Below are 46,012 nucleotides of genomic sequence, written 5' to 3'. Positions count from 1 at the left end.
CCGACCTCGAGACCCTGACCCGCCAGACCCTGCCCGACCTGCACACCCAGACCGGATACGGGCCCGTCAGCCTCGCGCGCGCCATCTGCACCTACTCCACCCACGCCCGCATCCGCAACGCCGACGCGTTCGCCGCCCTGGCCGGCACCTGCCCCATCCCCGCCTCCTCCGGCAAACACCAACGCATGCGCCTCAACCGCGGCGGAGACCGCCGCCTGAACGCCGCGACCTACACCATCGCCCTGACCCGCATGCACCACGACGCGGCGACCCGCGACTACGTCACGCGCCGCCGCGCCGAAGGCAAGACCGACCGCGAGATCCGCCGCTGCCTGAAGAACTACATCGCCCGCAACCTCTACCGAGCCCTCAAACGAGCCGACCTCTCACAGACCCCTTGACAACCCATAGAAGCCTCTCGCGGTGGCCCTGCCTGCCTCGCACCTGAAAGGAGAGCCGTGAGCGAGCCCATCATCCGCTTCCGCGACGCGGTCAAGGAGTTCCCGGGCCGCGGGCGCGGGGGCCGACGCTCGGCGCCCGTCCGCGCGGTCGACGGCGTCACGCTCGACGTCGCCGCGGGCGAGATCTTCGGCGTCATCGGCTACTCCGGGGCCGGCAAGTCCACCCTGGTGCGGCTGGTCAACGCCCTGGAGGCGACGACGGCCGGTTCCGTGACCGTGGACGGCACGGACCTGACGGGGCTGAGCGAGTCCGCGCTGCGTCCGGTCCGGGCCGGGATCGGCATGATCTTCCAGCAGTTCAACCTGCTGTCCTCGCGGACGGTCGCCGGCAACGTCGCCTACCCGCTGGAGGTCGCCGGCTGGTCGCGCGCCGACCGGTACGCCCGGGTGCGCGCGCTGCTCGAGTTCGTGGGCATCGCCGACAAGGCCGACGTCTACCCGTCGAAGCTGTCCGGCGGGCAGAAGCAGCGCGTCGGCATCGCGCGGGCGCTCGCCACGAACCCGACAATCCTCCTCGCGGACGAGGCCACGTCGGCGCTCGACCCGGAGACCACCGCGGACGTGCTCGCGCTGCTGCAGCGGGTCAACCGCGAGCTCGGCATCACCGTCGTGGTCATCACCCACGAGATGGAGGTCGTCCGCTCGATCTGCCACCGCGTCGCCGTGATGGAGGCCGGCCGCGTCGTCGAGCTGGGCGACGCGTACCGGTTGTTCAGCGCGCCGCAGCACCCCGTGACGCGGCGCTTCGTGGCCTCCGCGCTGAGGGACGTGCCGACGACGGCGGTCCTGGAGCGGCTGCGGGAGCGGCACGCCGGGCGCATCGTCACCGTCCGCGTCGACGAGGTCGCCGGGTCGTCCGCGCAGGTCACCCGGGTCCTCGCCGAGCACGGGGTGGGCGGGACCATCGTCTACGGCGGCATCACCGAGGTCGCCGAACGCCCCTATGGCTCGCTGACGCTCGAGCTCACGGGCGACGACGCCGCGGTGCACGCGGCGCTGGACGGCCTGCGCGCCGTGACCGCCGTCGTCGACCACGGCACCGCGGCAGCACCCGCTCCCGGAGAGGACAACCGATGAGCCCCGACCTCGTGCCCGTGCTGTGGCAGGCGCTCGCCGAGACGGCCTTCATGGTGCTGATCACCCTGGCCGTCGGCGGAGCCTGCGGCCTGGCGATCGGTCTCGGGCTCTACCTCACCCGGCCCGGGAACCTGCTCGAGCACCGCGTCGTGTTCGCCGTGCTGAACGTGGCCGTGAACATCGTGCGGCCGATCCCGTTCCTCATCTTCCTCGTGGCGCTGGGCCCGGTGACCCGCGCCGCCGTCGGGACCACGATCGGGACCGGGGCGTTCACGTTCGCGATGTGCATCATGGCGTCGTTCGTGTTCGCGCGGCTGGTCGAGCAGAACCTGGTGTCCATCGACCCGGGTGTCGTCGAGGCGGCCCGTGCGATGGGTGCCTCACCCCTGCGGATCGTGCGCACCGTCGTCGTCCCCGAGGCCCTGTCGCCGCTGATCCTCGGCTACACCTTCCTCTTCGTCGGCGTGCTCGACATGTCGGCGATCGCCGGCTACATCGGCGGCGGAGGGCTGGGCGACTTCGCGATCGTGTACGGCTACCGGCAGTACGACTGGGCGCTGACGGCGTTCGTCGTCGTGATCATCATCGTCATCGTCCAGCTCGTCCAGTGGCTGGGGAACGCGTTGGCGCGGCGGGCGCTGCGGCGCTGAGGCTCGCGTGACCGGCGCGCGCTCTCAGGCGCTCCGGGCCGCGTCCCGCGCGGCGATCTCGAGGCCGACCGGTGTCTCGTCGTCGTGGCGCCCGTCGATCGAGACGAGGGCTTCGGCGACGTAGCGGGCGACGTGCCGTGCGCCGGCGGTGGTGTAGTGGGTGTTGTCCTGCCGCATCGCCTCGGGCACCTCGAGGCCGGCCGCGGCGGCCGCGCCGTGCGGGAACAGGGCTGTCGACGCCTCGGCGCCGAGCCAGGTGTACAGCCAGCGGGTGAACACGGTCAGCTCGATCAGGGGCACGTCGCGTGCGGCGGCCAGGGCGCGCACGGTGGCCGGGTAGGACCCGTGGGACCAGCGCAGCGACCCGTCGTCGTCGAACAGGCGCCGCTCGACGCTGGTGGCCAGCACCGGGCGTCCTCCGGCGTCGCGCACCTCGGTGACGAACTCGTCGAGGCGACGGCGGTAGCCGCCGTCGGCGGCGAGCTCGTCGGGCTCCTTCTGGTCGTTGTGGCCGAACTGGATGATCACGGTGTCCCCGGGACGCACGGCCTCGATCACGCGGGCCCAGTGGCCCTCGTCGCGGAACGACTTCGTCGTGGCGCCGCCGACGGCGAGGTTGCGCACCTCGTCGGTCACGAGCGCGGCCAGCTCGTCACCCCAGCCCAGCAGCGGGATCTCGGCGTGCCCCGAGGTGGCGCCGTGGTCGGTGGGGGCGACGGTCGAGTCGCCCGCGAGATGGATCGTCATCGGTCCTCCAGAGGTTGAATCGATTAAAAGGTAGCCGCGTCGGCCATCTCGGTCAACGCTTGCCGGACGGTGCGTCCCTGTCGGCCCCGCCGTCTACAGTTGCTGGGGTGACGACCGCTCTGTACCGCCGCTACCGGCCCGAGACCTTCGCCGAGGTGATCGGCCAGGACCACGTCACCGCACCGCTGCGGCAGGCGCTGCGCAGCGGCCGCGTCAACCACGCCTACCTGTTCTCCGGCCCGCGCGGCTGCGGCAAGACGACGTCGGCACGCATCCTGGCGCGCACCCTCAACTGCGCGCGCAACACGGACGAGAACCCCCTCGACACCCCCTGCGGCGAGTGCGCCTCCTGCGTCGAACTGGCCCGCGGCGGGCCCGGGTCGCTGGACGTCGTCGAGATCGACGCCGCCTCGCACAACGGTGTGGACGACGCGCGCGACCTGCGCGAGCGCGCCAGCTTCGCCCCGGCGCGGGACCGGTACAAGATCTTCGTCCTCGACGAGGCCCACATGGTCACGCCGCAGGGCTTCAACGCGCTGCTCAAGATCGTCGAGGAGCCGCCCCCGCACGTGAAGTTCGTCTTCGCGACCACCGAGCCGGACAAGGTCATCGGCACCATCCGCTCGCGCACGCACCACTACCCGTTCCGCCTGGTGCCGCCGGACGTCCTCGGCCCGTATCTGGAACAGCTCTGCGGTGCGGAGGGCGTCGCGCTCGGCGCGGGCGTCGTCCCGCTCGTGACGAGAGCGGGCGGCGGCTCCGTGCGGGACTCCCTGTCGGTGCTCGACCAGCTCATCGCCGGCGCGACCGGCGGCACCGTCGAGTACGACACGGCCGTCGGGCTGCTCGGCTTCACGCACGCCACCCTGCTCGACGACGTGGTCGACGCCCTGGCCGCCCGCGACGGCGGCTCGATCTTCCGCGTGGTCGACCAGATCATCGCCACCGGTCACGAACCGCGGCGCTTCGTCGAGGACGTCCTCGAGCGCCTCCGCGACCTCATCGTCATCGCCGTCTCCGGCGACTCCGCCGACGCCGTGCTGCGAGACCTGCCCGCCGACCAGCTCGACCGCATGCGTCACCAGGCCGCCAACCTCGGCGTCGCCGAGCTGTCGCGGGCGGCGGACCGCGTGAACTCCGCACTGACCGAGATGACCGGGGCCACCTCGCCGCGCCTGCACCTCGAGCTGCTGTGCGCGCGACTGCTCCTGCCCGGCGCCGACGACGGCACCGACGGACTGGCGGCGCGCATCGACCGGCTCGAGCGCGGCGCGGTCGCGGCCGGGTCCGCCGGGGGTGCACCCGGCGCCGTAGCGGCACCCGGCCCCGGGACGACGGCGGCCCCACCGGCGGCTGCAGCGGCTCCCGTGACGTCGGGCGCGGCGGGAGACGGCGCACCCGACGACGACGCCGGACTGTCCGGACTGGCCGCCGCACGGGCCGCGATGCAGGCCGCGCGCCGACCGGCGAGGCACGACGTCGGGACCGTGGCGGCCCCGCAGGCCACCGAGGCTGCTCCTGCTCCTGCTCCTGCTTCCGCCGAGCCCGCGAATGCTTCCGTCGAGCCCGCGCATGCTCCCGCCGAGCCGGAACCCACGCGGGCTGCCGCGCCCGCCGCGGCGTCCGAGCCCGACGCGGCGTCCGGGGCCGTGGCGACTGCGGCGAGCGACCCCGCGCCGCGCGAGCCCGAGCCGGCCGTCGACGAGGTCGAGCCGGAGCCCGCACCGGAGCCCCGTCCCGGGCCGGCCCCGGCACCGGAAACGGCACCCGAACCAGTAGCCGAACCGGCATCCGAGTCCGTGGCCGAGTCGGAGCCCGAGCCGGCGACGGCCCCGCCGTCGGAACCGGCGCCCGCCCCCGAACCCGCACCTCAGCCGGAGACGGCCGCCGCGACCGAGGCGGCTCCGGGTCTGACGGCCGAGGAGGTCCGCCGGCGCTGGGACGAGGTCGTCGCCAACGTGGCGAGCCCGGTGACCCGTGCGCTCGTCGGGCCCCACGCGCAGGTGGCCTCGCTCTCGGGTGACCTGCTGCGCCTCGGGTTCCAGGCCGAGGGCATGGCTCGCACCTTCTCGCAGCCGCGGCACGTCGACGGCGTCGCCGACGCCGTGTACCAGACCCTGGGTATCCAGGTCCGCGTCGAGGCGACCGTCGGAGCCCCGGGGCCCGAGGAGGCACCGCGTACGGTGGCTCCACCCGCGCCGGAGCCGGACGGCGCGCCGCAGCCCGCCCCCTCCGCGTCGACGGCACCGTCCGCGTCGACGCCACCGTCGGCACCGTCCGCTTCGCCGGTGCCGCGGTCCTCGACCGGATCGGCCGTGCCGGGCGATACGGCGCCGGGAGGTGCGGCACCGGGCGTCGGCGGCCACCCCTCGGGCGGCGAGCCCGGAGGGTGGCCCACCGTGGTGCCCCCCGGCGCGGCACCGTCGGGTCCGCAGGGCGGGCCCTCGGCCTCCGTCGGTGCGGACCGCCGGGCTCTCGCCAGCGCGTCGGCGTCCGGGCCGACCCCGTCGGGTCCTGGCGGCGGTGTGGCGGTCGCGGAACGCGTCAGCACCGTGACGGTGGCGGCGGAGTCGGCCACCGAGGCCGTCGAGTCGGCCACGGATGCCGCCGATGCCGCCGACGCCGCATGGCTGGCCGGGTCCTCCGCGTCAGCCGACGCGGCCCCGACGCCGTCGAGCGCCGCGACCGAGACCGCACCCGCTCCCGCAGCGGCCCCGGGGTCCGCCGGCACCCCGCCGCGACCGGATCCCGGCGCCGCCGTGCCGTCGTCGGACCGGGGAGCGGAGCGCGCGCCGGACCGCAGGCCTGACCGCACGCCGGGCGCCACGGCGTACGAGCGGTTCCAGCGCGAGCGTCCGGCCACTCCACCCGGCCCGGCCGAGGAGCCGCCGCCGATCGACCACTACGCCGACGCCTCGGACGACGACCCGGAGCTGGTGTCCTCCGGCCTGGTCGGGGTGCCGCTCGTCGTGAAGCTGCTGGACGGCAAGATCCTCGAGGAGGTCGCCGACCAGCCGTGACGAGTGAGACGACCCCCGCACCCACGACACCTCCGACGACGCTGCACATCGTGGCCGCCGTGATCGAGCGTGACGGCCGTCAGCTCCTCGTGCGCAAGCGTGGGACGACGGCGTTCATGCAGGTCGGCGGCAAGATCGAAGCCGGCGAGGACCCGCGGGACGCGCTCGTGCGCGAGTGCGCCGAGGAGATCGGGCTGACGATCCGGCCGCAGGAGCTGCGTGCCCTGGGACGCCGGCACGCCGTCGCCGCCAACGAACCCGACCACGTCGTCGACGCGCACGTGTTCGCGGTCGACATCCCCGACGGCTTCGAGCCCGAGCCGCGCGCCGAGCTCGCCGAGCTGGTGTGGGTCGATCCGGCCGCACCGGTGACGACGCACCCGGTCGCGGCGCTGTCGGTGGACCTGCTGGCGGCGGCGAGCAGTCCGGCGGGTCGGGCAGACTGACGTCGTGACGACGACGCACCTGCTGCCCCGCACCGACCCCGCCGCCCACGGCGTCGACCCTGCCGTGCTGGCACGGCTGGTCGGCCAGCTCGACCAGGTCCGGGACGTGCACAGCCTGATGGTGCTGCGCCACGGCGCCGTGGTCGCCGAGGCCTGGTGGGACCCGTTCCGCGCCGAGGAGCCGCACCGCATGTTCTCGGTGTCCAAGTCGGTCACGGCGACGGCCGTCGGGATCGCCGTCGCCGAGGGCCTGCTGACCACCGCGGACCGTGTGGTCGACCTGCTGCCGGACGACGCGCCGTCGGACCCCGGCGAGCACCTGGCCGCCATGACGGTGCGGGACCTGCTGACCATGACCAGCGGGCACGGCACGGACACGATGAACTTCACGCTGCGCAACCTGCGCAAGCCCGGCACCAGCTGGGCCCGGGACATCCTCGCCGCCCCCGTGCTGCACACGCCCGGCACCCGCTTCGTCTACAACACGGGCGCCACCTACCTGCTGTCCGCGATCCTGCACCGCCTGACGGGGGAGCGCCTGCTCGACTGGCTCACGCCGCGACTGCTCGCGCCGCTCGGCATCACCGGCGCCACGTGGGAGCAGTGCCCGCGCGGCATCGACGTCGGTGGGTACGGGCTGACCCTGACCACCGAACAGCTCGCGGTGCTCGGGCAGCTGTGGCTGCAGCGCGGGCGCTGGGGCTCCGAACAGCTGGTGCCGGGGGCCTGGGTGGACGAGATGACGGCCGCCCAGGTGCCGAACGGGCCCGACGAGAAGCCCGACTGGGAGCAGGGCTACGGCTACCAGTTCTGGCGGTGCCGTCACGACGCCTACCGGGCCGACGGCGCGTTCGGCCAGTTCTGCGTGGTGGCGCCCGCCCTGGACGCGGTGGTCGTGCTGACCAGCGGCACCACCGACACCGAGACCGAGCTCGTCGCGGTCCTCGACGCCCTGCAGCAGATGTCCGACGGCGGCACCCCGGCGGACGGCAGCAGCCCGGCGGGCACGTCGTCGGGCGCGCCGTGGACGCCGGACGACACCCTGGCCGTCGACCTGCCGCAGGGAGCGGCGTCCACCATGATGGCCGCCCTGGTCGAGGGCTCCACGTTCGTGCTGGCCGACCACGCCGTCGAGCCGCCGACCGGGCACGGGGACGAACCCGGCCCCGGCAGTCCCGACGACCACGGCCGCGAGCTGCTGCGCTGGCACGCGGTGGCGGTGCGGCACCACGGTGCACAGATCGCCCTCGCCTGGACCACCGACGAGGGCGAACCGTGGCACGAGGTCCGCTGCGGTGTCGGGCGCTGGACGACGAGCCAGGTGGAGCTGGCGGGTGAGGCGGTCGACGTCGCCGGGGCCGCCGCGTGGACCGACCACGACACCCTCGCCCTCCGGCTGCTGTGGCGCGGCACCCCGTTCGCGCTGGAGATCGAGCTCGTTTTCGGCGGGGACGGCGAGGGCCGCCACGTCGAGGTGGCGGTCGACCAGAACGTGTCGTTCGGACCCACCGCGCTGCTGCGCGCCACCGGGCTGGGCGTCTGAGGCGCCAGCCGTTCCCGACCATGACAGATGTCACCGGCGGGCCGTGCGGACCTCATGCCGGGCCGTGAGGGCCCGCACTACCCGCGCCGCCGTGGCCGCGACAGACTGCACAGGTGACCAGGACCGAGACGACCACGTGGCAGGGTGACGCCATGACCACCGGTCGACCTGCCCCGACGCTGGCCGGCGGGGTCCGCGGCGTCGAGCTGTACACGCGGATCACGCTCTACACGTTCGTCCCCCTCGAGGGCTTCTTCTACCTCTACGCGGTCGCGGCGCTGTCCCAGAACGGGACGCCACCGAGCGTCGGCGGTGCCGGGGCGCTGCTGGTGGCCGCCCTCGGGCACATGGCGCTGTGCTTCGCGACCGTGCACGTCGGTTTCTCCCAACCCTTGGTCCTCCGGGGCCGGTGGCGGCCCGTCGTCGTCGCGACCGTGGCGGCAGCCGTCGTCGTCACCGTGCTCGCTCTGCTCGTGCTGCCGCAGGCGTCCCCCGAGTGGATCGGCCTGGACCCCCGGTCCATCACGATCGCCGTCTGCGCGGCGGGCACGCTGGGCGCGCTGGCCACCGGGTTCGGCATCAAGCCGCTCACCGTGGCCGCCCTGGTGCCGGCGGCCATCACCGCGATCGTCCGGATCGTCGCCGGACTGAGCGTGTCGAGCAGCATCACCGTCGCGTTCGGCACCTTCCTCCTCGCGCTCTTCTGGGCCGGCACGGTCCGCCTGTCCATGTGGGTGCTCGAGGTGGTGCGCGAGCTCGAGGAGTCCCGCGCGGTGGCCGGACGGCTCGCCGTCGCCGAGGAACGCCTGCGCATCGCCCGCGACATGCACGACGTGGTCGGCCGCGCCCTGTCCGCCGTCGCCGTCAAGAGCGACCTGTCCGCCGCGCTGGCGCGACGCGGGGACACCCGTGCCGCCGACGAGATGGACCAGGTCCGCGTCCTCGCCCAGGAGTCCCTGCGGGAGGTGCGCGGCGTCGTCGCCGGCTACCGGGCGCCCGACCTGGCCACCGAGCTCGCCGGCGCCCGGTCGGTGCTGCGTGCCGCCGGGATCGCGGTGCGCGTCGTCGGGGACGTGCCCGCCCTCGTCCCGTCGCAGCAGGAGGCCTTCGCCTGGGTGGTGCGCGAGGGCGTCACCAACGTGGTGCGGCACTCGCGGGCCCGGGAGTGCGACATCCGCCTCGACGTGACCGACGGGGCGGCCCGGCTGCACCTCGTCAACGACGGCGTCGACGACCGCGACGGCGGCCGGTCCGACGACGGCACCCCCGGTCCGACCACCTCCGACGGCACCGGGATCGCCGGGCTGCGCGAACGGCTCGCCGCCGTCGGCGGCACCCTCGACACGACGCGTTCGGGTGACCGATTCACCCTCCTCGCCAGCGTCCCGACACCCGGAGGTCGTCCGTGATCCGCATCGTCCTGGCCGACGACGAGACCCTCATCCGCGATGCCGTCGCCCAGCTCCTCGACCTGGAGGACGACCTCGACGTCGTCGCCGTGGCCGGCAGCGGGACGGAGGCGCTCGCGGTGCTGCGCCGCGAGCAGCCTGACGTCGCCGTCCTGGACCTGCAGATGCCGGGAGCGGACGGCATCGAGGTGGCCGAGGCGCTGCGCCGCGAGGTGCCGGGCTGCGGGGTGGTGATCGTGACCGGCCACGGCCGGCCGGGCTACCTGAAGAAGGCTCTCGGGGTGGGCGTGCGCGGCTTCCTGCCCAAGACGGCGTCCGCCGCCGTGCTCGCCGCGGCGGTCCGGCAGGTCGCCGACGGCGGCCGGTACGTCGACCCCGAGCTGGCCGCCGACGCCATCGCGGCGGGGGAGTCGCCGCTGACCCCGCGGGAGGCCGACGTCCTCGAGCTGGCCGCCGACGGCGCCCGCGTCGAGGAGATCGCCCAGCGGGCGGCGCTCGCACCGGGCACGGTCCGCAACTACCTGTCCTCGGCGGTGGCGAAGCTCGGTGTGACGAACCGGCACGAGGCCGTGCGGCTGGCGCGCAGCAAGGGCTGGGTCTGACGGCGCCCGGCTGTCCCCGGCGGGCCGTAGGCTGAGCGGGTGTACGAAGGTGCGGTCCAGGACCTGATCGACGAGCTCGGCCGGTTGCCCGGCGTCGGGCCGAAGAGCGCGCAGCGCATCGCGTTCCACCTGCTCGCCGCGGACGCCGCGGACGTGCGGCGGCTCGCTGACGCGCTCACGGAGGTCAAGGCGCGTGTGCAGTTCTGCGAGACGTGCGGGAACGTCGCCGAGTCGGCCACCTGCCGCGTGTGCGCCGACCCGCGCCGCAGCGACGAGGTGATCTGCGTCGTCGAGGAACCGAAGGACGTCGTCGCCATCGAGCGCACCCGCGAGTTCCGCGGCAAGTACCACGTGCTCGGCGGGGCCATCAACCCGCTGGACAACGTCGGCCCCGACGACCTGCGGATCAGCGAGCTCATGTCGCGGCTGGCCGACGGCGCGGTCAACGAGGTCATCATCGCCACCGACCCGAACGTCGAGGGGGAGGCCACGGCGACCTACCTGTCGCGGCTCATCGGGCCGATGGGTGTCACGGTGTCGCGGCTCGCTTCCGGGCTCCCGGTGGGCGGTGACCTGGAGTACGCGGACGAGGTCACGCTCGGTCGCGCCTTCGAGGGGCGGCGCGTCGTCGGCGCGTGATCCCGCCGGGCGGGCGGCCCCCGTGGCCGCCCCGTCCGTGGCCCGTCTGGCGCCTCGGGCTCCCTTCGGGTGAGACTGGGAGCGCGCGGTCGTCCGGCCGCGGTCACGACAGGACAGGTGAGGACCGTGCCAGAGATCGCCGCCGACTCCGAGCTGAGCGAGGTCGCCCAGCAGATGTCGACCCAGGCCCGCACGTTCCTGTCGACGACGACGCAGGTCGCCTCGGGCGGGTTCCCCGGCGCCGAGCTGTCGCTGCTGCTCCTGGCCACGTCCGACCTGCTCTCCGCCGGCGCCCGGCTCGCGGCGATCGTCGACGTCGTCCCCGTCGAGCGGTTCGAGCCCGACGCCGGCCGGGAGACCGACGTCGACCCCTTGCGGACCGCGCTGGCCCAGATGTTCGACGGGTTCGACGACTACGTCGAGGTGTCCGACCCGGTGCTGAGCAGCGAGGTCGCCTCCGCGACGGTATCGGGTGACCTCGCCTGCGTCGCGGCGGAGGTCGCCAAGGGGCTGCAGCACTACGACGACGGGCACGAGCTCGAGGGCCTGTGGTGGTGGCAGTTCAGCTACCTGTCGATCTGGGGCGAGCGGGCGTCGTCGGCCCTGCGCGTGCTGCAGGGCGTGCTCGCGCACCTGCGCCTCGACGTCGACGACGACGTCGCGGCCGAGGCGGAGTACGACGCCTTGCACGCCTGACCGCCCCCTCGGTCGACCCGTCACCACGCGGACACCACCGGTTCACCCTGCGGGCGGGAGAGCGCTACCCGGACGCCATAGCGTGCGGCGCGACCTGACTCCTGACCTGCGGAGGAACCCGTGCCCGCTCGTGGCCACCATCCCCTCTCCCGCGTCGGCGCCGCCGCGCTCGGCCTGACCCTGTGCGGCACCGTCGCCGCCGTCCCCGCGTCCGCGTCCGTCGTCGACGACCCGGTGGTCGTCACCGCCGACGACGCCGCCCTCGACCTGCGCCCCCTCGGCAGCTACGAGACCGGGCTGTTCGACGAGTCCGGCGCCGAGATCGTCGCCTACCACGGCGGCTCGCAGCGCCTGTTCTCGGTGAACGCGCACGCCGGTGAGGTGACCGTCCTCGACGTCGCCGACCCGTCCGCGCCGTCGAAGCTCTTCGCGCTGCAGACCACCGGTGTCATGGCCGACGACGGCACCACCGTGCCCGCCGGGGCCGTCGCGAACTCCGTGGCCGTGCGGGCCGACGGGCTCGTCGCCGTCGCCGTGGAGTCCGACGTCAAGGCCGACGCCGGCTGGCTCGTGTTCTTCGACGCCGCCGGCGACGGCACCGCGCTGGGGGCTGTCCGCGTCGGGGCCCTGCCCGACATGGTGACCGTCACGCCGGACGGGGCGCGCGCCGTCGTCGCCGACGAGGGTGAGCCGAACGACGACTACACGGTCGACCCGGAGGGAGACGTCGCCGTCGTCGACCTGCCGGCCGCCGTCGAGGCGCCCGAGCAGGAGGCCGTGCGCATCGCCGACTTCCACGCCTTCGAGGACGGCGCGCTGCCCGACGGCGTGCGCGTCTTCGCCGGGATCGAGGGCACGGACCAACCGGTCTCGCGGAACCTGGAGCCCGAGTACGTCGCCGTCTCGGCCGACTCGACCACCGCCTACGCGGTGCTGCAGGAGGCCAACGCCGTCGCCGTCGTCGACCTGGATGCCGCCGAGGTCACCGAGATCTGGCCGCTCGGCGCCAAGGACTTCTCCCTCGAGGGGCAGGGCATCGACCCGTCCGACGAGGACGGTCCGGACGGGGAGGGCGTGATCGACATCCGCACCGTGCCCGTCCAGGGCCTCTACCTGCCGGACGGCATCAACGCGTTCTCCGCCGGCGGCGAGACCTACCTGGTGACCGCCAACGAGGGCGACGCCCGGGAGTTCGGCGACTACGAGGAGCCGGCGCGCATCAAGGACCTCGGCGACGACGGCCTCGCGCCGATCTGCGCCGACCACCCGGCGGCCGACCGCACCGACGACGCCGACCTGGGCCGTCTCGACGTGTCCATCGCCTCCGGGCTGCGGGCCGACGGCGAGTGCTACTCCGAGCTGTACGCGTTCGGCGGGCGGTCGTTCTCGATCTGGACCACCGACGGTGAGCAGGTCTTCGACTCGGGCGACGACTTCGAGCAGATCACCGCGCAGGCGGCGCCGGAGAACTTCAACTCCGACCACGGCGAGTCCTCGTTCGAGTCGCGTTCCGACGCCAAGGGGCCCGAGCCGGAGAACATGGCGATCGGCGAGGTCGACGGTCGCACCTACGTGTTCGTGGGGCTCGAGCGCGTCGGCGGCATCATGGTCTACGACATCACCGACCCGGCCGACGCGGAGTTCGTCCAGTACGTCAACAACCGTGACTTCTCGGTCTCGGCCGAGGACGCGATCGACGACGGCGCCGACCCGGCGGAGACGGTGGCCGCTGCCGGTGACCTGGGGGCCGAGGGCCTGGCGTTCGTCGCCGCGGCCGACTCGCCCACCGGTGAGCCGATGCTCGCCGTCGGCAACGAGGTCTCCGGTTCGACGACGCTCTTCGCGATCGACGGCCCCGCGCCGACCGAGGCCCCGGCACGTGGGGCGATCAGCGACGACAACGCTCACGACGGCATCCGCGGCGGGTCGTACACGGTGAGCGTCGACCTGTGGTGGGGGCAGAACGCCACCTCGGTGCGGCTCCTGGAGGACGGCGAGGTGGTCGCGACGCGCAACCTGGTCGACGCCTCGCCGGCCGCGCAGCACGTCGAGTTCGACCTCGCCGGCCGCACCGACGGGACCTACACCTACACCTGCGAGCTGGTGAACGCCGCCGGTACCACTGCCTGCCACGAGCACCGGGTCCGGGTCACCGGCGCCGCGCCCGCGGCCCCGCGGCTGAGCCACGACAACCACGACCGCGACGGGGACTACACCGTGAGCGCCGACCTGTGGTGGGGCACCAACGCCACCTCGTGGACCCTGTTCGAGGACGACGTCGAGGTGGCGGCCGGCGAGCTCACCGCTGCCACGCCGTCGGCCCAGCACGTCGAGGTGCCGATCGAGGGCCGCGAGCCCGGGCGGTACACGTACCGCATCGTGTTCGCCAACGACCTCGGCACGACGAGCTCGAAGGACCTCACCGTCCGGGTGAAGTAACCCTCCCCGGGACGCGACGAGCGTGCTGGCTTCTTCCTCAACCACGCGGATTGAGGTAGAAGCCAGCACGCTCGTCGCGTCGGGCCCGGGGCGTCCGGCGTGCGACGATTCGCCTCGTGCTCGAACTCGACCTCACGACCGTCCTGCTGCTCGTCCTGGCGGGCCTCGCCGCCGGCTGGGTGGACGCCGTCGTCGGCGGAGGCGGCCTCATCCAGCTGCCCGCCCTGCTCCTCGTGCCGGGCATCTCGCCGGTCCAGGCGCTGGCCACCAACAAGCTGGGTTCGATCATGGGCACGTCGGTCAGCTCGATCACCTACTACCGCCGGGTGCACCCGGACCTGACCACGGCGGGTCCGATGGCGGTCGCGGCGCTGGTCGGGGCCACGGGCGGGGCGGCGCTGGCCACGCAGATCCCCGCGGAGCTGTTCACGCCGATCATCCTGGTGGTCCTGATCGGCGTCGCCGTCTTCACGGTGGCGAAGCCGCAGCTCGGCCAGCACGACAACCTGCGCTGGGAGGGCAACCGGCACCGGTGGACGGCCGCCGGCATCGGCGCGGTGATCGGCGCCTACGACGGCCTGCTCGGTCCGGGCACCGGCACGTTCCTGGTGATCTCGCTGGTGAGCATCCTCGGGTACGCGTTCCTGCCGGCGTCGGCCCTGGCGAAGATCGTCAACTTCGCCACCAACCTCGGGGCGCTGCTGTTCTTCGTCCCGCACGGCGCCGTGATCTGGGGCCTGGGACTGGCGATGGGTGTCGCCAACCTGATCGGGGGGTACGTCGGCGCCCGGATGGCCGTCGCCAAGGGAAGCGGGTTCGTGCGCGTGGTGTTCGTCGTCGTCGTCGGTGCGCTGATCTGCAAGCTCGGGTACGACGTCGTCACGGGCGCGGCGTAGCGCTGCTCACGTGTGACGCCCGCTACACCGGGCGACGGACCCTCTCGCTACGATGGTGCGCGCACACACAAGAAACCGGCGGGCCGTTGGAAGAGACGGAGGCCGGCAACAGAAAGGTTGCATGCATGGCACTGGTCGTGCAGAAGTACGGCGGGTCGTCCGTGGCGGACGCCCGCTCCATCAAGCGCGTGGCCAAGCGCATCGCCGAGGCCAGGCGCGCCGGCAACGACGTGGTCGTGGTGGTGAGCGCCATGGGCGACACCACGGACGAGCTCCTCGATCTTGCCGCCGACATCAGCCCCAAGCCTCCGCAGCGCGAGATGGACATCCTGCTCACCGCCGGTGAGCGGATCTCGATGTCCCTGCTCGCGATGGCGATCGACAAGCTCGGGGTCAAGGCGAAGTCCTTCACCGGTCAGCAGGCCGGACTCCTCACCGACGCCGTCCACGGCAAGGCGCGCATCGTCGACGTCGTGCCGCACCGCATCCGCCAGACCCTCGAGAAGGGTCAGGTCGCGATCGTCGCCGGCTTCCAGGGCGTCAACACGGGCAACAACGACGTCACCACGCTGGGCCGTGGCGGCTCCGACACGACGGCGGTCGCCCTGGCCGCCGGTCTCGACGCCGACGTCTGCGAGATCTACACCGACGTGGACGGCATCTTCACCGCGGACCCGCGCATCGCGCCGGGTGCCCGCAAGATCGACAAGGTCACCTACGAGGAGATGCTCGAGCTGGCCGCCTCCGGCGCCAAGGTGCTGGCCCTGCGCGCCGTCGAGTACGCCCGCCGGTACAACGTGCCGGTGCACGTGCGCAGCTCGTTCTCCGGCAAGCCCGGCACGCTCGTCAAGGGCACCCACGGAGACCTCATCGACCCGAACGCCAGCTCCGAGGAGCAGGAGGAAGCAGCCATGGAAGACCCGATCATCTCCGGCGTCGCGCACGACCGCAGCGAGGCCAAGATCACCATCGTCGGCGTGCCCGACACGCTGGGCCAGGCCGCCCGCATCTTCGAGGTCGTCGCTGCCGCCGGCGCCAACATCGACATGATCGTGCAGAACGTGTCGGCCGCGGCCACCGGGCTGACCGACATCTCCTTCACGCTGCCCCACGGCGACATCCGCTCCACCGTCGCGGCCCTCAACGCTGTGAAGTCCGAGCTGAAGTTCGACGACCTGCAGGTCGACGACGAGATCGGCAAGGTCTCCCTGGTCGGCGCCGGCATGAAGTCGCACCCGGGCATCTCCGCCCGCCTGTTCGGCGCGCTGCGCGACGCGGGCATCAACATCGAGATGATCTCCACCTCGGAGATCCGCATCTCGGTGGTCACCCGCGCCGACAACCTGGACGACGCCGTGCGCGCCATCCACACCGCGTTCGAGCTGGACTCCGCCGAGGGCGAGGCCGTGGTCTACGCCGGGACGGGGCGGTGACCGACGTGGCTCAGATCAACTCCACCGGGGTCAACGTCGCCGTCGTCGGCGCGACCGGCCAGGTCGGCGCGGTCATGCGCAGGCTGCTCGCCGAGCGGGCCTTCCCGATCAAGGAGCTCCGCCTGTTCGCGTCCGCGCGCTCGGCCGGCTCGACGATCACCTACGAGGGCGTCGACGTCACCGTCGAGGACGTCGCGGCCACGGAGACCTCCGCGCTCGAGGACATCGACATCGCCCTGTTCTCCGCGGGTGGCGGCACCTCGAAGGAGCACGCGCCGCGCTTCGCGGAGGCGGGCGCCGTCGTCATCGACAACTCGTCGGCCTGGCGCCTCGACCCCGAGGTCCCGCTGGTGGTGTCCGAGGTCAACCCGGAGGCGATCTCCGAGGCGGCCAAGGGCATCATCGCCAACCCGAACTGCACCACGATGGCCGCGATGCCGGTGCTCAAGCCGCTGGCCGCCGAGGCCGGGCTCGAGCGCCTGCGGGTCGCCACCTATCAGGCGGTGTCCGGGTCCGGGCTCGGCGGGGTCAAGGAGCTGGCCGACCAGGCTCGTGCCGGCGCCGCCGGCGACCTCGAGGGGCTGACCCACGACGGCTCCGCGGTGACGTTCCCGGAGCCCGAGAAGTACGTGGCGCCGATCGCGTTCGACGTCGTGGCGCTGGCCGGCGCGATCGTCGACGACGGGTCGGAGGAGACCGACGAGGAGCAGAAGCTCCGCAACGAGTCCCGCAAGATCCTCGGCCTGCCGGATCTCGCGGTCGCCGGCACCTGTGTGCGCGTGCCGGTGTTCACGGGACACTCGCTGGCGATCCACGCCGAGTTCGGCGCCGCGATCACGCCGGACCGGGCGCGCGAGCTGCTCGCCGAGGCTCCCGGCGTCGAGCTGGCGGACGTCCCGACGCCGCTGGCCGCCGCGGGTGCGGACCCGTCGTTCGTGGGCCGGATCCGCACGGACCAGTCGGTGCCGGACGGGCGCGGGCTGGTGCTGTTCGTCGCGAACGACAACCTGCGCAAGGGGGCGGCGCTCAACGCGATCCAGATCGGCGAGATCGTCGCCGCGGACATCGCCGAGCTGGCGACCTACGAGGCCGCCGACGCGACCGTCTCCTGATCCCTCCCGCGAGGTAGGCAACTCTCCGCCGACATGGGCAACCTTCCGCCGAGGTAGGCAACCTCTCGGTCAGGTAGCACGCAGAGCCCGGGGTGAGCATCGTGCTCGCCCCGGGCTCCGTCGTGTCCGACGGCGGAGCGGCCGCAGGTCAGGACGGCCGCGCCCCGACGGCAGGTGCCGCGACCACGATGGCCGTCGCGGCCAGCACGTGCCACACGCTGTGCCCCCACGGGTCCACGAACCCGACCAGCGCACCGACACCGAGGACGACGACGGCGCTCACGAGCCGGGCGCGCAGCACCGGTCGGGCCAGCGCCCGCAGCAGGATCAGCACGACGGCGATCCCCGAGGCGACGCCCTGCGCCACGACCGACGCCCACGGGTCGACGGCGGCGAGCGCCAGGTCCACGAGGGTCGGGACCAGCCACCACCAGGTGCGCATCCACCGTCCGGTGAGGTCCGCTACGGCGTCGGCGGCGACCAGGGCGTAGGCGCCGAACAACGGTGGGTCGTGCACCAGCGGGTTCCACGACGGTGCGGGACCGTGCTGGACGACCGATCCGACGCCGATGCCGATCGCCAGGACGCCGAGCGCGGCCCGGGCGCGCGCTGCGGCGCGTGACGGGGCGCCGTCGCCGGAGTGCCGTCGTCGGACGATCACCCACAGGCCCGCGACGACGAACGCGAGGCTGGACCAGGTGTCGACCGGCTCGGTCATGGCACCAGTCAAGCCGATGCCGATGTCGGCGGCGGGCCGGGGTGGGGTGAGCGAGGGTTGACGGTCCTCAGGTTCTATGGTTCATTAGTCGTGTAATGAACCACAGAACCAGTGAACCGCGGGGAGGGTCCCATGTTCGACGGCCCTGAACCCCTCTACGTCCAGATCGGTCAGATGATCCGGTCCCAGGTCCTCGCGGGCGAGCTCGGGGAGGACGAGCAGGTCATGTCCACCACGCAGTTCGCCACCACGTTCCGCATCAACCCGGCCACCGCGGCCAAGGCGTTCTCCGGCCTCGTCGACGAGGGTGTCCTCTACAAGCGGCGCGGGCTGGGCATGTTCGTCGCACCCGGTGCCCGCGCTCGGCTGCTCGAGCACGACCGGCAGGCCTACTTCGACGAGGTCCTCGCACCGGCGCTCGCCCAGGCGAAGGTCCTCGGCATCACGACCGACGAGATCGTCACCCACATCCGTCACCAGCACACCACCTCGGAGGAGTCATGACCGCCCCCTTCGGCGCGCGCCTCGACGACGTCGTCGTCCGGTTCGGCCGGCAGCGCCGGGTGACCAGCGACGGCGGCACCTACCGTGCGGACGCCTCGGCCGCGCTCGACGGCGCGAGCCTCACGATCCGCCCGGGCACCATCACCGGCGTCCTCGGCCGCAACGGCGCCGGCAAGACCACGATGCTCTCCCTGCTCGCCGCGTACCGGCGCCCCACCGCCGGGACCCTCGCCGTGGGCGCCGGGGACGACCCCGCCGCCTGGGAGGACCCGTGGGAGAACCCGTGGGTCACCTCCAACGTGCAGCTCGTCAGCGAGGGCGGCGGCGTCCAGGACGACGAGAAGCTCCGCGAGACCCTGAAGTACTACGCCGACCTGCGGCCCTTCTGGGACGCCGACACCGCCGAGCGCCTGCTCGAGACGTTCGAGATCAGCACCCGCAAGAAGCCGAACGCCCTCTCGCGCGGCAAGCGGTCCGCCGTCGGCGCCGTCCTCGGACTGGCTTCGCGCGCCCCGCTGACGATCTTCGACGAGGTCTACCTCGGCATGGACGCCCCCACCCGGTACGCGTTCTACGACGAGATCCTCGCCGACTACGCCGCCCACCCGCGCACCATCCTGCTGTCCAGCCACCTGGTCGAGGAGGTCGAGCGGCTCTTCGAGGACGTCGTCGTCCTCGACCGCGGCCGCGTGCTGCTCGCCGAGTCCGCCGAGGAGATGGCCGCCCGCGGGTTCAGCCTCACCGGGCCGACGACGGCGGTCGAACGCCTCGCCGGGGACCGCAGGATCCTGCACCGCCAGCAGCTCGGGGGAACCGTCCAGGTCACCCTCGAGGGCGCGCCCGACGACGGCACCCGCGCCGCCGCCCGCGAGGCCGGCGTCGAGGTCGGGCACCTGCCGCTGCAGGACCTGTTCGTCCGACTGACCGACCCCGCGGCCCGCGCGGGCCACCCGGACGGAGCGGGCCGATGACCGGCGCGCTCCTCGACGAACGGGTCGCGTTCGTCCGGCAGGTCCGGCGCGCCGCCACGGCCCGCGCCACCCGCGCGATCGCCGAACCGCTCGTCGTCGTCGGCCTGGGGTTCTGGGTGGTCGTCGGCCTGGCCGGCGTCGTGGTGCCGCAGATCGTCGACCGCGCCGGGAACCAGATGGACACCGGTGTGCTCGGGACCGGCGGCTACAGCGCCCGCTGGTTCGCCTTCGCCCTCGGGCTCATCATGGTCGCCACCATCGCCCCCAACCACGTGGCCGCCGGGGGCACCCGACGGTCCCTGTTCCGCGGGTCGCTGCTGGCGGCCGCCGTCGGTGGGGTCTTCAACGGGCTGGCGTACGCCGTCGCGAAGCTCGCCGAGCGGTCCTACTTCGACGCCCTGGGCTGGACGTGGGAGGCACCCGAGTTCCTGGTGTTCGGCGGCCGGTCCGGGTTCACGCTCACGGTCGTCGCCGCCGGCCTCGCCATCGCCGCCTACGTCCTGGTCGGCATCGCGGTCGCGATCGGCTACCTGCACCACGGTCCGTGGCGAGGGACGCTGCTGCTCGTGCCGAACGCCGCCGTCCTCGCGCTCGCCGAGGTCGCGACCCGGACCGAGCGCTTCCTGGAGCCGCTCGGCCCCGAGCTCACGGGCGCCACGGCCGTGGCCGCGACCCTGGTGGCCACCAGCGCGGTCGTCGTGATCGCGGCCGGGTGGCTCCGCCTGAACCTGCGCACGCTCCCGATCCGGCCGTCGAGGTGATCACCATGACCGCGACGACCGTCACCCGTACCGGCCCCCGCGCCGACCGGGCCGGCACGCGGGCCGCGCGGCGCCACTTCACCCGTGCGCTGATCCTCACCGGCATCTGGTTCTGGGGCTTCTGGGCCGCGCTCGTCGTCGGGGTGCCGCTCGCCGTCGACCGGTGGGGCGGCGAGATGGCCGGCCTCACCTACGACACCGCCGGCAACCCCGCACGATGGGTCGGCTTCGCCGTCGGGATCATCCTCACCGCCGCCGCCCTGAGGATGCACGTCGCGGCCGGGGGGACCCGACGCGCGTTCGTCGATGGCGCCACCCGCGCCGCCGCCGTCGTCGGGGTCGCGTACGGCGTGCTCACCGTGGTGCTGGTCCTCGCCGAGGAGCAGCTCTACGCCGGCCTCGACCGCGGCTGGCAGGGCAGCGCCACCACCGTCGACCTCGACTCGGTCGGCGGCGTCCTGGTCAGCGTCGGCGCCGAGACGCTCGTGCTCGTGACCTACCTGCTCGCCGGGGTCGGGGTCGTCACGGGCTACCGACGGTTCGGAGCATCGCGCGGCACCCTGCTCGTCGTCCCGCTGCTCGTGCCCTGCACCCTCGTCGACGCCGCCACCCGGACCGGGGTCGCCGGCATCCCGTGGCGCGGCGGGTACGACGACGTCACCACCGGCGCGCTCCTCGGCGTCGGCGGCAGCCTGGTCGTCGCCGCGGCGACGTACCTCCTGATCATCCGGCTGCTGCGGTCCGTGCCGCTGCGCCCCTGACCCGCCGGCCCGCCCCAACCTGCCGGCCGAGCCCACCGGCCGAGACCCGCCCGACCAAGGAGAGACCATGACCCAGCCCGTCGTGGAGGTGACGAACCTCCGCAAGACCTACGGCCCCAAGGTGGCGGTCGACGACGTGACGTTCGCCGTCCGTCCCGGGGAGATCTTCGGGATCCTCGGCCCCAACGGGGCCGGCAAGACCACCACCGTCGAGACCCTCGCCGGCCTGCGGCGCGCCGACGGCGGGACCGTCCGCGTCCTGGGCCGCGACACCCAGCGCGACCCCGCCGCGGTGAAGGACCTCCTCGGGGTGCAGCTCCAGGAGGCCGCGCTGCACGACAAGATCACCGTCGGCGAGGCGCTGCGCCTCTTCGCGGGCTTCTACCCGAACCCCGCCGACCCCGACGAGCTCCTCGCGCTGCTGGACCTCACCGAGCACGTCGACAAGCAGTTCGGCCGCCTCTCCGGGGGGCAGAAGCAGCGGCTGTCCATCGCGCTGGCGCTCATCGGCAACCCGGAGGTCGCGATCCTCGACGAGCTCACCACCGGGCTGGACCCGCAGGCGCGCCGTTCCACCTGGGACCTCGTGGAACGCGTGCGCGACACCGGTGTGACGATCCTGCTGGTCACCCACTTCATGGAGGAGGCCGAACGCCTCTGCGACCGGCTCGTCGTCATCGACGCCGGCCGGGTCGTCGCCGACGGGACCCCGAGCGGGCTGATCGCCGACCTCGACACCGACCGGACCGTCGTCGTGCGCTTCACCGACGACGCCCACGAGCCGGCGCGTGCCGTGCTCGACCGGCTCGCGGCCGAGCACCCCGACGTCACCGGCGTCGCGGAGCCGAACGGCGTGCCCGGCGAGATCGCCGTCACCGGGACACCCCGCGTGCTGTTCGCCGTCGTGCCCGCCCTCGCCGCGGCGGACCTGGTGCCCGACGACGTCCGCACCGTCACCCGCACGCTCGAGGACGTCTTCCTCGCCGTCACCGGACGCACCTACGACCAGGACGACGAACCCGCCCACGCCGCCGAAGGAGACCGGTCATGACCGCCATCGCTCCCGCCCGCCCAAGCGCCGGCTGGCGCGGGTTCGGGCGCCTGCTCACCACCGAGGCGAAGGTGTGGCTGCGCGACTACGCCTCGCCGTTCTTCGGGATCGTCTTCCCCACGATCATCCTGCTCGGCGTCGGGTACTTCATCCCCGGCATGCGGGACCCGATCCTCGACGCGCCGTCGGACTCGGTCTGGTACGGGCTCACCCCGATCGCGACGTTCCTGCCCACCGTGCTCGCCATGGCGATCGGCACGGCAGCGCTGACCGTCATGCCGGTCACGGTCGCGACCTACCGCGAGAAGGGGGTGCTGCGGCGGCTCTCCACCACGCCGATGCGACCGCAGGGCATCGTCGCCTCGCACCTGATCATCAACATCGTCACGACGCTCGTGGGCATCGCCCTCGCCCTCGTGGTCGCGCAGGTCGCCTTCGGCGTGCCCGTGCCCACGCAGCTCGGCGTGGTGGTGCTGGCCGCGGCCCTCGGGCTGTGCGCCATGTTCGCGCTCGGTATGCTGGTGGCCGCCGTCGCACCGCGGGCGTCCGCCGCGAACGCCATCGCGATGTCGATCTACTTCCCGATGCTGCTGGTGGCCGGGCTGTGGACGCCGGGGCCGATCATGCCCGAGCTGCTGCGGCAGATCGGCCAGTTCACGCCGCTGGGAGCGGCGGCGCAGGCGCTCACCGAGGGTTGGTTCGAGTCGGGCTTCCCGACCCTGCAGCTGGTCGTCATGGCGGTGTACACGGTCGTGCTGGTGCCGCTCGCGGTCCGGCTGTTCCGCTGGACGTGACCGGCCGGCCCGGCCCACGGCAGCGCCCGCGCGTCGTCCCGCGGCCCGGCTTAGCCTCGGGAGCATGAAGCCGTTCCTGCTGCTGGCGACGCGGGCCGAGGACGTCGCCGCCGACGGCGAGTACGCGGCGATGTGCCGGTTCGGCGGCCTCGCGCCGGAGCAGCTGCACCGGGTCCGGCTCGAGGCCGGGCCGATGCCGTCGTTCGACCTGGACACCTACTCCGGGATCGTCGTCGGCGGGGGGCCGTTCAACTCCTCGGACCCGCAGGACCGCAAGTCCGAGGTGCAGCACCGGGTCGAGCGCGAGATGGCCGAGCTGCTCGCCGAGGTCGTCGACCGCGACTTCCCGTTCCTCGGGGCCTGCTACGGCGTCGGCACGCTCGGCACGTTCGCCGGGGGAGTGGTGGACCGCTACTACGGCGAGGACGTCGGGGTCGTGACGATCGAGCTCACGCAGGAGGGGCGGGCCGACCCGCTGCTCGCCGGGATGCCGCCCGCGTTCGCGGCGTACGTCGGGCACAAGGAGGCCATGCGCGAGCTCCCGCCCGGTGCGGTGCGGCTGGCGTTCTCCTCGTGGGCGCCGGTGCAGATGTTCCGGCTGCGGCAGAACCTGTACGCCACGCAGTTCCACCCGGAGCTCGACCTGGCGGGTCTGACGCAGCGCGTCCAGGTGTACCGGGAGTACGGCTACTTCGCGCCGGACGAGGCGGACGCCGTCGTCACCCGGGCCGCCGCCCGTCCGGTGACGCAGCCGATGAAGATCCTGCACAACTTCGTGCAGCGCTACCGGCTGCCCTGACCGCTCGGTCGCCGGTGCGGGGATAGGGTCGCGCCATGCCGATCCCCGACCACGTCGTCTCCCTCCGCGCCCGCATCGGCACCGACCTGCTGTGGCTGCCCGGGGTCAGCGCGGTGGTGCGCGACGGCGACCACCGGCTCCTGCTGGGGCGGCGCGCCGACTCGGGGCAGTGGGCGCTGCCCAGCGGGATCCTGGACCCGGGGGAGGAGCCGGCCGTCGGCATCGCGCGCGAGATCCTGGAGGAGACGGCGGTGGCCGTCGAGGTCGTCGGGATCGTCGGGGTGTTCGCCACCCCCGTGGTCACCTACCCCAACGGGGACCGCACGGCGTATCTCGACACCCTGTTCCGGGCCCGGCCGGTGTCCCCGGAGGCCGCACGTGCCGCCCGGGTCGCTGACGACGAGTCGCTCGAGGTCGGGTGGTTCGCCGCCCACGAGCTGCCCGAGGACCTTGCCTCCTCCACCCGGGAACGGCTGGACCGGGAGCGCGAGTTCCTCGCCGCGGACGGCGACGCGGCACTCTTCGCCCGTCCCGAGGAGTCCTGACCGCGGTCCCGGATCGTGGACGCGGTGGACCGCCCAGCGAAACCTGCGTACCCTCGGCGTCGTGAACATCCGTTGGTATTGGCGCTTTACGCCGGCTCCGCTGGGAGCTCGGCGGGCTCGCGCCTGACCGACACCTTCCACCGGAGCCAGCACAGGGCCTGGGACGCACGTGCGTCCGGGCCCTTCGTCGTCGGACGGGCCTCCGGTCGGGAACGGACCACCTCCGGCGACGACGCCGGAGCCGGTGACCGCCGACCAGACCCGCCACGACCAGGAGCCCCACGATGCACCCCCTGTCCCTCCCCGACGCGCCGTCGTCCGCCCGCCAGGGTGATACTGAGCTGATGGCCGAGACCTCCGACCTGCGCGTCCGCGCCCTCGATCCGCTGCCCGCGCCGCGCGAGATTCGCACCAACCTGCCGCTGGGCACCGCCCGCAGCGACCTCGTGACGACGTCGCGCCGCGAGGTCCGCGACGTGCTGCGCGGCGAGGACGACCGGCTCGTCGTCATCGTCGGTCCCTGCTCCGTGCACGACCCGGTCGCCGCGCTGGACTACGCGCAGCGCCTGGCGCCCGTGGCCCGCGAGCTGTCCGAGGACCTCGTCGTCGTCATGCGCGTCTACTTCGAGAAGCCGCGCACCACCGTCGGATGGAAGGGCCTGATCAACGACCCGCACCTGGACGGCTCCCACGACGTGCACCACGGCCTGCACCTGGCCCGCGAGGTGCTGCTCGGGGTGCTCGACGCCGGCGTCCCGGCCGCGTGCGAGTTCCTCGAGCCGACGTCTCCGCAGTACATCGCCGACGCCGTCACGTGGGGGGCCATCGGCGCGCGCAACGCGGAGTCGCAGGTGCACCGGCAGCTCGCCTCGGGGCTGTCGATGCCGGTCGGGTTCAAGAACGCCACCGACGGGGACGTCCAGATCGCCGTGGACGGCTGCATCACCGCCGCGAGCGAGCACACGTTCTTCGGGGCGGACGCCGAGGGGCGGGCGGCCACCGTCGCGACCGTCGGCAACCCGGACTGCCACGTCATCCTGCGCGGCGGACGGGGCGGGCCGAACTACGGGTCCTCCGACGTCGCCGCCGCGCTGGGCGTGGCCCGGACGTCCGGCCTCGGCGGGGCCGTGGAGGCGGGCGTCGTGGTGGACGCCTCGCACGGCAACTCCGGCAAGGATCACGTGCGTCAGGCCGAGGTGGTGCGGGAGATCGCGGCGCGCCTGGCCGACGGCGAGCAGGGCATCTCCGGGCTGATGATGGAGAGCTTCCTCGAGGCGGGCGCGCAGAAGCCGGCGCCGCTGGACCAGCTGGTCTACGGGCAGTCCGTCACGGACAAGTGCATGGACTGGGGCACGACGGCGGAGCTGCTGTCGGTGCTGGCGGACGCGGTCCGCACGCGGCGGGCTTCCTGACGTCGAGCGTCTCTGGTTGCACGTGATCATCTGCTGATCTCGTGCAACCAGAGACGCTCGACGATCAAGGATCGAGCCGGAGCACGGTGTCGACCGGTAGCGGGTCATGCTGCCAGCCGGTCCCGCGCAGCACCCGGCCGACCTCGACCGCCACCCGGCCACGCCAGGCGTCGGACCCGGTGAACCGGCGGACGATCGTGCGCGGCGTGACCAGCCGGTTCTGGCGGTCACGGTCGCGGTAGACGGCCTCGGGCGCCGCGTGGACGTCCTGCCCGTCGATCTCCACCAGCAGCGCGGTGCCGTCGGGGAGGCGCCAGGCGAGATCGACGCGGGCGAACTCCGGGCCGTGGGCTGCGGCGATCCGGAGCTGCAGCGCGTCGGGCGGCCATCCCGCGTCGAGACAGGACAGCCGTGCCCAGGTCTCGGCGGGTGACTCGGCACGGCCGTCCGCCAGCGCCCACCACCTCCGGGTCCGAACCACCCCGGGACGCCCCGCGGCCTTCCCGCGAACACGCTCCAGGCCGTCCGGCGCGAGCAGCCCGCGGTGCAGCGCCGAGTCCATGAGGGACACCGCGGATCGTCGCGAGGACGCGAGGACGGCCTGCGCCATCGCCACGTCGACCGGAGCGCAGCGGAAGCCTCCGACATCGACCCACTCCGTGACCGGTGACCGGCGCAGCCTGACCGGTGGCTTCGCGACCCGCGGGACACCTGTCGGCAGCGCCACCTCCGGTGCGATCTCGATCGGGGCGCCCTGGACGCCGTGGAGCACCAGCGCGCAGACCCCGGTCGCGACGGATCCGGGATGGGCGAGCAGGCCGAGCACGGCGGCGCGGTGTCGGCGCAGGTCGAACCGGTCGAGTCGATCGTGTCGGGAGGGGAGCCCCAGGTCCACCACGCCGCGGACCGGCCGCTCCCAGTCCTTGGCCTGGCAGCGTGCCTGGACCTGGCCGCGCGTCATCCCGGAGGCGAGGCACTGCGCCACGGTGAGCAGGCCGTACTGCCGCTCCGCCAGCCGGAGCAGCGCCGGTGGGACGGGACCGAATCGCGCGGGCACGGCCCGACCCAACCAGAGTGATGCCGTCGGCTGCCCCCGTCGTCCACAGGCCCTCGTCGAGCGTCCCTGGTTGCACGCGATCACCGGCTGATCCCGTGCAACCAGAGACGCCCGACGGCGACGGGTGGCGTGACCGGCGCCACGAACCCATCCATCCGGGCTCCGGCACCGAACCCTAGGTGTCCCGGAGAGCCCGGGATCAGCGACGAGGAACGGTCCGGATCGACCAGCCACGCTCGGTGGGGCACACTGTCCGGGTGCCATCACCCGAGACGACGCCGGTCGACGACGCCCTGGTGGCGTGCGCCGACGGCTCGCCGGACGCCTTCGGGCCGGTGTACGACGCCCTGGCCCCGACGGCCTACGGCACCGCGCTGGGCGTGCTCCGCGACCCCGACCACGCCGCCGAGGTGACCCAGGAGGTGATGGTCGAGGTGTGGCAGTCCGCAGCGAAGTTCGATCCCGCCCGCGCCTCGGCGCGCACCTGGGTCGTCACCCTCACGCGTCGCCGGGCGATCGACCGGGTCCGGGCCGAGCAGTCGCGCCGTGACCGCGACCAGCGCGACGTCGACAGCACGCTCGCCGCGCGCGACCGGGACGTCGTGTCCGAGGACGTCGAGCAGCGCCTCGAGGGTGCTGCCGTGCGCCGCTGCCTCGACTCGTTGACGGGGACGCAGCGCGAAGCCGTCGTCGACGCGTACTACGGCGGGCGCACCTACCGTGAGGTGGCCGAGCGGCTCGGGGCCGCCCTGCCCACCGTGAAGACCCGGATCCGCGACGGCCTCATCCGCCTGCGCGACTGCCTGGGGGTGAACCGTGGCTGACAGCACCCGTGACGCCTGGGACCTCCTGCCCGCCTACGCGCTCGACGCCGTCGACGACCTGGAACGTCGTCAGGTCGAGCGGCTCCTCGACACGGACGCCGACGCCCGCCGCGCCCTCGACGAGTACCGCAAGGTCGTGGCGGCCTTCACCGTCGAGTCGGCGCCGCCGGCCGCGATGCGCGACGCCGTGATGGCCCGGATCGCCGCGACGCCCGGATCGTCGCGGCACGACGGCGGTACCCCGGTCGACGGCGAGCCCAGCGCCGCGCACGACGACGGCACCCCGGCGGGAGCCGACGTCGTCCCGCTGGACCGTGCCCGACGTCGGCGCTGGGGCCTCGTCGCCGCGGCGGCCGCCGCCGTGGTCGCCGTCGCGGTGCCGACCACCGTGGCGATCCAGGCCACCATCGAGCAGAACGAGCTCCAGCAGCGGGTCGACACCGTCGCCGAGATGATGGCGGACCCGTCCGCCCAGCTGCTCCGCAGCGACGTGACCGGGGGCGGCAGCGCGACCGTGCTGGTCGCCGGCGACGACTTCCTCTTCAGTGCGAACGACCTGCCCGACGTCGGCACGGACTCGACCTACCAGCTCTGGCTGGTCGGCGCCGAGGGCGGTGTGACGTCGGCGGGCCTGCTGGACCCGCAGGACGGGTCGGTGGAGCAGCTCGTGCAGGACGTGGACGGCGTCGGGCTGGCCGTGTCCGTGGAGCCGGAGGGCGGTTCCGAGCAGCCGACGACGGACCCGGTCGTCGTGCTCGCGGAGGGGTGACCCGGAGCGAGCGTGCGAGTGCAGGGGCGTCCCGACCGTGGGTGCTGTGGGGGTGACCCGGAGCGAGCGTGCGAGTGCAGGGGCGTCCCGACCGTGGGTGCTGTGGGGGTGACCCGGAGCGAGCGTGCTGATCGAGGTCTGGCATCCTCGGGGCCATGTCTGCAGGACCTGCCCGGTTCCCCTGGATTCCTGATCCGGCGTGCGGTGACTGGGTGCGCGCGGGTGTCGACCCCGAGCAGTTCGCCGTCCACGTCCCGTGGACGATCCACACCTTTGTCCCGCGGGGTTTCGAGGCGTACGCCCGGGCCTTCCATCCGCTGGAGCGTGAGACGGACGACGGCCCCGAGCCCGTGCGATGGTCCGAGGCCGCGGAGGCCTTCGGCACCACGATGACCGCGACGGCGAACCTCGACCGGCTCTGCCGGCGGCCATACTCCCCGAACGACGACGTCGTCACGCCGCAGGGGGTGACGCTCGAACCTCCGACGGAGGGCAGCGTCCCGTCCGAGCTCGTGGCGAGTGCCGCGCCGCCGGATCCGGACGTGCCGGCTCTCGGTACCGGCATCCTCGAGGCCGAGCCGGCGGCCGGGCCGCGTCTCGAGCTGCCGTACCGCAGCCACATCCTCTTCACCGGGGCATCGACCTCTTCGCCGATCGAGGATGGGTCGACGCCGCCCCCTGGCTCGACGACGCGGACCGTCGCCAGCAGGATCCGCGCACCCCGGCACTCTGGTGGCCCGAGGACCGTGCCTGGTTCGTGGCGAACGACGTCGACGACGCCTGGACCCTGGTGGCCGGGTCCCGGGAACTGGTCGCCGCCCTGGTCGCGGATCCCGACCTGGAGGCGCTCGAGCTGTCAGAGGGTGCGGCGATCGAGGGTCCGGAACCGGAGGCGCGTTGACGCCCGCCCGGCACATGACACCGGCCCGCCTCGTCAGGTGACGAAGGCGGGCCGGTGCGTGCGGACCCGGGACCCGGGCGCCCCCTGCGCGTCCGGGACCCGGGAGGTGATCACATGGACGGCATGAGGACCGAGTCGATGAGGTAGACGGTGGCGTTCTGCGTCATGACGCCGCCGCAGATGACGTTGGCGTCGTTGACCATGAGCTCGTCGCCCTCGCCGGTCACCTCGAGGGTGTCGCCCTGGACGGTGGTGTGCTCACCGGGGACGTCCTCGGGCAGGGCCTGGCCCTCGACGACGTGGTAGGTCAGCACCGAGGTCAGCAGGTCGGCGTCGGTGGACAGCGTGTCGATGGTCTCGGCGTCGACGGCCTCGAAGGCCTCGTCCACCGGCGCGAACACGGTGAACTCGCCGCCGTTGAGGGTGTCGACGAGGTTCACGTCGGGGTTGAGCTCACCGCTGACGGCGGAGACCAGGGTGGTCAGCAGCGGGTTGTTGGAGGCGGCCACCGCGACGGGCTCGGTGGACATGCCCTCGATGGAGCCGGCGCCGTCGGGCACCTGCGAGGCGTAGTCCTCGCAGCCGGGGCCGACGAGGTTCGCGGCGGGGTCCATCGCCATGTCGGACTCCATGTCGTCGGACTCCATGTCCTCCTCGGCCATGTCGTCCTCCATGGACTCCTCCTCCATGGGCGACTCCTCGGTCATGGTCTCCTCCGAGCCGGACATGTCGTCGCCGGTGTCGTCGGAGGAACAGGCGCCGAGGGCCAGCAGGGCCAGGGTGGCGAAGCCGGCGGCGGCGGTGCGGGTGCGAGTGCGAGCGTTCATCGATCTCTCCTTGCCTCGTCGCCCCGACGTCTCCGGGGCGCTTCACCAGGGGTTCGGAACCGGCACCGCGTCCGGATGGGTCCGATCGAGAACTTTTCCGTTTCGTGATCTCGCGAGGCTCGGGGACCGCCCGCAGAATCGCAGGATGGGTGACATCCGACGATTCGACGGGCGCATCCTCGGCCTCGGCACCGAGTCCGGTACGCGGGTGGTGCTCGGGTGGTGGGACGAGTCCCCGTTCGGCCCGTTCGCCGACGCGATGGTCGAGGAGGTCACGGGGCGCCGCACGCTGGTCGCGCCGCCCGAGGTGGCCGAGTTCGTCGCCACCACCTACGGGTTCGACCGCGTGCTCGAGTCGCCGGTCCGGGCCGTGCACGACGACGCGGCACCAGCCGGTGGCACGGACGACGGCGGCACCCCGGCGGCCGGCGGGTGGCTGATCGCCGCGGCCGGTCCGCTCCGGCTCCGTGCCGCCGTCGGACGCCGGACCGCGCTCGGGCACGTCCTGCGCCTGGTGCCGCGGCGGATCGCCACCGCCCCCTGGTTCGCGGTGCTCTCCGACCCGGTCGCCCGGCTGCTGCTCGACGGCGTGCGCACGCGGGGCAGCGCCGGCAACGGCCGCCGGGAGAGCTACGGGGCCACGGACGTGCACGCGATCGTCGGTGTCCGGGCCACGTGGGACGGCGTCGACCTGGGGGCGCTCGCGGACGTCGACCCGCCGGTGCGGTTCGGGTTCGGGTCGACCCCGCGGCGCCCGTCGTTGACGCGGGTGACGACGACGGTGCGGGGCTGAGCGGCGCGCTCGGACCCATCTGGGACGCGTCCCGCTCCGAACCTCGGGCATGGAGACGCTCATCCTCATCGGTCTGCTCGGTGGCCTGGTCACCGGGATCTCGCCGTGCATCCTGCCGATGCTGCCGGTCATCTTCTTCGCCGGTGGCGTCGAGGGAGCCCGGCAGCGGGCCACGTCCGACGGCGGAGCGGACGACGCCGTCGACGCGGACGACGCGGACGGCTCCGGCGCCGACGGCGGACCCGATCCCGCCCTGTTCGCCGGCGCGCCCACGGCGGTCCGCGTCGACCGCGCGGGCCGCGTCTCCAGCGGCCCGCCCCGGGGCCGGTCCGGGGCGGTGACCCTGGAGCTCTCGGGCGACGACGCGCCGTCGGAGGGCGCCGGGACGAGCTCCGCGACCCGCCGTCGTCGGACGCCCCGCTCCTGGCGGCCGTACCTGGTGATCGCCGGGCTGGTGGTGAGCTTCAGCGTCTTCACGTTGCTCGGGTCGTTGATCCTCACGGCGCTCGGGCTGCCGCAGGACCTGCTGCGCTGGCTCGGCATCACCCTGCTGGTGGCCATCGGCATCGGCATGATCGTGCCGCGGTTCGAGGAGATCCTCGAGCGGCCGTTCCAGCGCGTCGCCGCCCTGGGGTCCCGCCGGTCGCCGAACCAGGACCGGGGTGCGTTCCTGCTGGGTCTCGGGCTCGGCGTGCTGTACGTGCCGTGCGCCGGGCCGGTCCTGGCGGCGATCACCGTGGCGGGCGCCACCGGGCAGATCGGCCCCGGGACGGTCGCGCTGACGGTGAGCTTCGCCGTCGGCGCCGCGATCCCGCTGCTCGTGTTCGCGCTGGCCGGGCGGCGCGTGGCCGAGCGGGTGCGGGGGTTCCAGCGTCACCAGCGGGGGATCCGCATCGGCGGCGGCCTCGTGATGATCGCGCTCGCGGGTGCTCTCGCGCTGAACCTGCCGGCGCAGCTGCAGCGGGCGCTGCCGGACTACACCGGGGCGTTGCAGCAGCAGATCGACGGCAACGAGGACGTGCAGGACGCCCTGGAACTGGGCGGCATCGTCACGGACGCCAACCGTGAGCTGGACAACTGCACCAGCGGCGACACGGAGCTGGCGGACTGCGGGACGGCGCCGCCGCTGACCGGCATCACGCAGTGGCTGAACACCCCTGACAACACCGCCGTCGACCTCGAGGAGCTGCGCGGGAAGGTGGTGTTGATCGACTTCTGGACCTACTCGTGCATCAACTGCCAGCGCGCGCTGCCGCACGTCAACTCCTGGTACGACAGCTACGAGGACGCCGGGCTCGAGGTGATCGGCGTGCACACCCCGGAGTTCGCGTTCGAGCGGGAGACCCGCAACGTGATCGCCGGCGCCGAGGACCTCGGCGTCGACCACCCGATCGCGCAGGACAACTCCTACTCGACGTGGACGGGCTACCGGAACCGTTACTGGCCGGCCGAGTACCTCATCGACGCCGACGGCACCGTCCGGTACCTGAAGTTCGGCGAGGGCGACTACGCCACCACCGAGCAGCACATCCGCGACCTGCTCCGGGAGGCAGATCCCGACGTCGAGCTCCCGGAGCCCACCGACACCGAGGACACGACGCCGGACGCCGACACCACGCCGGAGACCTACCTGGCGCTGAACAAGGTCTTCAACTACGCCGGGCCCACCGACTACGGCAGCGGGGAACGTCACTTCGAGGCGCCCGACGAGCAGCCGGAGGACACGTTCTCGCTCGCCGGGACGTGGGAGGTCGACTTCCAGGGGGCGACGGCGGTGTCCGACGACGCGACGCTGCGGCTGGGATACCGGTCCACCGACGTGTACTCGGTGCTGGGTGGCGAGGGGACCGTGACCGCCCGCCTCCTGGCCGAGGACGGCTCCGTGCGGGCCGAGCGGGAGATCGACGTCGCCGGCAACCCGACGCTGTACGACGTGCTGCGCGGTGACGAGCACACCGAGGGCGTCGTGGAGCTGGAGGTGCCCGAGGGCGTGTCCGTGTACACCTTCACCTTCGGCTGACCCGCCGCCGGTGGGGGATCAGGCGACGAAACCCTCGAGCGTCGCGCGGTCGACCGGTCCGTCGCGCCGGATCAGCTCCTCGGCGTCGTCCATCCGGTCCCACACGTTGATCCCCATCGCTCCCTCGACGCGGTCCCGGGTGACCCAGAACGCGACGCACTCGCGGTCCTCGGCGGACCCGGAGAGCACCACGTCGCCCTCGGTGAGCCCCTTGGCCTCCATGCCCAGGTCGAGCTGGTCGGAGAAGAAGTAGGGCAGCTCGTCGTACTCCCGGCCGGAGCCGAGCATCGAGCGGGCGGCGTGCGCACCGGTGCTGTCGGCGACGGCCCAGTGCTCGATCCGCAGCAGCTTGGCGTACCGCGGGGAGGGGACGGCGGCGATGTCCCCGGCGGCCCACACCTCGGGTGCCGACGTCCGCAGCGTCGGGTCGACGGTGATCCCGCCGCCGGCCTCCGCGGTGCGCACCTCGATGCCGGCCGCCTCGGCGAGGCCGACCTCCGGGGTGACCCCGATGCCGACGACGACGGTGCTCGCCTCGAGCGTGACGCCGTCGTCCAGCGTGACCCCGGTGACCCGGGCGGTGCCCTCGAACGCCGTGACGCTGCGGCCCGCGAGCAGCCGCACGCCGTGGGCCTCGTGCTCGGCGGCGAAGATCGCGGACACCTCGGGCCCGAGGGCACCCAACGGGTGGCGGCCGCGGCCGACCAGCGTCACGTCCCGGCCGAGCTGGCGGGCCGACGCCGCCACCTCCATGCCGATCCAGCCGTCGCCCACCACCACGACGGGTCCGTCACCGGCCAGCGCCTCGGCGAGCCGGTCGGCGTCGGCGACGGAGCGCAGGGAGTGCACGCCGTCGAGCCCGCCGCCGGGGACGTCGAGACGGCGGACCCGCGAGCCCGTGGCGAGCAGCAGTCGCGAGTACCGCAGCGCCCCGTCGGGAGCGGTGGACACCGACCGTGCGGCGACGTCGAGGCCGACCGCCGTCGTGGAGGTGCGCAGGTCCACGCCGTGGTCGGCGTACCAGTCGGCGTCGAGCGTGCGCAGGGCGTCCCGGCCGGCCTCGCCGCGCAGGTAGTCCTTGGACAGCGGGGGTCGCTCGTAGGGAACCTCGGGCTCGCCGGTGACGACGACGAGGTCACCGTCGTACCCCTCGGTGCGCAGCGTCTCGGTGGCTCGGGCGGCGGCCAGGCCTCCGCCGACGACGACGATCGGTTCCATCGGTCCTCCTCGCGAGAGTGGTTCCGGTCACACCCTGCCACGGGGGCTGCGAGCGCGCGCCCGGCGGACGATCCTGGACGGGACCGGGGAGAGGGGTGCGCGATGAGGATCGCCGTCGCCGGGGGGACCGGCACCGTGGGCCGCCACGTGGTGTCCGCCGTCGAGCGGGCCGGGCACGACGTCGTCGTCCTGGCGCGGAGCCGCGGCGTCGACGTCGTCACGGGGGCCGGGCTGGACGCCGCGCTGGAGGGTGCCGACGTCGTCGTGGACACGCTGAACCGCATGAGCCCGCGGGAGCGGACCGCGCGGGACTTCTTCACCGCGACCTCGCGGAACCTGCTCGCCGCGGAGGCGCGGGCCGGCGTCGCGCACCACGTGCTGCTGTCGATCGTGGGGCTGGAGCGGGTGCCGGGGTACGGCTACTTCCGGGCGAAGGCGGCGCAGGAGCAGGTGGTGACCGACGGCGAGGTGCCCTGGACGGTGCTGCGGGCGACGCAGTTCCACGAGTTCCCGGGCCAGATCCTCGACCAGGTGCCCGGCCCGGTGGGCGTGATGCCACGGATGCTGAGCCGTCCGGTGGCGGCGCGCGAGGTCGGCGAGGAACTGGTGCGGTGCGCGGAGGCCGGGCCGCAGGGGTTCGCGCCGGAGCTGGCGGGGCCCCGCGAGGAGCAGATGGTGGACATGGCCCGGCGGCTGCTGCGGGCGCGGGGACGACTGCGATGGGTCGTGCCGATCTCGTTCCCGGGCGCGGGGGAGGACATGCGCGGCGGCGGGCTGCTGCCCGACGGCGAGGGCCCGCGGGGGCGGGTCACGTTCGACGAGTGGCTGGCCGCCGGTGCGTGACGGTCGTCAGTCGTCCGACGACGGCGGTGCGGCGGTGTCGAGCTCGCGCTGCCGGGTGCTCGTGGCGAGCCCGCCGACGGCGAGCACCGCGCCGGCCAGCAGCAGGTAGACGCCGAGCAGCAGGGCGATCGTCGTCGTGTCGTCGGTGGGCCGGGCGAGCACCACGATCCCCAGCACCAGCCACATGGCGGCGTTGACGAGCTGCCAGTCCCAGGCCATGGCGTGCTCGGCCCGGCCCCTCAGGCCGCCGACGATGCCGACCGCACCGGCGGCGCACGCCCAGATCCCCAGGACGAGGAAGAAGAGCGAGGACGTCATCTCGGGCAGCAGGACGACGACCGCGGCGGCGACGATGCTGATGATCCCCACCACGAACCGCCAGCTCATCTCGCCGTCGGCGCCCCGGGCGGCGCGGCCCTCGAGCGTCAGCAGGATCCCCTGGGCGAGGATCACCAGGCAGACCAGCCAGCGCAGCCACACCAGTCCCTCGTCGGGGTTGGCGAACAGCAGGACGCCGACCACCAGGTAGGCGGCGGCGCGGACGTAGACGAGTCCCCACAGGCGGCGGGCCGTGCCTGCGGTCCGGTTCGAGAGGGGTGTCGCGCTGGCGTCGGACATGGCCTGCCTTCCGGTCGGTTCCCGTGCTGGCGATGCTACGAGCAGTTCGCGCCACGCGCCCCCTGACGTGCGACGACGGCGGGTGCGGCGTGCGCGCCGACGCCGGGTACCGCTTGCGCCCCGACAGCGCGACCCCCTAGTGTCCTCGAGTGGTGACACGAGTCACCCACGAGTCTCGACGGAGAGGAACTCGCATGTCAGTCCCGTCCCCACGCGGCCGAGCGCGCCGCGTGCTCGCCCTGGGAGCCGCAGCGGCCATCCTGACGACCACCGTCGGCGCCGCGCAGGCGTCCCCGAAGCAGCAGGTCGACCCGTACGACCCGGACCTCGGCCCGAACGTCACGGTCTTCGACCCGACGACGCCGCAGGCCGAGATCCAGGCCACGCTCGACGAGCTCGCCGACCGGCAGATCGACGCCGAGATGTCGACGAACCGCTACAGCGTGCTGTTCACGCCGGGCGAGTACGGCTCGGCCGAGGACCCGCTGCAGGCACGCGTCGGCTACTACACGGAGGTCGCCGGCCTCGGCGCGGACCCGGGGGACGTCGACGTCCACGGCGCGATCGAGGTCTACAACCGCTGCCTCGAGGACGGCGGGACCTCGAACTGCATCGCGCTCAACAACTTCTGGCGCACGCTGTCGAACCTCCACCTCACGGTCGACGGCACCGGGCAGGACGGCTGCCGCGCCACCACCAACTTCTGGGCCGTGTCTCAGGCGGTCTCGATGCGCCGGCTCGACGTGACCGGCCCGATCTCGCTCATGGACTACTGCACCGCCGGCCCGCAGTACGCCTCGGGCGGCTACATCGCCGACTCCCGCTTCGACACCGAGGTGCTCAACGGATCCCAGCAGCAGTGGCTGACCCGCAACAGCGAGATGCCGTCGTGGTCCAACGGCGTGTGGAACCAGGTGTTCTCCGGCGTCGAGGGCGCACCCGACGACTCGGTGTTCCCGGAGCAGCCCTACACGACGCTCGACACCACGCCGGTGAGCCGCGAGAAGCCGTACCTGTTCGTCGACGACGACGGCCGCTGGAACGTCCGCGTCCCGTCCGCGCAGACCGAGACGCGTGGCGTGAGCTGGGCCGACGGCCTGACCGAGGGTCGCACGATCGGTATCGAGGACTTCTTCATCGCCCAGCCCGGTGACTCCGTGCGGGAGATCAACACCAACCTGTCCCGCGGCAAGCACCTGCTGCTCACCCCGGGCGTCTACGACGTCGCGGACACGATCAAGGTCAAGCACGCCGACACCGTCGTGCTCGGCATGGGTCACGCGACCCTGACCGCCGTCGACGGCGCCGTGCCCATGACGGTCACGGACCAGCCCGGCATCGTCGTCGCCGGGGTGACGATCGACGCCGGCAACGCGGAGTCGCCCGTGCTGCTGCAGGTCGGCAAGCCGAACGGCGACCACTCGGCCCAGGCGGACCCCGCGAATCCCATCACGCTGAACGACGTGTACTTCCGCGTCGGCGGCCCGCACATCGGCAAGACGGACACCGCGCTCGAGGTGAACGCCGACCACGTGCTCATCGACCACACCTGGGTGTGGCGCGGTGACCACGGCATCGAAGACTTCGACCTGACCGACGGCTTCCTCGGCGACGACGAGCGCTGGGCCACCAACACCGGCCGTACCGGTGTGCGGATCAACGGCGACGACGTCACCGCGACGGGGCTGTTCGTCGAGCACTTCCAGGAGTTCAACACTGTCTGGAACGGCGAGCGCGGCACCACCGTGCTGTACCAGAACGAGCTCCCCTACGACCCGCCGACCCAGGCGGACTGGACCCGTCCGGACGGCACGCTCGGGTGGGCCGGCTACAAGGTGGCCGACGACGTCACCGAGCACACGCTGCACGGCGGCGGGGTGTACGTCTACAACCGGAACAACACCGACATCGTCACCGAGAACGGGTTCGAGGTGCCGGACGCCCCGGGCGTGCGGCTGCGGCACGTCATGACGGTGAACCTGAACGACGGCACGATCAACCACGTCGTCAACGGCGTCGGTGACGCGGTGCCGCCGTCGACGTCGGGCAGCCCGGAGTACGTCGTGGAGTACCCGGCTCCCTGACCCACCCCGACGCTGTGGGCATGAAATCTGCAGGTCTCCCGGCCGGGAGACCTGCAGATCTCATGCCCACAGCCGTGTTGCGTGGCGAGTGCCGGGTCAGGTGGAGGCGCGCACGACGACTCGGCTCGGCTCGGTGGGAGGGTCCGGCTGCGGCGTGCCGTCCAGGACCGCCTCCACGCAGGCGGCCAGGTGGTGGGCCTGGGCCGCGCTCGGCTGGGCGACCGACGTCAGGGGCGGGTCGGCCAGGGCGGCCGCCGGAGCGTCGTCGAGCCCGATGACGGCCAGGTCGCCGGGAACGTCGAGCCGCGCCTCCCGGGCGCCGGCCAGCACGGCCAGCGCCACCTCGTCGTTGTAGCAGGCCACCGCGTCGACGCCGTCGTCCCCCCACCCGCGGGCCAGATCCGTCGCCGGGACCGTCGGGTCGACCACGGCGACGGGCGGCTCGGAGACCCCGGCCGCCGCGCAGGCCGCGCGGATGCCGTCGACGCGCAGCGACGCGAACTCGCGCAGCCGCTCCTCCGGGGTCGTCGCGATCCCGATCCGCCGGTGCCCCCGGTCGAGCAGGTGCTCCACCTGCAGCGCACCGAGGCCCCGCTGGTTGTCCGGATCGAGACCGGGGTGACCGCCGTCGTCCACGTCGCCGGCACCGACGACCTCGATCCCCGCCTGCCGCAACGCGCGCAGGTCCTCCGCCGGGAAGTGGGTGAGACCGACCACGACCCGGGGGGTCACCGCCTTCCACAGCTCGCGCAGCGGGCGCGTGGAGCGGTGGTGGTGGACCAGCAGGAACAGCCCGCGCGCGGCGAGGTTGTCGCTGAGCAGGTCCAGCACTGTGTCGACCACCGGACCCGTGGGCCAGTCGGGCAGCACGCAGACGACGAGGTCGCTGCGGCCGCGGCGCAGTGCCCGGGCGGCGGCCGACGGCGCGTAGCCCAGCCGGGCGGCCGTGGCCCGCACGTGCTCCTTGGTGGCGGTCGAGATGCTCGACCCCGGGGTGTCGTTGAGGACGTAGCTCACCGTCGCGCGCGAGACGCCGGCGGCTCGCGCGACATCGGCGCTGGTGACGGGCATCGGTACCTCCAGTCTGCCCGCACTCTACGCCGGATCGTCGTCCTCGGGCGCCTCGTCGTCGAGCTCCGCCACCAGGTCGATCACCGGCCACGCACCCTCGGAGCTGTTGCCGAGCACGCTCACGGTGGTCCCCGTCAGCGGATCGTGCGTGGACCGGAAGGAGACGCCGGCGTCGTACCCCTCGATCAGCACGGCGCGTCCCGTCCGTCGTCGCCAGAAGCCCATCGCGGACCGCAGACCTTCTGCGGGCACGTCGTGCCGGGGCCTGGTCATCGCCGCCACGGTGTCGGGAGCGACGATCCGCCCGGCGAACAGCGCTCGCCAGAAGGCGTGCAGGTCGTCCGCGGTGGTGTAGATCCCGCCGTCGCCGACCCCCAGGACGGGCAGGTGCAGCACGTTCGTGGCCGGTCCGTCGTCCTCGAGGTAGCCCGTCGCCGTGTCGCCGGGCAGGGCGTCGCTGCGGAGGAAACCCGTCGCGCGCAGCTCCGCGCGGTCGCACACCTCGGTGCGCACCAGCTCGTGGTAGGGGCGGCCCGACGCTCGTTCGGCGACGAGGGCGAGGACGACGTAGGCACCGTTGTTGTAGGCGAACCGCCGGCCCGGCGGAGCGACCTGTGCGTGGCCGTCCAGCTCGGCGACGAACGCCTCGGCGGAGGTGAACACGTGCACCGGCTGCCGCAGGACGTGGTCGTGCGGGTCCCAGTGCTCCTCGTCGAGGTAGTCACCGATGCCGGAGGTGTGGGTCAGCAGGTGCTCGACGGTGACGTCGTCGTCCACCAGTGGAAGGTCCGCGCCGAGGAAGGTCCGAACGGGCGTGTCGAGGGTGAGCACGCCGTCCTCGACGAGACGCATCACGGCCAGTGCGGTGAAGGCCTTGGTCCCGCTCGCGACGGCGAACCGCGTCCGCGGGGTGACCGGAACCTGCGCGGCGCGGTGTGCGAGCCCCTCGGCCCGCCGCAGCAGCCGCACCTCACCCCTGTCGACCGCGACGACACCGGAGAACGCTCGCCTCGCCACGGCCGCCCCGTAGCGATCCTCGTCGAGGTCCATACGGCGAACGTAGACGCGGTCCGCACGGTGCGCCAGGAATTTACAGTGGGACGGTGGAGGGACACGACGACCCGGTGCGCCGGGCTGCGCAGTACCGGATGGATCGCGAGTCCGAGCGCGAGGCGGCCGAAGCAGGGCGCACCGGACCGGCGGGCGACCGCGCGCCGGGCGGACCGCCGTCGGACGAGGACGAGACGCGACGCGACGCCGAGCAGCGGCGCCGCGACCGCGTGCGCCGGTCGATGACGGACCGGGCGCGCTGGGTCGACACCCTGGTGGACCAGGCGATGCGGCGCGGTGACTTCGACGACCTGCCCTCGGCGGGCAAGCCGCTGCGGGGGATCGGCGGCACGCACGACCCCGACTGGTGGCTGAAGAACCTCGTGGAACGCGAGCAGGTGACCGGCGTGCTGCCTCCCGCGCAGCTGCGCCAGGAGTCGGCGGCGATGGACGAGACCCTCGACCGGGAGAGCGATGAGGCCGGCGTGCGGCGGGTGGTCGAGGACTTCAACGCCCGTGTCGTCGACGCCCGCCGCCAGCTCACCGGCGGTCCGCCCGTGGTGACCCCCACGCGTGACGTCGACGCCGAGGTGCGTCGCTGGCGTGAGCGGCGTCGAGCCCAGGGGATCTACGAATGACGGTCTCGCACGCTCGGCAGGGCGTCGCTGCGAGACCGTCCGTCGTCAGAACGTACCCGCGGCGCTTCCGCCGACACCGAAGGTGATGAAGGAGAACAGGGCCCAGATCATCAAGAGCATCCACCCTCGTGCTCTGCGCCGCACTGCTCCCGGCCGGAACGAGCTCGAGGAGTCACGGCCGTCGAGGACCTGGTGTCCGTCATCGAGCCAGAAGTTCGAAGCCGCGAGTATCGCCCAGCCTGTCCTCGACCGAACGAGGACGATCTGCATGTCCACTCCCCGCCCTGGCAGGCTCGCGCGCCATGTCCGGGCGCTGGCAAGGTCGACGATGCGTTGACCGAGCACGGTGGCGACGGTCAGTTGGTCATCGTCGCGAGTGGACAGCACGGTGGAGCCGACCGGCAGGAGGATGAACGGGAGCGCCAGGCTGAAGCAGAACCAGAGGGTCGCTGCGAGGTTGGGTAGCAAGGCTGTCGTGAAGCCTGCGTCATCGAGCGGTGCACTGCTCCAGGAATTTCGTGTCAGCGCGCTCCACATGACCACTGCGATCGAGATGACAGGGAGCGCTCGTCCGGCGATCAGGAGCACGTACGCGACGAGCACACGCCACGAGCCGCGACTCTCGTCCTGAGGCTCATCGGCGAGCTGCCGAGCGCGATCACCGTTCTCCACTGCCATGCCGGAACCCTACGGGGCAGCAGCGATCGAGATCTGATCGCCGAGCACGGTGGAGTCCACGGCACCTTCGCTCGGAGTGGGGCGGCGTGAACAGGGCTGCATCAGATGGCAGGCGCCCGCCCCTCTTCAACCAGTCAATACCGTACTGATAGTGGTACGGTATTGACGTGGAGGTGGCGCGTGACATATCGGCATGACCTGTGGGAGATCGCGGCGAGCAACCACGGCGTCGTCACCGTCGCCGAGGCAGAGGACACTGGCGTGCCCGCGGTGGAGGTGCGCAAGTTGGCAGCGCGAGGCGTGCTGCGCTCGTACGGTCAGGGCGTCTACTCCCACCGGGACGTTCCGACGACCCGTCTGACCGAGCCGGCAGTCGCTGCCGCCCTCGCTGGACCGGGGGCGTTCCTGCAGCGTGAGTCGGTCCTCGACCTGCTGGGAGTCGGCCAGTTCAACCCCCGGCAGGTTCGCGTGGGAACCCGGCGTCGCGTGCGCCGAACCCTCCCGGACTGGATGGTGCTGGAACGTCGCGCCGACATCACCGACGACGACCTGACAGACGTCGAGGGCGTGCCCACGACCACGATCCCCAGGGCGCTGCAGGACCTGCGGGCACGGGTCGCCCCCCACCGCTGGGATGCGCTGGTCGCGACCCTCGTGGCGCGCGAGCTCATGCGCCCCGACGAGATCCCGGACCTGAAGGAGAGCGCCCGTGACTGAGGTGACGCCGCCGTTGAACATCCAGCAGCTGAACGACCGATTGGCTGAGGTCGCCCGGAGCATGGGGATTCCGGTGGCGCGGGCACGGGTGATGCTCTGCACGCTGGCCGTCTCGCAGATGCTTCCGGACGCCGTCGCGATCAAGGGCGGCATGGGCGTCAAGCTGCGCATGGGCGAGCAGGGCACTCGCGCGACCGCCGACCTCGATGTCTCCACGCGTGCGCGTGGTGAGGACTTCGAGCAGGCATTCCGTGACCGGCTCGCACGCGGTTGGGGTGAGGTTCCGGCATCCAAGGGTGCGCTGAGCCGTGACCCCGATGCCCCGGCCCGGGTCGCCTTCACGGCATCGGTGCGTGCGGTGCGACTCCACGACCCCGGGCTTGCCGAGCCGCAGTATGTGATGCACCCCTACCGGGTCTCGATCTCGTTCCTCGGCAAGGCGTGGACAGGCCTGGACGTCGAGGTCTCCGACCCTGAGATCGACCCGTTCGCCCACACTCGCAGGCAGATCGACGGGCACCTGGTGGAATTCGGCGACCACTTCGGGTTCGGCGACTTGAACCCGGTCGAGCTCGTCGATCTGGAGTACCAGATCTCGCAGAAGCTTCACGCCGTCAGTGACCCCGGCTACGTGCGGGCCCACGACCTGGTGGATCTGCAGCTGTTGTGGTTGGCCCGCCCCGACCTGAACGTGCTGCGGCAAATGTGCGAGCGCACCTTCGCCTTCCGCAACCAGCAACTCTGGCCACCGCTGCCGCTGCGGCCGATGGACGGCTGGTCCCTGGCGTATGCCGACGCGCGCGACGAGACCCTGGTCGACGGGATGACCCCGATCCTCGAGACACTCGACGAGGCTCGCGCCTGGCTCGAAGGCACGTTGCGCCAGATCCACTCCGCGCGCGGCGCCTGAGCCGCGTCGGTCCTCACCCGGCACAAACGGCCATACCGTTGTCATGGGAAGCGAAAGGCCCTCCGAGCCCAGCGTTTCCGCTGGTCGGAGGGCCTTTCGGCTGGTCGGGGTGACAGGATTTGAACCTGCGACCTCTTCGTCCCGAACGAAGCGCGCTACCAAGCTGCGCCACACCCCGAGGGACTACGCCCGCACGCTCGATCACCCGGCGGACCGGGCTCCGTGTGCGGAAGCCTGCCCAGAATAGCCGACGATCGCGCCAGAACGAAAACTCAGATCCGGCCGCGCGCGGTGAAGGTGACCAAGGTCGCTTCGGGGCGGCACGCGAACCGGACGGGCGCGTACGGCGAGGTGCCCGCGCCGGCCGACACGTGCAGCCAGGTGGAGTCCTCCCCGCCGGGGGCGTCGGGGCGGGCACCCGGCCAGCCGTGCAGGCCCTTGGCGCGACGCCGGTCGATGTCGCAGTTGGTCACCAGGGCGCCGTAGCCGGGCAGGCAGAGCTGTCCGCCGTGGGTGTGCCCGGCGATGATCGCGTCGGCGCCGTCGGCGTGCATCCGGTCCAGCACCCGGGTGTACGGGGCGTGCGTGACACCGAGGCGCAGGGCCGCCGTGTCCTCGCCGGGGGAGGGTGCCGAGGGGGCGGGGAACTCGTCGCGGTCCAGGTGCGGGTCGTCCACCCCGGCCAGGTCGATGCGGCGTCCCCGCACGACGACGGCGTCACGACGGTTGGTGAGGTCCGCCCACCCGGCATCGCGCATCGCCGCCACCATGGGCTCCCACGGCAGGTCGGGCGTGCTGCGGACCGGCCCGCGGGCGTCCGGCAGAAGGTAGCGCGCCGGGTTCTTGAACGTGGGGGAGTAGTAGTCGTTCGACCCCAGCACGAACGCGCCCGGGAACTCCAGCAGCGGTTCGAGGGCGTGCAGCAGCGGGTCGAGGGCGTCGTGGCCGGCGAGGTTGTCCCCGGTGTCGATCACCAGGTCGGGCTCGAGCGCCGCCAGGGACCGGACCCACTCGATCTTGCGCCGTTGGCTCGGGATCAGGTGCAGGTCCGAGACATGCAGGACGCGCAGCTCACGCTCACCGGGTGCCAGCGCGGGCACGGTGACGCGGCGCAGCGTGAAGAGCTTGGTCTCCAGGTGGGCGTAGGCGAGGCCGGCGGCGCCGATCCCGACGAGGCCGCCGACCAGTCGTGCGGGGCTCAGTCGTCGTCCCCGTCGCCGCCGCCACCGTTCCCGGGGCCGCCGCCGTTACCGCCGCCGTTGCCACCGCCGTTCCCGCCGCCCGAGTTCCCGGAGTCGCCCGAGTCGCCGTCGTCCGAGCCGCCGCTGTCGCCCGAGTCGTCCGAGCTGTCGTCGGAGTCGTCGGTCTCGACCGGGGTCGGCGGGGCGGGCGGGGTGCCGATCATGTCCTGCGAGGGCGAGCCGAAGTCCTCGACGGGCATGCCCTCGACGGCCTGGTCCATGTAGGTCTTCCAGGCGGGTGCCGCGACGGACGAGCCGTAGAGCGGGTCGTACCAGCTGCCGTTGACCCACATCCCGTTGGTGTGGTCCTCGGTGGCGTTCTCGACCGTGCCGACCCACACCGAGGTGGCGAGCTGCGGCGTGAAGCCGGTGAACCAGGTCTGGGTCGACAGCTGCGACGTACCCGTCTTGCCGGCGACGGGGCGACCGTCGTCGAGCCCGCCGAGGCTGTAGGCGGTGCCGCGGGTGAACACGTTTTCCATGGCGTACACGATCGTGTTCGCGACGTCGCTGGGCAGGGCGTTCTTGTCGCAGTCGGACCCGGAGACGTCGTACTCCTCGCCGTTGGGCCCGGTGACGCCGGTGATCGCCATCGGCGAGCAGTAGGTACCGCCCGAGGCGAGCGTCGCGTACGTGGCCGCCATGTTCAGCGGCGAGGACTCCTGGGTGCCGACCACCATGGGGGCTCGCACATCGATGTCCTTCTTCTTGACCGTCGTGCTGATCGGGCCGTGGTTGGACTTGCTCGTAGGGCGGTAGCCCATGTCCCACGCGGTGTCGCGCAGGCCGCAGAGGTTGAGCTCGTAGCCCATCGACGCGTAGGCGGTGTTGACCGACAGGTAGGTCGCCTCGAGCACCGGGATGGTGCCGCTGAGCACACCCTCGGCGTTGGCGGGCGCCCAGGTGTCGGTCCCGAGGTACGGCACGCACGGCGCGTTGAAGTCGCCCACCGTGCGTTCCACCTTGGTCGCCGTGACCCGCTCGAGGAGCGTGTGCCCCTCCTTGAGCCACTGGGCCAGCACGACCGGCTTGAAGTTCGAGCCGACCTGGAAGCCGCCTGAGGCGCCGTGGACGTAGTCGGCGTTGTAGTTGACCGTGGTGTCGCGGCTGGAGTTCCCGGCGGCCTTCGTGCCGGAGTACGGCACGTTCTGCGCCATCGCGAGGATCTTGCCGGTCCCGGGCTCGACGGTGACGAGGGAGGCCTCGAGGTTGCTCGAGTCGTCCTCGGGCATCTCCTGCTTGATGGTCTTGAACGCGGCCTTCTGCTTCTTCATGTCCAGCGTGGTGTGGATGTCCAGACCGCCCTGGTAGAGCAGCTGCTGCCGGTCGGCGCGGGTCTCGCCGTAGGCCGGGTCGAGCAACAGCTCCTTGATGACGTAGTCGCAGAAGAACGCCGAGTTGTTGGCCGTCTGGCAGCCGGCCGGGGTGCGCTGGACGTCCAGCGTCTCCTCGATGCTCTTGGCCTGCGCCTCGTCACGCTGCTCGGTGGTGATGTAGCCGAGCTTCCACATGTTGCCGAGCACGAGGTCCCGGCGCTCCTTGGCCTGCTCGGGGTTGCGCGTCGGGTCGAACTTGGTCGGCGACTTCGTGATGCCGGCGATGGTCGCGGACTGGACCACGTTCAGGTCCGCCGCGGACTTGTCGAAGTAGTAGCGCGCAGCGGCCTCGACGCCGTAGATGCTCTCGTAGCCGAACTGCGCCACGTTGAGGTAGCCCTGCAGGATCTCGTCCTTGGACAGGTTCTTCTCCAGCGCGATGGCCATCTTGGCCTCGCGCAGCTTGCGGTTCAGCGAGTCCTCGTAGGCGTCGATGACGGCGAACGGGTCGTCGTCCTGCAGCGCCGACTCGATGAGCATGTTCTTGACGTACTGCTGGGTGATGGTCGATGCACCCTGGGTGGACTCGCTGCCGAGGTTGTTGAGCGCGGCGCGGGTGATGCCCTGCGGGTCGACGCCGTTGTGCTCGTAGAACCGCTCGTCCTCGATGGCGACGACCGCGTGCTGCATGTCCTGCGACACCTCGTCGAGCGGCACGACGATGCGGTTCTGGTAGTAGAACGTGGCGAGCAGCTTGCCGTTGGCCGCGTAGATGCGCGACTGCTGCGACAGCGGCCGCGGCTCGAGCTCGGCGGGCACCTCGTCGTAGATCTCGACGGTGCCGTCGGCCGCGGCGTTGACGCCGGCGACGGCGGGGATGACGAATCCGGCGGCGAGCACGCCGCCCGCCGTGGCCGCGAGCACGAACGCGAGCAGCAGCGCCACCATCTG

Annotated in this window: 44 protein-coding genes and 1 tRNA gene (1 of these 45 running past the window's edge); 33 read left to right on the top strand and 12 right to left on the bottom strand. The window is 72.8% G+C overall.

Annotation, left to right across the window (positions count from 1 at the left end):
* The 3 genes from HDG68_RS02930 to HDG68_RS02920 form a co-directional block, all read left to right on the top strand.
* Positions 1-401, top strand: a 401-nt coding sequence (locus HDG68_RS02930) for a transposase (RefSeq protein WP_172149026.1), incomplete at its 5' end; no start/stop codon positions are given.
* A gap of 57 nt (positions 402-458) precedes the next feature.
* A complete protein-coding gene (locus HDG68_RS02925; protein ID WP_172149024.1) occupies positions 459-1,538 on the top strand; it encodes an ATP-binding cassette domain-containing protein in 1,080 nt (359 codons plus the stop codon).
* Positions 1,535-2,188: a methionine ABC transporter permease gene (locus tag HDG68_RS02920; protein ID WP_172149022.1), complete on the top strand. Its 654-nt coding sequence runs from the start codon at positions 1,535-1,537 to the stop codon at positions 2,186-2,188. Before HDG68_RS02925 ends, HDG68_RS02920 begins: the two co-directional genes overlap by 4 nt.
* Positions 2,189-2,212: 24 nt before the next feature.
* Here the strand turns inward: HDG68_RS02920 and HDG68_RS02915 are convergent, their stop codons facing one another.
* Complete coding sequence (locus HDG68_RS02915; RefSeq protein ID WP_172149020.1) at positions 2,213-2,935, bottom strand: rhamnogalacturonan acetylesterase; 723 nt, start codon at positions 2,933-2,935, stop codon at positions 2,213-2,215.
* Positions 2,936-3,042: 107 nt separating this feature from the next.
* Between HDG68_RS02915 and HDG68_RS02910 the strand changes: the two genes are divergently transcribed.
* The 11 genes from HDG68_RS02910 (at position 3,043) to HDG68_RS02860 (ending at position 17,170) form a co-directional block, all read left to right on the top strand.
* Entirely contained in the window at positions 3,043-5,955 is a 2,913-nt protein-coding gene (locus HDG68_RS02910) for a DNA polymerase III subunit gamma and tau (RefSeq protein WP_172149018.1), read from the top strand.
* The gene (locus HDG68_RS02905) at positions 5,952-6,401 is read left to right on the top strand and encodes an NUDIX domain-containing protein (protein WP_172149016.1); all 450 of its coding nucleotides are present in this window, start codon (positions 5,952-5,954) and stop codon (positions 6,399-6,401) included. The genes HDG68_RS02910 and HDG68_RS02905 overlap by 4 nt, the downstream gene beginning before the upstream one ends.
* Positions 6,402-6,405: 4 nt before the next feature.
* Positions 6,406-7,944, top strand: coding sequence for a serine hydrolase (locus HDG68_RS02900; protein WP_172149014.1), 1,539 nt, complete (start codon positions 6,406-6,408; stop codon positions 7,942-7,944).
* 113 nt (positions 7,945-8,057) lie between these two features.
* Complete coding sequence (locus HDG68_RS17515; protein WP_172149012.1) at positions 8,058-9,353, top strand: histidine kinase; 1,296 nt, start codon at positions 8,058-8,060, stop codon at positions 9,351-9,353.
* Positions 9,350-9,955: a response regulator gene (locus HDG68_RS02890; RefSeq protein WP_172149010.1), complete on the top strand. Its 606-nt coding sequence runs from the start codon at positions 9,350-9,352 to the stop codon at positions 9,953-9,955. The genes HDG68_RS17515 and HDG68_RS02890 overlap by 4 nt, the downstream gene beginning before the upstream one ends.
* A 39-nt stretch (positions 9,956-9,994) precedes the next feature.
* Positions 9,995-10,594 carry a recombination mediator RecR gene (recR, locus tag HDG68_RS02885; RefSeq protein ID WP_172149008.1) on the top strand — a complete coding sequence of 200 codons (600 nt, stop codon included), beginning with the start codon at positions 9,995-9,997 and terminating at the stop codon, positions 10,592-10,594.
* 174 nt (positions 10,595-10,768) lie between these two features.
* A complete protein-coding gene (locus HDG68_RS02880; protein ID WP_172149179.1) occupies positions 10,769-11,290 on the top strand; it encodes a DUF5063 domain-containing protein in 522 nt (173 codons plus the stop codon).
* A gap of 120 nt (positions 11,291-11,410) precedes the next feature.
* Positions 11,411-13,729: a choice-of-anchor I family protein gene (locus HDG68_RS02875; RefSeq protein ID WP_343037399.1), complete on the top strand. Its 2,319-nt coding sequence runs from the start codon at positions 11,411-11,413 to the stop codon at positions 13,727-13,729.
* A gap of 116 nt (positions 13,730-13,845) precedes the next feature.
* Positions 13,846-14,625, top strand: a complete 780-nt coding sequence (locus HDG68_RS02870; protein ID WP_172149006.1) for a TSUP family transporter — start codon at positions 13,846-13,848, stop codon at positions 14,623-14,625.
* A gap of 125 nt (positions 14,626-14,750) precedes the next feature.
* Entirely contained in the window at positions 14,751-16,058 is a 1,308-nt protein-coding gene (locus tag HDG68_RS02865; RefSeq protein ID WP_172149004.1) for an aspartate kinase, read from the top strand.
* Between the two features lie 5 nt (positions 16,059-16,063).
* Positions 16,064-17,170 (top strand): aspartate-semialdehyde dehydrogenase, encoded by a 1,107-nt coding sequence (locus HDG68_RS02860; protein WP_172149002.1) that lies wholly within the window; start codon positions 16,064-16,066, stop codon positions 17,168-17,170.
* A gap of 148 nt (positions 17,171-17,318) precedes the next feature.
* On the opposite strand, the gene HDG68_RS02855 is transcribed toward HDG68_RS02860, so the two are convergent.
* Positions 17,319-17,888 carry a hypothetical protein gene (locus HDG68_RS02855; protein WP_172148991.1) on the bottom strand — a complete coding sequence of 190 codons (570 nt, stop codon included), beginning with the start codon at positions 17,886-17,888 and terminating at the stop codon, positions 17,319-17,321.
* Between the two features lie 132 nt (positions 17,889-18,020).
* Here HDG68_RS02855 and HDG68_RS02850 point away from each other — a divergent pair, with 132 nt between their 5' ends.
* The 9 genes from HDG68_RS02850 to HDG68_RS02810 all read left to right on the top strand — a co-directional run bounded on the left by HDG68_RS02850 (position 18,021) and on the right by HDG68_RS02810 (position 25,486).
* A complete protein-coding gene (locus tag HDG68_RS02850) occupies positions 18,021-18,392 on the top strand; it encodes a GntR family transcriptional regulator (protein ID WP_172148989.1) in 372 nt (123 codons plus the stop codon).
* On the top strand, positions 18,389-19,363 hold the full coding sequence (locus HDG68_RS02845; RefSeq protein WP_172148987.1) for an ATP-binding cassette domain-containing protein: 975 nt from the start codon (positions 18,389-18,391) through the stop codon (positions 19,361-19,363). The genes HDG68_RS02850 and HDG68_RS02845 overlap by 4 nt, the downstream gene beginning before the upstream one ends.
* Positions 19,360-20,124 (top strand): hypothetical protein, encoded by a 765-nt coding sequence (locus HDG68_RS02840; protein WP_172148985.1) that lies wholly within the window; start codon positions 19,360-19,362, stop codon positions 20,122-20,124. Before HDG68_RS02845 ends, HDG68_RS02840 begins: the two co-directional genes overlap by 4 nt.
* A 5-nt stretch (positions 20,125-20,129) precedes the next feature.
* A complete protein-coding gene (locus HDG68_RS02835) occupies positions 20,130-20,885 on the top strand; it encodes a hypothetical protein (protein WP_172148983.1) in 756 nt (251 codons plus the stop codon).
* 67 nt (positions 20,886-20,952) lie between these two features.
* The gene (locus tag HDG68_RS02830; RefSeq protein WP_172148981.1) at positions 20,953-21,936 is read left to right on the top strand and encodes an ABC transporter ATP-binding protein; all 984 of its coding nucleotides are present in this window, start codon (positions 20,953-20,955) and stop codon (positions 21,934-21,936) included.
* Positions 21,933-22,730, top strand: a complete 798-nt coding sequence (locus HDG68_RS02825) for an ABC transporter permease (RefSeq protein ID WP_172148979.1) — start codon at positions 21,933-21,935, stop codon at positions 22,728-22,730. Before HDG68_RS02830 ends, HDG68_RS02825 begins: the two co-directional genes overlap by 4 nt.
* 64 nt (positions 22,731-22,794) lie before the next feature.
* Positions 22,795-23,529 carry a glutamine amidotransferase gene (locus tag HDG68_RS02820; protein ID WP_172148978.1) on the top strand — a complete coding sequence of 245 codons (735 nt, stop codon included), beginning with the start codon at positions 22,795-22,797 and terminating at the stop codon, positions 23,527-23,529.
* A gap of 35 nt (positions 23,530-23,564) precedes the next feature.
* Positions 23,565-24,074: an NUDIX hydrolase gene (locus tag HDG68_RS02815; RefSeq protein ID WP_172148976.1), complete on the top strand. Its 510-nt coding sequence runs from the start codon at positions 23,565-23,567 to the stop codon at positions 24,072-24,074.
* Between the two features lie 284 nt (positions 24,075-24,358).
* Positions 24,359-25,486 carry a 3-deoxy-7-phosphoheptulonate synthase gene (locus tag HDG68_RS02810; protein ID WP_425483718.1) on the top strand — a complete coding sequence of 376 codons (1,128 nt, stop codon included), beginning with the start codon at positions 24,359-24,361 and terminating at the stop codon, positions 25,484-25,486.
* 64 nt (positions 25,487-25,550) lie between these two features.
* Here HDG68_RS02810 and HDG68_RS02805 read toward each other — a convergent pair whose 3' ends face one another.
* Complete coding sequence (locus HDG68_RS02805) at positions 25,551-26,543, bottom strand: type IV toxin-antitoxin system AbiEi family antitoxin domain-containing protein (protein ID WP_172148974.1); 993 nt, start codon at positions 26,541-26,543, stop codon at positions 25,551-25,553.
* A gap of 257 nt (positions 26,544-26,800) precedes the next feature.
* On the opposite strand from HDG68_RS02805, the gene sigK reads away from it, so the two are divergent.
* The 3 genes from sigK to HDG68_RS02790 all read left to right on the top strand — a co-directional run bounded on the left by sigK (position 26,801) and on the right by HDG68_RS02790 (position 29,037).
* The gene (sigK, locus tag HDG68_RS02800; RefSeq protein WP_343037398.1) at positions 26,801-27,367 is read left to right on the top strand and encodes an ECF RNA polymerase sigma factor SigK; all 567 of its coding nucleotides are present in this window, start codon (positions 26,801-26,803) and stop codon (positions 27,365-27,367) included.
* Positions 27,360-28,136 carry an anti-sigma factor gene (locus HDG68_RS02795; RefSeq protein ID WP_172148973.1) on the top strand — a complete coding sequence of 259 codons (777 nt, stop codon included), beginning with the start codon at positions 27,360-27,362 and terminating at the stop codon, positions 28,134-28,136. Before sigK ends, HDG68_RS02795 begins: the two co-directional genes overlap by 8 nt.
* Before the next feature lie 757 nt (positions 28,137-28,893).
* Positions 28,894-29,037 carry a hypothetical protein gene (locus HDG68_RS02790; protein ID WP_172148971.1) on the top strand — a complete coding sequence of 48 codons (144 nt, stop codon included), beginning with the start codon at positions 28,894-28,896 and terminating at the stop codon, positions 29,035-29,037.
* A gap of 110 nt (positions 29,038-29,147) precedes the next feature.
* Here HDG68_RS02790 and HDG68_RS02785 read toward each other — a convergent pair whose 3' ends face one another.
* A complete protein-coding gene (locus HDG68_RS02785) occupies positions 29,148-29,864 on the bottom strand; it encodes a fasciclin domain-containing protein (RefSeq protein WP_172148969.1) in 717 nt (238 codons plus the stop codon).
* Positions 29,865-30,009: 145 nt separating this feature from the next.
* Here HDG68_RS02785 and HDG68_RS02780 point away from each other — a divergent pair, with 145 nt between their 5' ends.
* Together HDG68_RS02780 and HDG68_RS02775 are read left to right on the top strand one after the other, a co-directional pair.
* Positions 30,010-30,657 (top strand): hypothetical protein, encoded by a 648-nt coding sequence (locus HDG68_RS02780; protein WP_172148967.1) that lies wholly within the window; start codon positions 30,010-30,012, stop codon positions 30,655-30,657.
* Positions 30,658-30,706: 49 nt separating this feature from the next.
* On the top strand, positions 30,707-32,677 hold the full coding sequence (locus HDG68_RS02775; protein WP_172148965.1) for a cytochrome c biogenesis protein DipZ: 1,971 nt from the start codon (positions 30,707-30,709) through the stop codon (positions 32,675-32,677).
* Between the two features lie 18 nt (positions 32,678-32,695).
* Here HDG68_RS02775 and HDG68_RS02770 read toward each other — a convergent pair whose 3' ends face one another.
* Positions 32,696-33,895 (bottom strand): NAD(P)/FAD-dependent oxidoreductase, encoded by a 1,200-nt coding sequence (locus HDG68_RS02770; protein WP_172148963.1) that lies wholly within the window; start codon positions 33,893-33,895, stop codon positions 32,696-32,698.
* 102 nt (positions 33,896-33,997) lie between these two features.
* Here HDG68_RS02770 and HDG68_RS02765 point away from each other — a divergent pair, with 102 nt between their 5' ends.
* Positions 33,998-34,738 (top strand): SDR family oxidoreductase, encoded by a 741-nt coding sequence (locus HDG68_RS02765; RefSeq protein WP_172148961.1) that lies wholly within the window; start codon positions 33,998-34,000, stop codon positions 34,736-34,738.
* Positions 34,739-34,744: 6 nt separating this feature from the next.
* On the opposite strand, the gene HDG68_RS02760 is transcribed toward HDG68_RS02765, so the two are convergent.
* Positions 34,745-35,356, bottom strand: a complete 612-nt coding sequence (locus tag HDG68_RS02760) for an HdeD family acid-resistance protein (RefSeq protein ID WP_172148959.1) — start codon at positions 35,354-35,356, stop codon at positions 34,745-34,747.
* Positions 35,357-35,550: 194 nt separating this feature from the next.
* On the opposite strand from HDG68_RS02760, the gene HDG68_RS02755 reads away from it, so the two are divergent.
* A complete protein-coding gene (locus HDG68_RS02755; RefSeq protein ID WP_172148957.1) occupies positions 35,551-37,440 on the top strand; it encodes a pectate lyase family protein in 1,890 nt (629 codons plus the stop codon).
* 96 nt (positions 37,441-37,536) lie between these two features.
* Here the strand turns inward: HDG68_RS02755 and HDG68_RS02750 are convergent, their stop codons facing one another.
* A complete protein-coding gene (locus tag HDG68_RS02750) occupies positions 37,537-38,511 on the bottom strand; it encodes a LacI family DNA-binding transcriptional regulator (protein WP_172148955.1) in 975 nt (324 codons plus the stop codon).
* A gap of 24 nt (positions 38,512-38,535) precedes the next feature.
* Positions 38,536-39,561, bottom strand: a complete 1,026-nt coding sequence (locus tag HDG68_RS02745) for a serine hydrolase domain-containing protein (protein ID WP_172148953.1) — start codon at positions 39,559-39,561, stop codon at positions 38,536-38,538.
* Between the two features lie 53 nt (positions 39,562-39,614).
* Here HDG68_RS02745 and HDG68_RS02740 point away from each other — a divergent pair, with 53 nt between their 5' ends.
* Positions 39,615-40,199 (top strand): DnaJ family domain-containing protein, encoded by a 585-nt coding sequence (locus tag HDG68_RS02740; RefSeq protein ID WP_343037397.1) that lies wholly within the window; start codon positions 39,615-39,617, stop codon positions 40,197-40,199.
* A 45-nt stretch (positions 40,200-40,244) separates the two neighbouring features.
* Here HDG68_RS02740 and HDG68_RS02735 read toward each other — a convergent pair whose 3' ends face one another.
* Positions 40,245-40,877 (bottom strand): hypothetical protein, encoded by a 633-nt coding sequence (locus HDG68_RS02735; protein ID WP_172148951.1) that lies wholly within the window; start codon positions 40,875-40,877, stop codon positions 40,245-40,247.
* A 180-nt stretch (positions 40,878-41,057) separates the two neighbouring features.
* On the opposite strand from HDG68_RS02735, the gene HDG68_RS02730 reads away from it, so the two are divergent.
* The gene (locus tag HDG68_RS02730) at positions 41,058-41,594 is read left to right on the top strand and encodes a type IV toxin-antitoxin system AbiEi family antitoxin domain-containing protein (protein WP_172148949.1); all 537 of its coding nucleotides are present in this window, start codon (positions 41,058-41,060) and stop codon (positions 41,592-41,594) included.
* Complete coding sequence (locus tag HDG68_RS02725) at positions 41,587-42,504, top strand: nucleotidyl transferase AbiEii/AbiGii toxin family protein (RefSeq protein ID WP_343037396.1); 918 nt, start codon at positions 41,587-41,589, stop codon at positions 42,502-42,504. The genes HDG68_RS02730 and HDG68_RS02725 overlap by 8 nt, the downstream gene beginning before the upstream one ends.
* A 101-nt stretch (positions 42,505-42,605) precedes the next feature.
* On the opposite strand, the gene HDG68_RS02720 is transcribed toward HDG68_RS02725, so the two are convergent.
* The 3 genes from HDG68_RS02720 to HDG68_RS02710 form a co-directional block, all read right to left on the bottom strand.
* A tRNA-Pro gene (locus HDG68_RS02720) sits at positions 42,606-42,682 on the bottom strand.
* 94 nt (positions 42,683-42,776) lie between these two features.
* Complete coding sequence (locus HDG68_RS02715) at positions 42,777-43,706, bottom strand: metallophosphoesterase (RefSeq protein ID WP_172149169.1); 930 nt, start codon at positions 43,704-43,706, stop codon at positions 42,777-42,779.
* Positions 43,703-46,012 carry the 3' portion of a transglycosylase domain-containing protein gene (locus HDG68_RS02710; RefSeq protein ID WP_172148948.1) on the bottom strand. 48 nt of this gene lie beyond the right edge of the window, so 2,310 of the gene's 2,358 nt are visible here — the last part of the coding sequence; the start codon falls outside the window, past its right edge; it ends in the stop codon at positions 43,703-43,705. The genes HDG68_RS02715 and HDG68_RS02710 overlap by 4 nt, the downstream gene beginning before the upstream one ends.

It is taken from the genome of Isoptericola chiayiensis (assembly GCF_013149805.1).
GTDB lineage: Bacteria > Actinomycetota > Actinomycetes > Actinomycetales > Cellulomonadaceae > Isoptericola > Isoptericola chiayiensis.
This window is presented reverse-complemented; position numbering and strand designations above follow the sequence as displayed.

Bases quoted from the DNA above. Each gene is read 5' to 3' on its own strand.
- HDG68_RS02920 (WP_172149022.1), top strand. From the start codon at position 1,535: ATGAGCCCCGACCTCGTGCCCGTGCTGTGGCAGGCGCTCGCCGAGACG.
- HDG68_RS02915 (WP_172149020.1), bottom strand. From the start codon at position 2,935: ATGACGATCCATCTCGCGGGCGACTCGACCGTCGCCCCCACCGACCAC.
- HDG68_RS02880 (WP_172149179.1), top strand. From the start codon at position 10,769: ATGTCGACCCAGGCCCGCACGTTCCTGTCGACGACGACGCAGGTCGCC.
- HDG68_RS02865 (WP_172149004.1), top strand. From the start codon at position 14,751: ATGGCACTGGTCGTGCAGAAGTACGGCGGGTCGTCCGTGGCGGACGCC.
- HDG68_RS02855 (WP_172148991.1), bottom strand. From the start codon at position 17,888: ATGACCGAGCCGGTCGACACCTGGTCCAGCCTCGCGTTCGTCGTCGCG.
- HDG68_RS02850 (WP_172148989.1), top strand. From the start codon at position 18,021: ATGTTCGACGGCCCTGAACCCCTCTACGTCCAGATCGGTCAGATGATC.
- HDG68_RS02845 (WP_172148987.1), top strand. From the start codon at position 18,389: ATGACCGCCCCCTTCGGCGCGCGCCTCGACGACGTCGTCGTCCGGTTC.
- HDG68_RS02840 (WP_172148985.1), top strand. From the start codon at position 19,360: ATGACCGGCGCGCTCCTCGACGAACGGGTCGCGTTCGTCCGGCAGGTC.
- HDG68_RS02835 (WP_172148983.1), top strand. From the start codon at position 20,130: ATGACCGCGACGACCGTCACCCGTACCGGCCCCCGCGCCGACCGGGCC.
- HDG68_RS02830 (WP_172148981.1), top strand. From the start codon at position 20,953: ATGACCCAGCCCGTCGTGGAGGTGACGAACCTCCGCAAGACCTACGGC.
- HDG68_RS02825 (WP_172148979.1), top strand. From the start codon at position 21,933: ATGACCGCCATCGCTCCCGCCCGCCCAAGCGCCGGCTGGCGCGGGTTC.
- HDG68_RS02820 (WP_172148978.1), top strand. From the start codon at position 22,795: ATGAAGCCGTTCCTGCTGCTGGCGACGCGGGCCGAGGACGTCGCCGCC.
- HDG68_RS02815 (WP_172148976.1), top strand. From the start codon at position 23,565: ATGCCGATCCCCGACCACGTCGTCTCCCTCCGCGCCCGCATCGGCACC.
- HDG68_RS02810 (WP_425483718.1), top strand. From the start codon at position 24,359: ATGCACCCCCTGTCCCTCCCCGACGCGCCGTCGTCCGCCCGCCAGGGT.
- HDG68_RS02785 (WP_172148969.1), bottom strand. From the start codon at position 29,864: ATGAACGCTCGCACTCGCACCCGCACCGCCGCCGCCGGCTTCGCCACC.
- HDG68_RS02780 (WP_172148967.1), top strand. From the start codon at position 30,010: ATGGGTGACATCCGACGATTCGACGGGCGCATCCTCGGCCTCGGCACC.
- HDG68_RS02775 (WP_172148965.1), top strand. From the start codon at position 30,707: ATGGAGACGCTCATCCTCATCGGTCTGCTCGGTGGCCTGGTCACCGGG.
- HDG68_RS02770 (WP_172148963.1), bottom strand. From the start codon at position 33,895: ATGGAACCGATCGTCGTCGTCGGCGGAGGCCTGGCCGCCGCCCGAGCC.
- HDG68_RS02765 (WP_172148961.1), top strand. From the start codon at position 33,998: ATGAGGATCGCCGTCGCCGGGGGGACCGGCACCGTGGGCCGCCACGTG.
- HDG68_RS02760 (WP_172148959.1), bottom strand. From the start codon at position 35,356: ATGTCCGACGCCAGCGCGACACCCCTCTCGAACCGGACCGCAGGCACG.
- HDG68_RS02755 (WP_172148957.1), top strand. From the start codon at position 35,551: ATGTCAGTCCCGTCCCCACGCGGCCGAGCGCGCCGCGTGCTCGCCCTG.
- HDG68_RS02750 (WP_172148955.1), bottom strand. From the start codon at position 38,511: ATGCCCGTCACCAGCGCCGATGTCGCGCGAGCCGCCGGCGTCTCGCGC.
- HDG68_RS02745 (WP_172148953.1), bottom strand. From the start codon at position 39,561: ATGGACCTCGACGAGGATCGCTACGGGGCGGCCGTGGCGAGGCGAGCG.
- HDG68_RS02735 (WP_172148951.1), bottom strand. From the start codon at position 40,877: ATGGCAGTGGAGAACGGTGATCGCGCTCGGCAGCTCGCCGATGAGCCT.